Raw genomic sequence first — 51,325 nt, 5'->3', positions numbered from 1 at the left:
ACGGCATGGGTGTTCGCAAGCTAGTGGTTGCCGGCGGCGAAACTTCGGGTGCGGTCGTCAAGGCACTGCAAGTCAAGGCTCTGCGAATTGGTGCGACCATCGATCCTGGTGTGCCTTGGACACTCGGCTTGCGCGACGACCCGGTTGCCTTGGCGCTGAAATCCGGCAATTTCGGCACGGTAGACTTCTTCGAGAAGGCATTGGCCAATGCGCCATGATCTGCTCAGCCTGGAAATCTTCATGGCTGTGGCGGAGCAGCGAAACCTGACCAAGGCATCGCAGCTCTGCCACCTGGCGACCTCCGCAGTCAGTAAGCGGATCAGCGAGCTTGAAGAGAAGGTGGGGTCTCCCTTGTTCATTCGCTATCCGCGCGGAATGGAGCTGACCCCTGCGGGGCAGTCGCTGCGCCATTACGCGTTGCAGGTGAACGAAACTCTTCAGAAGATGGACCAGGAGTTGAGTGAGTATGGTGCTGGAATCAAGGGCCATGTTCGATTGCACGCCATCACATCGGCGTTGGCCCAACAGCTGAGTCTGGATATCGGCACGTTTATGGAAACCTACCCCGATATCAAGTTCGATATCGAGGAGCGCGTCGGTGCGGCAATCGTACGAGCGGTGTCGGACGGTCGTGCGGATGTCGGCATCATTGCCGAACAGACGCCTTCACAAGGGTTGGAATCCGTTCCCTATCGCGTGGATGAGTTGGTGATTGCGGTTCCAGAACGGCATCCATTGGCGGCGCAGACGCAAGCCAGTTTCGAGCAGGCGCTGATCTTCGAGTTCATTGGTCCTCATGTGGAAAGCTCGGTGCATTTGCTGCTGACTGAACAAGCCGAATTGTTAGGTAAGCCAATCAGGCAGCGGGTTCGCGTTTCCAGCTTTGAATGCATGTGCCGGATGGTTTCGACCAATCTGGGCATCTGCATTTTGCCTCGCGATGTTCTGCGTCCCTATCTGCGTTCCTTCCATTTGCAGGCTGTCACGTTGGCCGAGCCATGGGCCAAGCGTCAGTTGAATATTGTTGCTCGACGATTCGAAGCGCTCCCTCCTACCGCTCGCGCGTTCGTCGCACACTTGACCGCGTGACAGGTGCCATCCATGCACCTGCTCGCCTTTTGAGATGACTTCATGTTCATTTACGTAGGCTGTCGTACCACTCGTGAAAGGAATGCCCATGGCAACGGGATCAACGTCTACAGCGTCGACTCAAAGACTGGGCGCCTGTCTCATGTGCAGTTGGTTGATGGATTGGTAAACCCTTCATTTCTTGCGATCAGTAAACAGGAGGATTTCCTGTACTGCGTCCATGGTGATACGGATCAGGCCAGTGCATTTAGCATCGGCGCCAATGGCACGCTACGCTACCTCAATAGCCAAAGCACCCATGGCCACAATCCCGCACATTTGGCGATTTCACCGGACGGCGACTTCCTGGTGGTGAGCAACCATTACAGTGGTTCTGTTGTTGTTTTACCGATTCTCGATTCGGGGGAACTCGGCGAACTCTGCGATCAAGTGATGACGCAAGGGCCGATCGGACCCCATCGAATTGAACAAAAAGGCCCGAAACCGCATTTCAATCCATTCGACCCCAGTGGAAAGCTAGTCGTCGTACCGGATAAAGGTCTCGACCGGATCTTCACTTATCGATTCGACTCACTGTCGGGCAAGCTGCTCCCGACAGCCTGTCCATCTGTTGCCACCCGCAAAGGAGCCGGGCCGCGGCATGTGGCTTTTCATCCGGGACTACCCGTTGTCTACTCGGTCAATGAGCTCGACTCGACCGTCGCAACCTATCGCTTCAACAGCGAAAGTGGTGAGCTGCAGCCGCAGCAGGTGGTCTCTACGCTGCCGGATTCTTTCACCGGCGACAGCACGGCCGCAGAGATCGAAGTCGATAAGGCCGGGCGCTTCCTCTACGCCTCCAACCGGGGAAGCGACAGCATTGCGCGCTTCAGCATTGATCCTCAATCGGGCTGGCTGACATTCGAATCAGCGACGCCAACGCAAGGCCTCACTCCTCGATTTTTCGCTCTGTCGCCCGACGGCAGATGCATGTATGTGGCCAACGAGGACAGCGACACGATCGTGGTTTTCAGTATTGACCCAACGACTGGCAGCTTGACCCCAACGGGTGAGGTGATTGAGACAGGAAGTCCAGTGTGTATGGTCTTTGGTGGCACCAACCTATGAGAGCGTTTTTCACCTCAATGGGATTGTGGTGGGCGACACCGCTGGTTGGAGTGGCCGGCGCATTGATTGCCAGTTACCTGAACTGGCCTTTGCCCTGGATCATTGGATCGATGTTGGCGGTTATTCTGGTGCGTTGCCTGGGCTGGCGGGTGGGGGAGATCCCCAATGGTCGATTGACCGGGCAATGGATGATTGCGACATCCATAGGCCTGCATTTCACACCCGCGGTGCTGGAGCAGATCCTGGGGCATTTCGCGATGATGCTGTTTGCGGCATTTCTGACCTTGTTGCTTGCCTTGCTCGGCATCGAGTTCATGCGGCGTCGAGGCATGGATCTGACGACTGCCTTTTTCGCCTTCATGCCTGCGAACTTTGCAGAGATGATTCAATCGGGGATCAGGCATAAGGCCAACGTCAGTCAGATCGCTGCAGCTCACAGTGTTCGGCTTGTGCTGATTGTTCTTTGTGTTCCGCCCGCGATGTTTTTCAGCTCGAAAATCTCTCCATCGGTGGTTCATGCCCGATTGCCCAGTGATTGGTATTGGCTGCTGCCATTGTTGCTCGGCGGAGCGCTGACGGCGATTATCTGGAAACGGTACAAGTTGCCGAACCCTTGGATGTTCGGCCCGATGGCGCTGTGCGCGCTATTCACTGCCAGCTTCAATCTGCAGACGGCATTACCCGTTGAGCTGAGCCATTACGGTCAGCTCATGATCGGTTGCGCGCTCGGAGGCTACTTTGATCGGCAGTTCTTCAAGGCCTCACCGACATTCCTGATCAAGGTTTCGGTGTTCACCTTGAGCATGATTGTTTGCACCTTGTTGCTGGCACTTGGAATCGGTTATCTGCTGGGCTTTCCTTTGATGACGCTGGCACTGGGCATGATGCCGGGCAGCAGTACGGAAATGTACCTGACGGCCGAAGCCTTGAACCTGGGAGTTGGCATCGTTACGGCAATGCAGATCATGCGCTTGATAGTGGTGATGCTCTGCGCTGAGCCGGTGCATAAAATCTGGTTGAAACGCCTTCGCCGCTGAGCAGGCAAGTGCGTTTCACCCCTTCATCGCAGCGGCCTCAATTGACTTGAAGCGGGGCAACCGTGACGTCACTTTGGCCGCTTACGGCAAGTGCCTTGGTAACGAAACCGTTGGCTTTCTGTTCTTCCAGGAATGCTCTGACATACGCCGCACCCGCGGCGCATCGCACGGGAACGCCCATTGCCTGGCGAATTGACGTGAAGTAACCGTCCAATACGCGCAATTCCTTGTTGGCCTCGGCGACCTTGACCAACGGTTGACGCACGCCCGCCGCCGCATCCAGGTTCTCATCGAGAAACAGGTCCACCGCTCCGGCAGAGGTTGGTGCGCGAACCAGGGTTGCGTGCTGCTGAGTCCGGCTCAGGTACAGGTCATAGGCTGCACCCTTACCCACTGCGATTCGCACGTTGGGCTGATCCAGATCTTCCATCTTGCGGAATGGGGAACTGTCCTTGACCAGATAGGTACCTTCGATAATCACGTAAGGTTCACTGAAAGCGACTTGAGCTTCACGCACAGGTTCGATGGCCAGGAATGCAATGTTCCATTGATTTTGTGCCAACGCCTCGAACACTTTTCCCGCAGCATCGTAGGTGATGAACTCGACAGGAACGCCCAGGTGCTTGCCCAATTCCACCGCCAGGCTGACAGATACACCTTGAGGCTGGCCCGTTTCGGCATTGCGCTGTGCAAGCACCGGGTTGCCGAAGTTGATGGCAGCTTTGAGCACACCAGTCGGGGCAAGCTCTGCAAGGACTTTTGCGGTAGGGGCGAGCATAAATGGTCTCCATGGAAATTGTCGTCACCCCTGAGAGTAGGGAAGTGAGCAAGACCTGACAATTTCAGACTCATCAAGGCTGCGTTCTCCGTTGGCGAACGATGACTTGCTCATTGTTCAATTTTCCCCGGCTCGGCCTTTGGTTACGCTGGGTTCAACTGAACGACCGAATAGACTCGTTTGCGTACGCACTCAGCCGGTGAACGGTAAGCCCATGATTTCCACCATCGACGCACGTCATCAAAGTCATCTTCAAGTGGGCGACACCCGTTACGCCTACGTGGATCTGCACAAGATACTCACCCCGGACGAGCTCATTGGCTTGCCCTATTCAATCCGTATTCTGCTGGAGAATGTGGCGCGGTGCTCACCGGCGTCGCTGGACAACTTCATCGCATGCATACGCCAAGGGGCGCCGGCCTGCGAAGTGCCTTTTTACCCCAACCGGCTGATGTTCCACGACACGACCTGCCTGCCGGCGCTTGCTGACTTTGCCGGTATGCGCGACATGGTGGCGGAAATGGGTGGCGCACCGGAAACCATGAACCCGATGATTCCTGCGGTGCTGGTCATTGACCATTCGGTGATTGTCGAGCGCTACGCCGAAGCGGACGCCGTGGAGAAGAACCTGGACATCGACTACCGCCGCAACTCCGAACGCTACGAATTCATCAAGTGGGCGCAGAAGAGTCTGACCAATTTCAAGGTGGTTCCGCCCGGTACCGGGATCATTCACCAGGTCAACATGGAGTCGCTGGCGACCGTGGTTTGGGAAAGCCAGACCGCCGATGGCCAGCCACTGCTGCATCCTGACGATATCGTAGCAACCGACAGCCACACGCCGATGATCAACGCCATCGGCGTTCTGGGCTGGGGTGTGGGTGGGCTGGAGGGACAGGCTTCCATGCTCGGCGAGCCGGTGCCGATTAGCTTTCCTGAAGTCGTCGGCATTCGTTTGAGCAATGAACTGCGGCCCGGTGTGACGGCCACCGATCTGGCATTGCGCATCACGCAAATATTGCGTGCGAAGGGCGTGGTGGGCAAGTTCGTTGAGTTCTGCGGCCCTGGCCTGTCGAAGCTCAGTTGGGCGGCGCGAGGCACGCTGTCGAACATGGCCCCTGAGTATGGCGCCACCGTAGTCTTCTTCCCGTTCGACGACAGCACGATGGAGTACATGCACCTGACCGGTCGCAGCGAAGACACCATTGCGCGTATTGAAACTTACCTCGAAGCGCAAGGCCTGTGGCGCCACGACTCACTGCCCGAACCGCATTTCGATGACCTGATCGAGCTGGATCTCGCGGCCATCGAGCCAAGTGTTGCCGGACCTCATCAACCGCATCAGTGGCGCAAGCTGGCTGATGCAGCGCCATCCTTTCGCCAGGAAATTCTGGGTGAGCGGGAGGGCGTGATAGCGCGTTCCTCGGACGCTGAAGCCGAATACTTCGAGCCTTCGTTTGGCCAGGCCCTGACCCATGGCGCCATCTCTCTGGCGGCAATCACCAGTTGCACCAACACTGCAAACCCGAGCCAGATGATCCAGGCGGGATTGCTGGCCCGCAACGCTCAGCGTCGCGGTTTGCGCAGTAAACCCTGGGTCAAGACATCTCTGTCGCCCGGCTCACGCGTAGTCGCGGACTACCTGGAAAAGGCCGATCTGCTGAGCGACTTCTCGGCCTTGGGGTTCGATCTCGCCGGGTTTGGCTGCATGACCTGCATCGGTAACTCCGGCAGTCTCGAAGAACACATGGAGCGCTTCTCGGACCAGGGCCTCAAAACCGTGGTGGTGCTGTCGGGCAATCGCAACTTCGAGGGGCGGGTCAATCCTCGCGTACAGGTCGGCTACCTGGCTTCGCCGGCGCTGGTCGTGGCTTATGCGTTGGCGGGCACCATCAATAAGGATATCCAGACTGAGCCGTTAGGACAGGATGCGGCAGGCAACGATGTGTACCTGCATGAACTGATGCCCAGTGAAGAGCAGATTCAGGCACTGGTCAGCCAGACTGTTCGCCCGGATTTGTTCCGCCAGCGTAACGCGATGCTGTGGGATGGCACTCATCACTGGCAGGCACTGTCAGCGAGTGGCAGCGTGCAGTTTCCTTGGGCGCCGAATTCGACTTACCTGCGCCGCCCCATTTACCTGCAAAACGTCAAAGCCGAAGCTTCACCCGAGTTGTCGATTCATAGTGCAAGAACTTTGATGGTACTGGGCGACAACGTCACCACTGACCATATTTCACCGGCCAGTGCGATTCCACTCGAAAGCCAGGCTGGACAGTGGTTGATCGAGCGCGGCGAAAACCCGAACGATCTCAATCAATACTCGACCCGCCGCAGCAACCACGAAGTGATGATGCGCGGTGCATTCGTGAATCGAGCAGTGAAGAATCGGCTATTGGAGCAACAGCCGGGAGAGGGTGGTTTTGCAACGGCTTTTGACGGTTCGATCCAGCGCGTTTACGACGCAGCTCTGAGCTACGTTGCCAAGGACGTGCCGCTGGTGATCTTCGCCGGGTTCAATTATGGAGCGGGCTCCAGTCGTGACTGGGCAGCCAAGGCGCAAGCCACCTTGGGCGTCAAGGCTGTCGTCGCGCAGAGTTTTGAGCGTATCCATCGTAGCAATCTGATCGGCATGGGCATCTTGCCCATTACGTTCGCGGCAGGCGTCGACGCGACGAACTTGCAGTTAAAAGGGGATGAGACACTGGACTTCAAAGGTCTGGAGACAATGCAGGTGGGGGCAAACCCGCTTTGCCTGGTGATCAATCGCGCGGACGGAAGTCAGACCTCGCTGCCGTTGATTCTGCAGTTGGATTCGCAACAGGAAATTCTCTACTTGAAGGAGGGCGGTATCCTGCCGTATGTCGTGCGCAAGGTCGTTTCGCAGGTGAGCAACTGATAGGGAGGCGGGAAGTGCATCGCGGGATGCCGCCTTCGAAGCGGCTAAAAAACCAAGCGCACAGACTGTGAGAGGGCCATGAGGACTGTAAAACCACGGCAGATATTTTCTTGCCGCCGTACATAGCCATCGGAACAAATTTCCAGGTCGAAACAGCGAAATCTTGAGCTGCCTTCGACCTGAAGCTTTCATCGGCTCATCATCGGTTAACTCTGCATCTGGGCTAGGTGCGTTCCGCTCGTCGAGACCCATGACGGGAGATTGATAAGATGGCTATATGCCGCTAAAACAAAAGAATTAGGAATAGAACACTATAGGTGAGGAGATGGTATTGAGATTTGTTGTCGTACCAGCAACACCTAAAGAGACAGAATCTGCAAGGTGTGGTGTGCGCTTTTATTCGCGCACGGAGTCGTCTGGATTCGACATTTATGACAACAAGGAAAAGTCCCGTTTACCCCTTCATTTTCCAACGCGAGCGGGGGCAGAAGCGGCGTGTGAATTGAAGAACTCTGAGCAGCTGTTTAGCTCTATGTATTGAACGCGATCAATCGTAGCGGCGGCGGATCGTTCTGCCTTTTCTACTGGTAGCAAGGGGTCAGTTTCAGCTAGTTGTGATTGGCAGCAAACGGCCGATTCTGTTGAAAAAGTCTGATTTGCAGATCGGCTGAACTCACGCACGATCTCCACTGGAGAACCTACTCACCACATTGAGTGGTTTTTCGGCCCTTCGTTGAGCTTTGCAGCTCGGCTATTGGGTTGATTTGAGGTTTTTTGCTTTGTGCAGACGCACCTATCCCGTAACCGGTGGCCCTTGAGAAGAAAATTTGGCCAGCCGTCGCAGGTTCTGCACCGCAGCAGCCAGCGTGAATTCATCAGTCGCGCCACTCATGCCACGTAGTCGCAAGCGATCCAGTTTCAGGATGCGCTTGAGGTGGGCGAACAACATTTCGACCTTCTTACGTTCGTGGCGAGAGCGCTGATACGCCGGCGTTACTGCAATGCGCCGAGCCACATCACGAGCAGCTTCATGGACGCTGCGGACGATCTTGCGAGCCGAAGTGTTGGGGCAGCACTTGGCTTTCATCGGACAGGCAACGCAGTCGGTCTGCCGGGATCGGAAGATGATGGTGTTGGCTTTGGTGACGTGTGAACGCTCATTTTTGAAGGCTCGCCATTCGCTGCGCAATGGGTTTCCGGCCGGGCAGCGGTATTCCTCAGCCTCTTCATTCCAGTGGAAATCGTTACTCGAAAAACTGTCGTTCTTTCGCTCGGTTTTGTCCCACACCGGCACATGCGGCTCGATGTCTTTTTCCTCCACCATCCAGGCCAGCATCGGCGCGGTTCCGTAAGCGGTATCGCCAATGAGGCGTTCCGGCTTGATGTCGAACTGCACTTCGACCCGTTCGATCATCGTCTTGGTGCTCTCGACTTCTGCGGTTCGATGAGCCGGTGTGGGCTCGACATCCATGATCACGCCGTGCTCGGTATCGATCAGATAATTCGTGGAATAAGCGTAGAAAGCTGGGCCGCCTGGAGCTGCGGTCCAGCGGGCCTGAGGATCCGTCAGCGGTAGGCGCTTCGGTAGCGTTTCGGCCAGAGCCTCTTCATCGAGTGCCTCAAGATACTCACGCACGGCGCGGGTGCTCAGGGCCGGATCGCTCCAGTTGACCTGTTCATCTCCCGGTACCCCGCGCTGCCGACTCGCATCCGCTTTGATGATGCTGGCGTCCACGGCAAAGCCTTCGCCCTTGACCAGACCGGCGTCCATGCAGCGACGCAGCACTTCATTGAACAACCAGCGAAACAGATCACTGTCCCGAAAACGGCCGTGTCGATTCTTGGAAAAGGTCGAGTGATTGGGGACTTCATCTTCAAGACTTAACCGGCAGAACCAGCGATACGCCAGGTTCAAATGGGCCTCTTCGCACAGCCGCCGCTCGGAGCGAATACCGTAGCAATAGCCCACGATCAGCATGCGGATCATTAACTCTGGGTCAATCGAAGGACGCCCAATTGGGCTGTAAAAATCGGCGAGGTAATGGCGCAAATCGCTCAGATCGAGACACCGATCAACGCTACGCAGAAGGTGATTGGCGGGGATGTGGTCTTCAAGGTTGAACGAGTAAAACAGTCGCTCCTGCCCACTCGATAACTGTCCCATCATACTGCGTGCTTCCCTGCTGGCCGATGCGCGAATTTTGCCGCAGGTCAGACGGGGGAGCTACTTTTTCAACAGAATCGGCCAGCAGCAGTCATTCGGAAAGGGCTTGAAACGATGACGCCTATACAGCGACCGTTAGGTAGATGGGATCTGCATCAGTTCATAGGATGGAACCTTGTCAGCGATCTCAATCCACCAGTCGCTATCGCACTGCTTCAATTCTCCGCCCACGAATACTGAGTCCTTGTTAAACGACTTAATATCTCGGGGACTGGCTACTGGGTCTTTCGCTAGGCACATTACCAAGTAGCACTTAGCTCCTTCCCGAATTTTTTGAACGTGGCTCTGCCGTTCTTTGTATCCAAAATTTTTGCTGTCACCACCGTACTTTTCCAGATGGGTCAACTGAACGTACCGTTTCCCCTCATGCGTATGGCATCTGTCTTGCCACACGCGAAGGAACACAGTGCCATCGGCTCGCTCTGCTCCCCAAGACTGCCGCAGCATACGCAACGGAGCCCCTAGGGCGGAAAAGAACTGCGTTATCGACCGCTCACTCATTGTCTTTTCTCCATTCGTGGGAAATGCGCACCCGTGAGCGTCAACACCCAATCTTGCCACGTAAGAGCTAGAAGGCTTTTCACGAATCAACCCTAGACGAGGATTTGAAGAGCCGGTGCAACTTGTTAGATGAGTGCTGCTTTGTGTCTGATCGCGGGTAGACAGAGGTTAGATTTGGAGATTTTCAGAATGGCCTGCAAACCGTGAACGGCGGGACCTCCAAGGCAGTTCCGCAGTTTTTTTTAAAGCCAAGGATTTAAAGCGCCCCATCGTTGCCATCCCCTCATTGCGGGTATGCCGGTAATTCATAATTGATAAGCCAATTCATGCGCAGTTGCCTGCTTTTTCTCGACAGGAAGCACCTTGAGCATGATGGCGGTGTGATGGCTGTGTGGCTATGATCTTGTCTTTCATGATTGGTATCAGGGAAAGAAGGATCAACCATGCAATGGATCGACGAAAAGGCTCTTGAAACGTGGGCCGACCGGATGAATGCCCGTGACATGTTGATGGCCATGTTGGCGGATCTGATACGCAAGACAATTGATGACGCGACCCGATTCCGGTTCCCTAGCGGCGAGGCCAGCCAATTGCGAGGCTGGGACGGCGACCTAGAAACTACTGAGGCCAAGAGCTTCGTCCCAGGCGGGAAATCTAAGTGGGAGTTCGGCACCGGTCCTGGTGCGGCAAAAGCTACGGCCGACTACGAGAAGCGGACTGGTCAAACGCCCGTCGACGAGATGCGCGAAAATACACTGGTTCTCGTCAACCTCGGATCTTGGGACACGCCGAAGAAGAAGATACCGGAGTGGGAAGACGACCGCCGCCGAGAGGGTAAATGGAAAGACGTTAAATATCTCGATGGCGTCCAGCTTGTCCAATGGCTGAAAGATCATCCTGCGATTGCTGCTCGATACGCTCGCAATGTCCTCGAGACGGCTCCCCAAGAAGGGGCTTTGAGTACCGACGAGTACTGGGAAGAGTTCAGCACGCAGTTCAAGCCTGCGCTCACAGAAAAGCTTGTCATTGCCAATCGGCAGCGCGAGGCGGACGACCTGATCGCGAAGCTTTGCGGACCAGCCGACTCCTTTATGCTGGGTGCAGAGACGTCTGAGGAAGTCATCGCATTCGCGGTGGCGGCGATTCGATCTGCAGCGCCGGCCATTCGCGAGTCACTTGAGTCCAGAACGCTAATCATTCGAACTCAATCAGCTGCAAGGTTCTTTGGAATGCATGCGGGCCTGGTCTTTATCGCGACGGGAGAGGCCGATTTACTGGCTGGCGCTCTTGGTAAAAAATGCCCCACGCTATCTGCTGCTACCGGAGCATTGGCCAAACGCGGAGCCGTGCTCAAGCGCCCGACAGCCTCAGGCATGGTGGATGGGTTCATTGAGATGGGGCTTGATCACAGCCAAGGTTACGAGCTTGCCCATCGATGTGGACGCAGCTTGACCATCCTGAAACGGTTGATAAACAACAAGCCCGCGGCTGATCCGGTTTGGTTACAGCAGACAGCTGTGCTGAAGCCTGCTTTTCTGGCCGGCGGATGGTCGAGTGATCTTGAATCTGACTGCGCCATTTTGAAGGAATTGGGAGACTATCCTTCCTACTCGACGCTGGAAAACGCCCTTATGCCTTCACTTAGTTTTCCCGATCGTCCGGTGGACAGGGAGGCTGACGTTTGGAAGGTGCGGGCACCGGTTGACGCTTTTTACTTCTACGGCAGTCAACTGACCGAGGATGATCTCACGCGGTTGCACGCAGCAATCGTCAAGGTGTTTGGCAAACAGCCGGAACAGCCTTCACGAGATCAAAAGTTCAACCAGGCTAAAGCCGCACCAGCCGATTACAGCAGTTGGTTGCGCGATGGGCTTGCATTGACGCTTCTCATCATTGCTTCTATGCATGACGTCGCCGGCTTGCACGTCAAAGGAAGAACTCCTCAACAATTTGTCGATGACGTAATTAACGCGCTGCCGGATTGGAGCAAATCGCATCATTCGATACTTCGTCTCGGCGATCAGACTTCGCTATTTGCGGAGGCCGCGCCCAACCCTTTTTTGAAGGCCCTCGAGTCTATGCTGGAGGGCGCCCCTGAGCAGGTTGCGCAGATCTTCAAATCGGAGCGGGACCGTCTCTTTGGCCCAGCCAGTCCGCACGTGCGTTTACTCTGGGCGCTGGAGACGATCGCTTGGGAACCTCGATACCTAAACCGCGCCGCGTTGGTACTCGCGAAGCTCGGCCAGCTGGATCCGGAACCGGAATCGAACTACGTAAACAGGCCAATTAACAGTTTGCGCGACATCCTATTGGGCTGGTCACCCAATACGTACGCATTGCAACCACAGCGGATCGCATGCCTCGATGCCATCCTGTTGGCGTGTCCTGTCGTAGGCTGGCAGCTACTCGAGAAGCTCCTTCCGCGTCATCACGACACCAGCTCACCCACCCAGCACCCGAAATTGCATGATTCCGCGCCTGAAAACACCGAAGAAATCACATTTGGATTGGTGTGGGATTTTGAAACCGCCGTTGTTGATCGAGCACTGATAACGGCCGGAAATGATGAGACACGCCTTGGAATCTTGATTAAGGCGTTGGGAGAACTTCAACCAACGAGTCGGGTGAAGGTGCTCACCAGCGTCGACAACTATCTCACTGCTCACCAAATAGCCGAGGGTTGCACGATCTGGCATTTACTTAAGGATGAGTCCGCCCGCAATGAGTATTTTGGCGACTCAGACTGGGCATTAACAAACGAAGAGTTGATCGCAGTGCAAGATGTGGTCGAACGCCACCGCCCTGTCGACCCTCTAGTATCTGACCGGCTTGTGTTTGATGACTGGATGCCGCATATCGGCAAGTACACTGCAGGCTCTATAGAGGACTCTACTAATTTACGTAAAGAAGTGCTACAACGCGTACTCGACCGTGACGGGGTGCCTGGCATCCTGAAACTTGCGAAGATGGTCAAGCTTCCCGACCTGCTCGGTCAGGTGTTAGTCCACCTATCGATCACCCTCAATCAAATGCTTGAGCTGATACAAGGCTCACTCGAGCCCACCGCACCACCGAGCCTTTCGTACTACGTATCTGCCGCTGGATCAGCCCTGTTCTGCGAAGAATGGAAGGATGCATTCAAAGGCCGCGTATTAGCGCAAATCGCGGACGACGCCACTAAAGGCAAACTCTTACTTGGGTGGCCAGCTAACCCTTCGACCTGGGCGTATGTCGAAAGCCTTGGTGCCGAGACACGTGACCAGTACTGGCGGCACATGGGCTTGTTGCCAGTCCAAGCTCCGCTCGACGATTTGCTGTTTGCGATTGACCAGTTTCGTAGCGTGGAACGGGATATTGATGTCTTGGGATTGGTGCACAACCGTGGCAAAGACCTACCGACGAGTTTGCTAGTGAACCTACTTGCCAAAGGGGCTCGTCAGCTAGAAAACGGCATCAAGCGTTCGGGCACCATGCTTTCGTATTACGTTACGCAGGCGCTTAAGGACTTACGTCACCGCAGCGATATCGACAAGTTGGAAGTCGCGAAGTTGGAGTATGCCTATCTGCCTCTGCTGCGGGATGAAAATGAGCCGCTGACGATCTTCAGTCTTCTGGCTTCTGACCCTGAGATGTTCGCCGACGTGCTTTCGCATGTGTTCAGAGGTAAGAACTCGCCATCCGATCAGGTCATTACAGCCGAGATGAAATCGCGGGCAACAATCTCATACAACCTGCTAACGGATTTCAAAACAGTACCTGGTCTGTGCGACGAGAAAATCGATGCTCAGGCTCTCTACGAATGGGCTACAAAGGTTCGAACTTTGGCAGCATCAAAAGACATCAGTGACTCTGGTGACCAGCGCATTGGCTACATTCTCGCTCACGCACCGCAGGACCCTAGCGAATCGTTCTGGCCACCATCAGCAGTTTGCCAAATGATTGAATCGATCGCCGCCGAGCATATCGAACGCGGGTTCGCCATCGAGTGCTTCAATAAGCGCGGTGTTTTCAGTAAGGGATTCAACGAGGGCGGAGGGCAAGAGCGCGAGTTAGCCGCTCGGTACAAGGATTGGGCGGATGCAACATTCATTTACCCTCGAACGTCGGCGATGTTGATGGCTATTTCCGATGACTGGACCCGCCATGCAGAGCGCGAAGATGTGAGAGCTGAGCAGGGCAAGATGAAGATGTGAACCGTTTATGGTGCGGATTCTAATAACCCGCTTTGCGAAACACACCAAATACTATATTTATATACAGCATTATGAGATTCTGTAGTATCTATTGGCCACCAAGGCAATCAGGGTATATAACATGGCACCGGCATATGGAGGTCGTGGTGATCCCTTGGTTTCTCGACACCATGTCCTATAGCCAAGGGGATCACCGTTGTTCAAACGGGGTGTCCTGTTGAATGACTTGAGGGAAGCAGAACATGAATAACCTTACCGTCTCCGCTGAGGTTGGAGCCATCGAAGGTGCAGTTGACGGTGTAGCAACGCTTCCTGCCGAGTTTGAAGTTGTCGCTGCCATTACGGCATCTATGGAGCGTGACACGAGCTTGGTGGGAAACCCGTTCAAATCTGTGCTAGGCAATCTTTGGAATCTTAATAGCAAAGCCGCGAATGACTTCATTGGGCAAATCGAGAAAAAATTCCGCAGAAAAAATAAATTTCACAGTTATTTTTCTGGATCGCCCTCTAATAGCACACCTGTAAATCTTGAAAAATATATTGCTTGTAATATTGACTTTTCGAAACTCGCCGAAGCGCAGATGTCGGTGATAGTTTATGTCGCTAATAGTAATGAACGCGGCACGCTGCAAGGCGGTAATCTTGTGTTTATACATTATAAAACGCCAGGTGATGAGGATGACTTAGGCCGATTGATGATCGTAATGGTTGATAAGAAAAGTGCCTTTGAATTTGATAACACTCTGCAGCCCAAAGCCTTGCAGCCCATTGATACTGACGCATTACGGCAAGCAGCGATGTTTGATTTGACATTGTTTTCTGTCGTATACCCAAAAAAAGAGGGTTCTACGTATCTACATTTCATTGAAGGACGATCCAAGTCAGACTTCTTTAAAACTGCTTTGGGTTGCGATAGCACAATTCCTAACAAAGAAAGTGTGTCTAACCTATTCGAGGCCATCAAGAGCTTTTCACAGCACAACGGGTTGAAACCCGCTTTGCAGGAGAAGCTAACTCAAGGAGTTTATGACTTCTTGGATAAAAATATCGGCAAGCAGGTTTCTCTAACTGACATCCAACATATTGTTGATAAGCAGTTGCCGGACGGTCACGAGGCTGTTGGGTCCTTTTCGGATTTTGCGAATGATAAAGGGTTTCAGATTAATGATTTTTTCGAAGCGACCAGAGCGAGCCTGAACAACGGCGTATCGATCAAAATCGTTGATTTCGAGAGTAACTATTCAGTTTCGGTTAAGTCAGGTTCATTAGGGTACGAGGGTTCGGATAAGCCCGTGTTTGTGGATGAAAACATAACTTATCTAATGATTCCGCTTTCCGCTGCTGATCGTGAAAGAATTCGCGTGATCGTCGGTGATAAAGACAACGTCGATGAAAATCCTCGCTGAGCTGTTAAAGCAATCCAGTTGCCGGATTGATGATGGCAACCTGGAGGTGACATCTACGCAAATAAAACTCATTGACATCCACCAGCACCTTGCTGGCTTGGGTTATACGGGCGATTATTTTGTATCAAATCAGACTTTAAGTATTAGTTTAGCTACCTCATCTTGGTCGGCGACATTTTTTTTGAGGTCTGAGGCTGAGCTTTGGCAAAAGGTTGTTCAGCGTAAAGCACTACCAGAGCGGTTTTATGTAATTGAAAGAAATATTCACAGCGAGGAACTAAGTGAGCGCACTATCTCGCTCATGCAGTTTTATGTTCAGTGGGTGTCGCTGCTGATTAAGATAAAAGATCACGGAGGAAGCACTTCGGATCCGGTGCTAGCGTTTTATATCAGCTCTGACAAGGGTGCAAAGAAATATGAGATAGATTATAGAAAGGTTGAGTTTGCAGATATAACAAAGCTAGGGATAGAACCTGAAGATACCGCGAATCTAAAATATTTACTTGACATTGTTTCCTTGGGGGACGCTCACGAAAAAGAACGGCGTGAAGTTTTGCGCTCGTCACTGGCAGAGCTGTTAGATGGTACGGATAGCACTTCGCCAATGCTTTGGCTTTTGCAGCAAAGCAAGAGGCTTAAAAAGAACTTTCAAGAAAATCATGATGTATATCTTCATAAGTTTTCTGTAAATAAGCTTTTGTCTGAGATCGAGGAAAAGTCTACGGACTATATTTCTAAAATTAATGAGTCTATTTCCTCAAGCCAGTCTAAAGCGTTTGCAATTCCCGGGGCGCTGATCGCCGTTGCTGCGTTGGTAAAGAATGCTGATTTCGTTTCACTGCTTTTCGTTTGCGCAGGTTTGTTGAGCGTGACCATTTTGACGTTTGTTGCAAATACAATTCATTCCGAGGCGTATGATGCATTAAAAGACCAAATAACTCGTTCCTTGACGCGCTATGAGGTTATGAAAAATGAGGATGCGGTGAGGGTAAGTGCTATTGGAGCTAAGGAAAAGCTTTTGGGCTTGATCGAGAAGGCCAAAAAAAGGTTGGCGCTGATAAATTCCCTGTCAGTCACTATTTTTATAATGGGTGTTTTTTATACGTTACTCAGCCCTTCGGTACTAGGTCATTAATTATGATGACTTTTTACTGAATTCTTAAGTAGGGCTTCCACTGGTGTGACGTCAGGCAGGAGCCATCGCTGGCATTCGTCGGGTAGCCATTTAGTGATCAAAGCGCATTTGCCTAGCGTCAATGCCAGTTACAGCTCAAAGCGGCGGTCAATAGTAGACGGCTAAACCCCCGATGCGACTGACTGCTTCTGGCCGATTCTGTTGAAAAAGTAGCTCCCCTGTCTGGCCTGCGGCAAAATCTCTGCATTGGCCAGCAGGGAAGCACACAGCATGATGGGACAGTTATCGAGTGGGCAGGAGCGGCTGTTTTACTCGTTCAACCTTGAAGATCACATCCCAGCCAATCACCTTCTGCGCAGCATTGATCAGTGCCTCGATCTGAGCGACTTGCGCCATTACCTCGCCGATTTTTACAGCCCGATTGGGCGTCCGTCGATTGATCCCGAACTGATGATTCGCATGCTGATCGTGGGCTATTGCTACGGCATTCGCTCAGAGCGGCGGTTGTGCGAAGAGGCCCATTTGAACCTGGCGTATCGCTGGTTCTGCCGGTTGAGCCTTGAAGATGAAGTCCCCAACCACTCGACCTTTTCCAAAAATCGACACGGCCGTTTTCGGGACAGCGATCTGTTTCGCTGGTTGTTCAACGAGGTGCTGCGTCGTTGCATGGATGCTGGCCTGGTCAAAGGCGAAGGCTTTGCTGTGGACGCCAGCATCATCAAGGCGGATGCCAGTCGGCAGCGCGGCGTACCGGGTGATGAACAGGTTAACTGGAGCGATCCGGCCCTGAGCGCCCGTGCCGTGCGTGAGTATCTTGAGGCACTCGATGAAGAGGCTCTGGCCGAAACGCTACCGAAGCGCCTGTCGCTGACTGATCCTCAAGCCCGCTGGACCGCTGCTCCGGGAGGCCCAGCGTTCTTCGCCTATTCCACGAACTATCTGATCGATACCGAGCACGGCGTGATCGTGGATGTGGAACCTACACCGGCTCATCGAACGGCCGAGGTTGAGAGCACCAAGACCATGATCGAACGGGTCGAAGCGCAGTTCGACATCAAGCCGGAGCGCCTCATTGGCGATACCGCTTACGGTACAGCGCCGATGCTGGCCTGGATGGTGGAGGAAAAAGACATCGAGCCGCATGTGCCGGTGTGGGACAAAACCGAGCGCAAGAATGACAGTTTTTCGAGCAACGATTTCCACTGGAATGAAGAGGCTGAGGAATACCGCTGCCCGGCCGGAAACCCATTGCGCAGCGAATGGCGAGCCTTCAAGAACGAGCGCTCACACGTCACCAAAGCCAACACCATCATCTTCCGATCCCGGCAGACCGACTGCGTTGCCTGTCCGATGAAAGCCAAGTGCTGCCCGAACACTGCGTTCCGCAAGATCGCTCGCAGCGTCCATGAAGCCGCTCGTGATGTGGCGCGGCGCATCGCCGCGACGCCGGCATATCAGCGCTCTCGCCACGAACGTAAAAAGGTCGAAATGTTGTTTGCCCACCTCAAGCGAATCCTGAAACTGGATCGCCTGCGGCTACGTGGCATGAGTGGCGCGACCGATGAGTTCACGCTGGCCGCTGCGGTGCAGAACCTGCGACGGCTGGCCAAATTTACCTCTCAAGGGCCACCGGTCACGGGATAGGTGCGCCCGCACCAAGCAAACCCCCTCAAACCAACCCAATAACCGAGCAGCAAAGGTCAACGAAGGGCCGAGAAACCACTCAATGTGGTGAGTAGGTTCTCCGCTGGTGACCGTGCCTGAGTCCGGGCCAGCTGAAAATCCGACTTTTTCAACAGAATCGGCCGTTTTCTGCCTTTCATGAAGCGCAGAAATCGATTGCTGCCTGGCGCATGGACTGAAAATAACTCGCAGCCGGCCGTCACTCTCCATCGGCGCACCTTACGAATCTGCCCCGAATTCGAAGAACGAGCGTAATAGCGCGGAAATTCAGTTAGATAGTGCCCGGTCAGGCTGCATGACCTAGGTTGAGGGGAAAATAGTGTCAACTATGCAAGGGGACATTCGCCTCGCTAATCACCTCTGTAGCGAGATGAATGGAGATCTTGATTAACAAGGCGAGTATCAACGCATTATTCAATGGAACATCTTGTGTTGCTTCTTGGAGGCATCACCACTTGACTGAGAACACCCGACGCAAGTCTTCGATTGCCTCTTCACCTAGCGGTGCAGGCTTCGGATTGCTCATCATCCAGAGCTTTGCCGTTTCCTCAAGCTCCTCCAACGCAAAGCTGGCTTTTGATACTGAGGTTTCCCAAACCACTGGACCTAGCCGTTCCAGCATGACGCCGCGCACATCGTTGGCCAATTGCGCAACTTGTGCCGCTACGTCAGGAGAACCGGGGCGCTGATAGGCGATCAATGGGATGTGGCCGACTTTCATGATTTGGTAAGGCGTCAGTGGAGGGAGGATGTCGTCGTTTTTCCAGACGCCGGCGAGCGTCAAAGCCACGAGCGACGTCGAATGTGTGTGCACTACACCATTCACTTCCGGGTTGCGGTCGTAGACCTGACGATGCAGCTCCAGGGTTTTCGACGGCTTGTTGCCGGATACCCAGGTGCCGTCCTTGCTGACTTTCGCGATTTCTTCCGGCTTCAATCTTCCCAGGCAGGCGTCGGTGGGGGTGATCAACCAGCCATCTTCCAGGCGTGCACTGATATTGCCTGCGCTACCCACGGTATAACCGCGTTCGTACAGGCTTTTGCCGACGGTGCAGATTTCTTCACGCAATTGTTCTTCGGTGCTCAACTTGTGCTCTCCTCGAGAAGTGATGTGAGGCCAGTGCCGATGCCTGAAACTGAACGGTTGGCTTAGGCGGATTCAGGTCGTAATTTCAGAATCGGCGATTTGTGAGCGAAGGATCCACTCAGGTGCTGTTTCATGAGATGCGCGGCTTCAAGGTTGTTGCCTTGCTCCACCAGTTCGATCATCCGGATGTGTTCGGCGCACTGTTTGAAAAGGCGCTTGCGGTCGATCATCGAGCGATACTCGATCAAGCGCCGCATGTTGTTCATCTGCACCAGGATCATGTGATAAAGCGGGTTGCCGGAGAGCTTGATGAACTCTTCGTGGAAGCGAATGCCATTTTTGAGCAGCACATCAGCCGGTAGGTTATCGATGCCGCCGTTGAGCATGTCCTGCTGCTCTTTTTTCAAGCGCTGGAGCTTGCTCAGGTCGTGATGGTAGGTCGGCTCCAGCAGCGCCGCCGGCTCGATCAATGAGCGCACCTTGTAGATCTGTTCGAGAGTTTCCGGTGTTTTTGCGACGTCCAGAAAGCGCCAGCCATAACCCGGTTTCGGCTCGGCCCAACCGACTTTTGCCGCCCGGTTGAGAATGTCTATGACCTGGGCCTTTGTCAGGTTGTAGCGAGTGCGCAGAAACTGCTCTGTCACTTCGTTGGGGATTGCATTGTTCAGCCAGTCTTCCGAGAGTCGGTAGTATTCGTCCGGCTCTTCAAGCGGAAGCACCTCATCGTGGATTTGTGACGGATCCTGCACGAGTTCCAGCACGAAGAACCCACGATTTGGCAGTTGTTCGAGAATGTTTTGCTCGGAGAGCAGCACCAGCGCTTCGCGTGCAGGGGAGCGGGAGACGTTGAACTCGTCGGCGACTTTTTGTGCGCTCAGATGAGCACCCAGGGCCAGCTTGCCTGTCTGGATTTTCTGCCGGATTTCAGCAGCGATGCGTAGTACGAGGGCGCTTGAGGCCATATTTTGATCACTTACAAATAGGGTGGCGACGATCACTGTCCGCAGTAGTGGCTAGTGAGAGCGAATGAAGCATGGCTTGATTCGAACAGGTTTCGTCGCTGATGACTACTTTTTAACGTGGCATTATGCAAAAAATTGCATTGGCTAAATTTTGAAGTGGCCCACCATGCTGTTGAGCTCGACAGCCAGATGGCCAAGGGATAACGAAGCGTCAGTGGTTTGTTGCGAGCCCGTAGCCGACTGAACGGATAGATCACGGATATTGAGCAAGTTGCGGTCAACGGAACGTGCAACGTGCGCTTGTTCTTCTGTGGCCGTTGTGATCATTAGATTGCGTTGATTGATGTCGTCATTGGCGGCGACAATTTCTGCCAGCGCGCTTTGAGTGGATTGGGCCAAAGACAACGTGAGGCGGGTGTTCTCACTGCTGCTGAGCATGGTTGAAACGGCGGTATCCGTTCCGCTTTGGATGCCACTTATCATCTCTTCGATTTCCCGCGTCGACTGTGCAGTGCGGTGGGCGAGGGCGCGTACCTCATCTGCAACGACGGCAAAACCTCTTCCCGCATCGCCTGCCCGAGCCGCTTCAATAGCGGCGTTGAGTGCCAACAGGTTGGTTTGTTCAGCGATCGTGCGAATGACGTCCAGTACCTTGCCAATGCGTTGCGACTGTTCGGCCAGGCTTTCGATCTGCTCCGAGCTGAGTTGCACATCTCGGGTGAGCGTCTCTATGGCGTCCAACGTTTCGACCATGCGTTGCTGCCCTTTCAGTGCAATGTCCCGTGAAGCCACGGACAGCTCGGACGTGGACAGCGCATTACGGGCGACTTCTTCAATGGCTGCGGTCATTTCGGTCACCGCGGTGGCTGCCTGCTCAATCTCGGCGTGTTGCTGTTGAATATCCTGACTGGAGGCTTCCGTGACCGTGTTTAGTTGGGCAGTGGCGCTGGTCAATTGGCGGGATGAGCCTGAAATCTGTCCCAAGGTCTTTATCAGATTGCTTTGCATGGTCGCCAAGGACTCGAGCAGACGAGTAGCTTCATCGTTGCCCGTTGGTTGAATGGGCTGGCTCAGATCACCTTCGGCAATTGTTTTCGCGGCTTTAACGGCCACATTCAAGGGAGCAGTGATGCTGCGAGTCAGTAGCCATGCCACCAGAACTGTCCCGATACCAACCAGGATGATGACCAATCCCACGCCTTGGACGGCGCGTTGATAGGCATCAATCGACTCGTTACCTGCCATCTCTGCGCCTTGGTTTGAACGGTCGATGAGGTCTTCGAAGTTTTGCGTCATCTGATCGTAGGAATCCCTGATCGTCATCAAAAATTCCCTGGCGCCTGTTTTTTCCCCCTTGCGAGAAAGCTTTAGCAATTCGAGGTGATTTTTTGCATACACGTCAAGGCTGGCATTGAACGCGCTCAACCGTCCCTTATCGTCCTCGTTCGTGAGCAACTGGGCGTAGATCTGCATTTGCTCGCGAACCTGACGCAACCGCCCGGCGGTTTTGTCCTCGTAAGACTGCATATCTTTCTCGCTGACCGAAAGAATGTGCTGCATCGATCCCATCCGATAGCGGTTCAGTGCGGCATTCGCCGCCCCCAGAGCACGTACCCGTTGAAGCCAATTGTCTTTTATCTGGGTCGATTGGACCTGCACTTCATCGATCTGACGTAGCGCGAAGACCCCTAGCGCAATGCTCAGCGCGGCAATGATGACGAACCCGAGAACCATTCGACTGGCGATGGAGAGGTGTCTTGGCAGCATGATCAGTATCCCTTCGGCAGAGTAGTGCGATCCGGGTCGTGGCCGGATGCGTGTATTTGTGCTGACTAAAATAGCATTGCATTTTGGTGTGTCAATGTGCCAAGATTTTTTAAGCGTTTTTTCGATGGCGCTTACCTGGGTACTGGGTGTTAGCACGAAAAGATTGAGGTAAAAAGCTATTTTTCGGTCCCTGGCAGTTTTAGCAGTCAATAGGATTGCTTTGCGCTGATTGATTATTTGCACGCAAATAATCACAAGCGCATCCAGATTTCCTTTGCGTTCAATAATAAAACCCTGTTTGAGGAAGCATCTGTCATGCAGCGCAGAACCAAGATCGTGGCCACGTTGGGGCCAGCAACAGAATCATTCGAAGCCCTCGAGGGATTGGTGAAAGCGGGCGTTGATGTCGTGCGCCTGAACTTTTCCCATGGGAAGGCTGAAGATCACATTGCTCGTGCCCGGCTGGTGCGTGAGCTGGCTGCCAAACATGGTCGTTTCGTGGCAGTACTGGCCGATCTGCAAGGTCCTAAAATTCGCATCGCACGGTTTGCGCAAGGGAAAGTCGTTCTCGAGAAGGGGCAGCAATTCATTCTCGACGCTGCGCTGGACAAAAATGCCGGGGACAATCAGCGGGTCGGAATCGACTACGAGGCCTTGATCACAGACAGCCGCCCAGACGACATTCTGTTACTCGATGACGGACGAATCGAGTTGAAGGTTCTGAAAGTCGAAGCGACGCAATTGATCTGCGAAGTCCTGATAAGCGGACCGCTGTCCAACAACAAGGGGATCAATCGCAAAGGCGGTGGACTGTCGGCATCGGCGCTGACCGAAAAAGATTTCGCCGATATCAAGACGGCTGCACACATGCAGGTGGATTACCTGGCTGTCTCGTTTCCACGCGACGCCTCGGATATGCACCTGGCTCGTCGCCTGATGCAGGAGGCGGGAGGGCAGGCCGGCCTGATTGCCAAGATTGAACGCGCAGAAACCGTCAATGACCTGCGAATTCTCGATGAGATCATCGAAGCATCTGAAGGCGTGATGGTGGCCCGGGGTGACCTGGGGGTGGAAATCGGTGACGCGGAACTGGTCGCCGTTCAAAAGCTGATTATCGAACGTGCCCGCACGCTTAATCGTGTGGTGATCACTGCCACTCAGATGATGGAGTCGATGATCACGCAGTCAATGCCGACTCGTGCAGAAGTGTTCGACGTTGCCAACGCAGTGCTTGATGGCACCGACGCCGTGATGCTCTCCGCCGAAACCGCGGCGGGTGCCTATCCGATCGAAACGATCGAGGCCATGCACCGGATCATCATCGGCGCAGAAAAGCATCCTCAGTCCCATCGTTCCAAACATCGCGTCGACCAGGTGTTCCACAAAATCGACGAGTCCATCGCGATGTCCGCCATGTACGCGGCCAACCATCTGCACGGTGTCAAAGCCATCATCTGCATGACGGAAAGCGGCGATACACCTCGCTTGATGTCGCGCATTCGCTCGCACCTTCCGATCTTTGCCTTTTCTCGCAATCTGGCCACCCAAAATCGGGTCACGTTGTTTCGTGGTGTCACGACCATTCCGTTCGACAGCGATGATTTCGCCCCTGAATTGGTCAACGAGAAAGCTGTGAATGAGTTGACCCGCCGTGGTGTGGTGAAGGCAGGCGATCACGTTCTGATTACCAAAGGCGACTACGCCAACGCCCAAGGCGGGACCAATTCCCTTCGTGTTGTGCGCGTAGGCGAAGCGATCCGCTGATTGAGGATGCTCTGATGAGTGAGACGAATTCTACTGATCACAAAGTCGTTGAAGAACACGACTTTGCATCATGGCCACGGGATTTCGATTTTCGGGCGCAGTATGCCGAGCAGCAGGAATTGCTCGGTACGCAAGGCCAAGAGGCAACGGCAGTGAATCATACGAAGGGGACAAATCATGCTTAACAAGAACAGCCGTATCCAACAAATCACTGCCCGTGAAATTCTGGACTCGCGAGGAAACCCGACTGTCGAAGCGGTTGTGACGCTCAATTGTGGCGTCAGTGCCACCGCCAGTGTTCCGTCGGGTGCGTCTACCGGTTCACGTGAAGCACTCGAACTGCGGGATAACGCTTCGCGTTACATGGGCAAAGGCGTGATGCGTGCGGTCGAAAACGTGAACAATCCGATCCGTGAATGCTTGATCGGACTGGACGCGTTGAATCAGCGCGAAATCGACAATGCGATGATTGCCCTTGATGGTACCGAGAGCAAAAGCATCCTGGGTGCCAACGCGATCCTCGCCGTCTCTCTGGCCACCGCCAAAGCGGCAGCCGAGGTTCAGCGTGTTCCATTGTACGAACACTTGGCGGCGCTATACGGATCGCCAGGGAAGTTCAGCATGCCGGTTCCGATGATGAACATCATCAACGGCGGTGAGCACGCTGATAACAACATCGATATCCAGGAATTCATGATCCAGCCGGTCGGCGCCTCGTCGTTCCGTGAAGGCCTGCGCATGGGCGCCGAGGTGTTTCATTCCTTGAAGAAGGTTTTGTCCGAGCGTGGCCTGAGTACCGCGGTAGGGGATGAAGGCGGGTTTGCTCCCTCACTTGCTTCCAATGAAGAAGCACTGATTGTTATCAAGGAAGCGGTAAGTCGAGCGGGTTACGAGCTGGGCAAGGAAATTACTCTGGCGCTTGATTGCGCAGCCTCCGAGTTTTACGAAGACGGTCAATACGTACTGTCCGGGGAAGACCAGACATTCAGTTCGCAAGGCTTTGCCGATTACCTGGCGATGCTTTGCGACAAGTACCCGATCATCTCCATAGAAGACGGGATGGATGAAAGCGACTGGGATGGCTGGGCGGGTTTGACTCAAAAACTCGGCCACGTGCAACTGGTGGGTGACGACTTGTTTGTGACCAACACCAAAATTCTGCGTGAGGGCATTCAGAAAGGGATTGGTAATTCGATTCTGATCAAGTTCAACCAGATCGGCACTCTCAGTGAAACGCTGGACGCCATTCGTATGGCGCAAGACGCAGGCTACACCGCGGTCATTTCTCACCGTTCGGGAGAAACCGAGGACACCACCATTGCTGACCTTGCCGTCGCAACCTGTGCCGGACAGATCAAGACCGGCTCACTGAGTCGTTCGGATCGGGTGGGCAAATACAACCGTTTGCTGCGTATTGAAGAGGCGTTGCAAGGTCGTGCGCCCTATGACGCTACCGCACTTTTGAACAGGAAAGCCTGAATCATGCAGACCTCTTCTCACAAAAAGAAACTGGTTATCGGCAATTGGAAAATGAACGGCAGCAGCGCGACCAATGCTTCGTTGCTGCGCAGCGTACTTCCGGTGATTTCACGCTTTGAAAGTGTTGAGACGGCAATTTGCCCACCGTTTCCCTACCTGACGACCGTAGCTGATCTGCTGGATGATTCTGATGTTTCGCTGGGAGCCCAGAATCTCAGCACCCATCTGTCAGGCGCACATACCGGAGAAGTCAGTGCTTCGATGCTCGAGGACATCGGCTGCCGCTATGTGCTCGTCGGGCATTCGGAGCGCCGTGCGCTTTATGCAGAAGATGATGAACTTGTGGCAAAGAAATTCGCTACTGCGCTTCGTGCCGGACTCATCCCGGTTTTGTGTGTGGGTGAAACACTTGCTCAACGTCAGGGGGGTGAAACAGAGGCAGTCGTCACCCAACAATTGAGTGCAGTACTGAAGGCAGTGGGCATTCAGGACCTGGTCAAGGGTGTGATTGCCTATGAACCTGTATGGGCCATTGGTACTGGCGAAACCGCGACGCCAGAGCAGGCTCAAGCTGTTCATCGGCACATCCGGGAATGGCTGGCTGAACAGGATCGCCCGGCCGCCACCGATTGCCGGATTCTGTACGGCGGGAGTGTGAAGGCCGAGAACGCCAAGCAATTGTTCGATCAACCGGACATCGATGGTGGCCTGATCGGCGGAGCTTCGCTGGATGCGATGTCCTTTGCTGCCATCTGCTGGGCGGCTCAAACGGCGCCGGCTGCCGAACCCATCGCGATCTGAATTCTATTTGAACGTGCAAAGCACCATGTGCCGGGTTCTTTCTCTCCCGGCACTGCACAGTGTGCATAGAGGTATGAAAAATGACGTTGAACAACCGACTTGAAACTCTCTTCCCGAGCGCGGACGAAATCCCTGCTGCATACCGTCCAGGACCTTCCATTGAACAGCGCGAATATCTGGTCAATGGCGAGTTGCGGTTGTGGGACGGCGCGCTCGCTCCCGTCCGCAGTCCTGTATGCCTGAAAAAAGAATCGGGTCACGAGTCCGTGATTTTGGGAAGTACTCCGCTTCTGGACGCGCCAACGGCCATGACCGCACTGGATGCAGCGGTACAGGCCTATGACCGTGGCCAAGGCGTCTGGCCAACCCTGCGTGTGGTCGAGCGTATTCGGCACGTGGAGTCTTTCCTCAGCCGCATGCGTGAACAACGTGAAGCGGTAGTGAAATTGTTGATGTGGGAGATTGGCAAAAATCTCAAAGACTCGGAGAAAGAGTTCGATCGCACCTGCGACTACATCGTTGACACGATCAATGCCCTCAAGGAACTGGATCGTCGCTCCAGCCGTTTCGAGCTCGAACAAGACACCTTGGGCCAGATCCGCCGCGTTCCGCTGGGCGTAACGCTGTGCATGGGGCCTTATAACTATCCCCTGAACGAGACGTTCACGACCTTGATCCCGGCGTTGATCATGGGCAATACCGTCGTGTTCAAACCGGCCAAATTCGGTGTACTGCTGATTCGACCTTTGCTTGAAGCATTCCGTGACAGCTTCCCGGCCGGGGTTATCAACATCATCTACGGCAGCGGCCGGGAAACCGTCAGCGCTTTAATGGCCAGCGGCAAGATCGATGTTTTTGCGTTCATCGGAACCAACAAGGCTGCCAGCGACCTGAAAAAGCTGCACCCTAAGCCACACCGTCTGCGTGCCGCGCTGGGCCTGGATGCGAAAAATCCGGGCATCATCCTGCCCGATGTCGATCTGGATAACGCCGTTTCCGAGGCTGTTACCGGCTCGCTCTCGTTTAACGGGCAACGCTGCACTGCGCTGAAAATCCTGTTCGTTCATGAAAACGTCGTTGACGCTTTCCTCGACAAATTCCAGGCGAAGCTGGCCCAGCTGAAGCCGGGTATGCCGTGGGAGCAGGGTGTCGCATTAACGCCCCTGCCAGAGCCAGGCAAGACTGATTTTCTGACCGGGCTTGTGGCCGATGCTGTCAGCAAAGGCGCCAAAGTCGTCAACGCCGGCGGGGGAGAAGTCTGTGAGACGTTCTTCTACCCGGCGGTGCTGTACCCGGTGACTTCCGACATGCGTGTGTACCACGAAGAACAGTTCGGGCCGGTCGTGCCTGTAGTGGTTTACCGTGATCTGGAAACAGTCATCGAATACGTCCTCGATTCCGATTTCGGCCAGCAGCTCAGTATCTTCGGCAAGGATTCCGCGCAAGTGGGTCGTTTGGTCGATGCCTTCGCCAATCAGGTGGGGCGTATCAACATCAACGCGCAATGCCAGCGCGGCCCAGACAGCTTTCCATTCAACGGTCGCAAAAACTCTGCCGAAGGGACGTTGTCCGTTCATGACGCCTTGCGCGTGTTCTCCATTCGCACGCTCGTCGCCACCAAGTTCCAGGAAAGTAACAAGGAACTGGTCAGCGACATCATTCGCAATCGCGAGTCGAGCTTCTTGACCACTGACTACATCTTCTAGGGGGCACGATGACTACGCGCTCTTTGATTATTCTTGATGGTGTCGGTATTCGGCAGGCTACTGAATCGAATGCTTTCGCCGCAGCGAGAAAGCCGACGTTTGATGCGCTGCTCAAGCGTTTCTCCCACAGCGAGATCGCGACGTCAGGTCTTGCTGTTGGACTGCCCGAAGGTCAGATGGGGAACTCCGAGGTTGGCCACATGAACCTCGGCGCGGGGCGGGTGGTGTACCAGAGCTTGACCCGAATTGATAAAGCACTCGCGGACGGAGAGTTCTCACACAACCCGGCACTACAGATGTTGCTCCAAGGGGTAAAGAGTCGCGATGGTGCTGTGCACGTGATGGGGCTCCTTTCTCCGGGCGGCGTGCATAGTCATATCGATCAGATTATCGCGGCTTGTGGTTGCCTGGTTGAGCAGGGTGTCGAGAAAGTTTATGTGCATGGTTTTCTCGATGGCCGAGACACGCCGCCCAAGAGCGCTTTAGCCTCGCTTGAGGCTTTGGAAAACGCGTTTGCGAGACTGGGCGCCGGACGCATTGTTTCGCTGGTCGGTCGCTACTATGCAATGGATCGCGACAACCGCTGGGGGCGCGTGGAATCGGCCTACCGCTTGATTGTCGGCGGCGAAGCCGAACATCAGGCTGAAACGGCGTCGGTAGCTTTGTCTGCCGCTTACGAACGTGGGGAGTCGGACGAGTTCGTCAAGCCAACCACGATTGGACAGTCTGTCAGTGTCGGTGCGGATGACGCCATGATCTTCATGAACTTTCGCCCCGATCGGGCGCGGGAGTTGACCCAGGCGTTGATCCAACCGGATTTCACGACCTTCGAGCGGCCGTTTGTGGTGGACAAGGATCGCTTGCTGACATTGACGCAGTATTCCGAAGAGCTGAGTTGCCTGTGTGCATTCCCTCCCGAAGCTATTCACAACAGCTTGGGGGAACACTTGGCCAGACTTGGGAAAACGCAATTGCGCATTGCCGAAACCGAGAAGTACGCCCACGTGACGTTCTTTTTCAACGGCGGTAGAGAGCAGCCTTTTGAGGGTGAGGAGCGAATCCTGATTCCGTCACCTGACGTTGCTTCCTACGATCTGCAGCCTGAGATGAGCGCCCCCCTGTTGACTGACGAACTGGTCAACGCCATCGCTGGCGGCAGATTCGACCTGATCGTTTGCAACTATGCCAACGGCGATATGGTGGGTCATACGGGCTCCTTCGATGCTGCCGTCAAGGCGGTCGAGGTGCTCGATGAATGCCTGCGTCGCGTGGTTGAAGCAACCCTCGCAGTTGGTGGTGAATGTTTGATTACCGCCGACCACGGCAACGTTGAGCAAATGCTCGATGCGATGTCTGGCCAGGCCCACACGGCGCATACCTTGAATCCGGTGCCGCTGATTCTGGTCAGTGAGCAACCAGGGCGACACGGGCTGAAGAATGGCCGGTTGTGCGATATCGCTCCAACCCTGTTGCAGATGCTGAGTTTGCCGATTCCGTCTGAGATGGATGGCAACTCGCTTCTCACCGTCTGATTGGCTGACAGGTGCCATCAGTGCATCGCCGCACCGACGATTGGTTTGGTCGCCCCCGTCGAGGCGATGTGGCTTACCACGACTCGCTCATTTGAGCATGCGGGCATCACCGATTTTGGTGATGCCTTTTTTTCTGGGCAATCGAGAGTTTTGACGTTATGGAATGGTTTCTCAATCCGGAAATCTGGATCGCGTTTTTTACCCTGACAGTGTTGGAAATTGTTTTGGGTATCGACAACATCATCATGATTTCGATTTTGGTCAGCCGCATGCCCAAAGCCATGCAGCCCAAAACCCGCTTCTTCGGTTTGGCACTGGCCATGGTCACGCGCATTCTTCTGCTGCTGTCCATCACTTGGATCATGCAACTGACTACCGATCTGTTTAATGTCTTCGATCAAGGGATTTCGGGTCGTGACCTGATTCTGTTCTTCGGAGGATTGTTCCTGCTGTGGAAAAGTAGCAGCGAAATCTTCCAGGAACTGGAAGGTGGCGAGGAGGGGGAGTCTGAGTTAGGTAAAAAGGGTGCGGGCTTTCTGAGCACCATCATTCAGATTGCGATCATCGATATCGTCTTCTCGCTGGACTCGGTGATCACAGCTGTCGGAATGGTTTCTCATGTACCGGTGATGGTTGCCGCTATCGTCGTCGCCGTGTTGATCATGATGCTCGCGGCCGGGGCGATCAGTGCGTTCATCGACAAGCATCCGAGCCTGAAAATGCTGGCCCTGGCATTCCTGATAGTCGTGGGCGTCGTGCTGATTGCTGATGCAATGGGGATGCACGTACCGAAGGGCTACGTCTATTTTGCAATGGCATTCTCGCTTGCGGTCGAGGCATTGAACATTCGCTTCAGGACGCTGAAGGCTGCGTAAAGCCATGTCAGACGGGCAAGGACGCCTCACCTCGCAATTTCACCCGTACCGCAAAAATCTACCTAGCCCGTCGCCAATGACGTAAACCGACTGCGGTAAGCCGCCGGAGTCGCCCCTACCTGCTTGCGGAAAAGGCGCGTAAATGAGCTGGCGTTCTGGTAGCCGACTTGATTAGCGATTTCCTCAATACTGAGGTCACCGCTTTCGAGCAGAGTCATTGATATTTCTATGCGCAGATTCTGCAGGTAGGTAAGGGGAGTAGTGCCGAGTACGCTATTGAAGTGACGGATCAACGTCCGCACGCTGACTGAAAGCGCCGCGGCCAGCTCTGGCAGGCTCACATCCTCGGCGAAGTGTTTCAAAAGCCAGTGCTGCGCCTTTGCAACCATCGTGTCGCTGTGCACGGTTTCCATCTGGAGCGGCAGGTAGGGCAGTTGAGTCGTCTGGCTAGTATCAATCAGCATGGTCTTGGCCGTCAGTGTGGCCGTATTTGCGCCACAAAAATGTTCGACCATGCGCACTGCCTGCAGCAAGTAAGAAGCAGAGGCACCAGCACACCAGAGGCGATCTTCCTCTGTGACCATCGATCTCAGTTGCAAGTTGACGCCCGGGTAGCGCTCTCGAAATAGCCTTTCCAGCCACCAGGTGGTTGTGGCTTGACGACCGCGCAGCAGGCCGGTTTCTGCCAACAGGAAAGTGCCGGTGCAATTCGCCGCCAGCGCTGCGCCCTCACGCCATTGCGCCTTAAGCCATTCCCGCTGCGGCTCGGCGGCTTCCAGCATACGTTCGAAGCCATCATGCCCCGAGTAATACAGGCCAGGGATGAAGATGATATCGAGTTTCTCTTCAGGGAGCGGCACAGCGGTATTGAGCGCAAGCCCATTACACGCGGTTACGGGCCTGCCTTTGTGCGAAACGAATTGCCACGAAAACGAGCGTGCCATCGCGGTGCCAGTCTTATGTTGATGTCGACTCAAATGGGCATTGGTGACATGCAGCACATCGCCAAAACCAGCGAGACTCGAGGCATAGCAACCATCGAGGGCAAGAATTGCTGCGCGAAGAGGGGCTGGTTTCATTTTGGCAAAATCCGCATGTTATTAGTCAATAATGCCAATTTAGCACTGGCTGCCTGTTCCGTACAGTGACTCCATAGTCACTCACCGGAGCTCCCATGAACGTATTGATCGTCCATGCCCATAACGAACCTCAGTCATTCAATACGTCGATGCTGAACCTTGCCGTTGAAGCATTAAGCGGACTGGGACACGACGTAATCGTGTCTGATTTATATGCAATGAAATTCAATCCCGTGGCCAGCGCTGAAGATTTCCACCAGCGTGCTAATAGCGATCATCTTGTTTATGCGCTGGAGCAACGCAACGGCTACAGCACCGGAACGCTGGCATCCGACATTCTTGAAGAGCTGGACAAGATCAAGTGGGCCGATCTGATCATCTTCAACTTCCCTATTTACTGGTTCAGCATGCCGGCGATCATGAAGGGTTGGTTCGACCGCGTCTTCATCTCGGGCTACTGCTATGGCGGAGCACGGATCTATGACCGTGGTGGCCTTAAGGACAAGAAAGCAATGCTCGCATTCTCTCTTGGTGGGCAAGACCATATGTTCGGTCCAGGCGCAGTGCATGGCGAACTTGAGGCTTTGTTGCAGCCAATTCAGCGTGGCGTGCTCGGTTATGTCGGCTTGACCGTCTTGCCACCCTTTGTGGCCTTCCACGTGCCTTACATCAGCCAAGAGGCGCGGCAGGAATACCTGGAGCAGTACCGCCAGCACCTGCTGACGCTGGATCAACGGCCGTCGCTCACATTTCCCTCGCTGGATGATTACGACGAGATCCTGCGTCCAAAGAACACCTCTGTTTGTAGTTAACCAGCTGCTGCGGCTGTCTTGAACGGTCGCAGCTGTCTTGAGTAAGCATGAGTTGTCAGCGGGAAAAACGCGTATCTGTTGTTGGAGAAACCTCATGATCGAACTGTATAGCTGGCCAGCCCCCAACGGGCACAAATTGCACATCCTGATGGAGGAGTTGGCGATCCACTATGAGGTTGTACCAATCGACATTACTAGCGGTGCTCAACACACGCCGAGCTACAGGGCGATCAACCCGAATGGGAAGATTCCAGCGATCGTTGACCACGCGCCCTCTGATGGCGGCGGACCCGTAACAGTATTTGAGAGCGGAGCCATCATGATGTACCTGGCGGAGAAGGAAGGACGCTTCCTGCCACAGGATGTGCGTCAGCGCAGAGAAGTCCTGCAGTGGTTGTTTTGGCAGGTCGGAGGGCTGGGGCCGATGATGGGCCAGGCTCAACATTTCTTTCGATATGCGTCTGAAAAGGTGCCCTACGCAACTACCCGTTATCAGACCGAGACCAAGCGTCTTCTAAAGATCCTGGACGATCGGCTCGAAACGAGAGAGTACATCTGCAGTGATTACTCCATCGTAGACATGGCGTGCTTCCCTTGGATCCGTGTTCACAAGATGACGGGAATCACGCTCGATGACTTTCCGAACGTAAAAGCCTGGTACGGCAGGGTGCGTAGCCGGCCAGCAGTCGGGCAAGCAATCGAGCTTTTGAAGGATCGTTGGGTCGACGTCACTACTTCGGAGCAAGCCAAGCACAACCTGTTTCGGGCGGGGTAGGAGCGGACCATGAGCCAACCTGATGATCCGGTAGTGGACGTGTTTATCGATTTGCGAAGTCCCTACTCTTACCTTGCGTTACAACCGGTTTTTTCGCTCGCAAAACGCAGTGGAGTGACCTTTGACTGGTGGCCTTACATCACCGACTTTCGCTCTGCGTATGGCGGTGAGGTAGAGCAGCGCTCGAGTCGAGAAGTTTCGAAATTGAAGTATCTGTATATGGATTGCCGTCGGCTCGCTCAGCAGCAGGGGCTCACGATCCATGCAACAACAAAGCTCTGGGATGCGGCGCCTGCCAGCCAGGCAATGTTGTTCGCCAAGTCGATGAATCGGCTTTGGGAGTTCTGTCACCCGTTGTTGGCTGCTTTCTGGCAACGGGAGTTCGATCTGGAGTCCGCAGCACAAATTCAGGCAGCCCTGATCAGCGCGGGGTTGAAGGCCTCGGATTGGCACCATTACCTCGAGCAGAACGCACAGCGAGACTTAACGGCGGCAGCCGAAAGAGCCGAAAGCATGGGCGTTTTCGGAGCCCCCACCTTCGTGTATCGCGGCGAGCTTTTTTGGGGCGGCGACAGGCTTGAGCTGCTCGCCGAGCGCATCAGCAACACAAATCAGTGACGCCAGTGAGGAAGAAAATGAACACTCCCACGCCTGAGCGCCTGCTCGTTCATCTTGAACGTCAAGGGGCACTCGCTTTTATCACCCTCGATCGGCCAGAAACGCGCAATAGCTTCGATCTCTCCATGGGGTTTGCCCTGAGAGACGCTGTACGCACGCTCATCACCGATCCACCTCGGGTTGTTGTGTTGCGCAGTAGCGGGGCACATTTCATGGTGGGAGGGGACGTCCGGCACTTCGATACGTTGCTCAAAGTCTCGAAAGCCGCCTGCGCCGCAGAGTTGGAGCAACTCATCAGCGCTGTAAATGAGGCCGTCATCGGGCTGACGCAACTGCCTTGTCCTGTGCTGGGCTTGATCAGCGGATCGGCAGCCGGTTTTGGCCTTTCGCTTGCCTTGGCTTGCGACCTGATTGTGGCTGCAGAGGATGCAAGCTTTCTCATGGCATACAGCGCCATTGGTGCTACCCCGGATGGCGGTGGGACCTGGCACCTTCCACGGCATGTTGGTTTGCACAGGGCAATGAAGATCGCTCTGCTGAATCCGAAACTGGATGCCCGCCAGGCACAAGATATCGGACTGGTTGCTGAAGTCGTTCCAGCTGATGAGCTACAGATGGCAGGACTTGCCATGGCTCATCGCTTAGCCAATGGACCTGTTGCGGCGCAGGCTGGGATTAAGCGTCTGATGCGCGACGGACTGGATCACGACCTGCAAACCGCACTAGAAGCCGAAAAAGCAATGTTTATTGAAATGTCTGCGACCTCTGACTTTCAAGAAGGCGTTAGCGCCTTTTGCCAGCGGCGTAAAGCTAACTTCGGCGTATCTGTTTAACCCCTCTGGAGAACTCTAATGAATATCGAAGGTTCCGTTTTTTTCATCACCGGTGGTGCTTCGGGTCTTGGCGCGTCGACCGCGCGAAAAATGGTGGAAGGCGGCGGCAAGGTCGTGCTCGCGGACCTCAATGTATCTGCCGGTGAAGCGCTGGCGGATGAGCTGGGACACGCGGCGCTATTTGTCCACACTGATGTTGTCGATGAAGACTCAACACGAGCGGCCATCGATGTTTCCTTGACCCGATTCGGCGCTCTACATGGATTGGTCAGTTGTGCCGGTGTTGCACCAGGGGAGAAGGTTCTGGGTAAGGAAGGCCCTCATGCACTGAGCACTTTCACTCGCGGGATCATGATCAACCTCGTAGGCACCTTCAATGCCATTCGTTTGGTCACCGAGGTGATGAGCAAAAACACTCCGAATGCAGAAGGTGAGCGGGGAGTAATCATCAACACGGCTTCAGTGGCGGCGTTTGATGGGCAGATCGGGCAGGCGGCTTATTCGGCGTCCAAAGCAGGCGTCGTAGGCATGACTCTGCCGATCGCCCGCGAGCTGGCACGTTTCGGTATTCGGGTCATGACCATTGCTCCAGGTATTTTCGAGACTCCGATGTTGCTGGGTTTGCCGCAGGATGTGCAGGACTCCCTCGGTAAGACCGTGCCGTTTCCATCGCGCCTTGGACGTGGCAGTGAGTACGCTCAACTGGTGGAATCAATCATTCTGAATCCGATGCTCAATGGCGAGGTCATTCGCCTGGATGGAGCATTACGGATGACGGCAAAATAAGTATCGCTACATCGTTTCTTTCAACTATTAAGTTATTCGAGTATTTGAGGGCCGGGTTATTCCGTTGAGCTCACGCTCATGTCTTGTATTAGTAAATGGAATTTCGAGTTTTAAGTGAAGTCGAGAAAGTTATCTCGGCAGCGCTCGCACGTGCATATCAGTCGTACAACAACAAAAAAACAGCAATAACAATAACAATAGCGAGAGGAAGACTTTCCATGCAGTACAACTTGAAAACTATCATCCATATGCTTTGCACGGGAACAGTTATGGGCATCGCAGGGTCAGCCAGTGCAGCTTTTCTGGAGGACAGCAAGGGCACTCTCGATTTGCGTAATTTCTATATGAATCGTGATTTTCGCCAGGCTGGTGCCGCGCAGAACAAAGCGGAGGAATGGGCGCAAAGTTTCATGTTGCGCCTGGAGTCCGGTTATACGGAAGGCCCCGTTGGTTTTGGCATTGATGCCATCGGTATGCTCGGTGTGAAGCTTGATTCCAGCCCCGACCGGGTAGGAACAGGTCTGCTCAAAACCAACAGCAGCGCGCCCAAGCGCGCAAAGGACGAATACGGCGAATCCGGTCTGACTGGCAAACTGCGCATGTCAAAAAGCACCCTCAAGCTCGGCACCCTTCAGCCAATTTTACCGCCGTTGATGCGCAACGATTCACGCTTGATGCCACAAACCTTTCGGGGTGCGTGGATCAACAGCAATGAGATTGATGGTTTGAACCTGGATCTTGGTCGTATCGATCGAGTCAATCAGCGGGACTCCTCCAACAATGAGGAGCTCACTGTATTTAACGGTGGTAAGCGAAACATCGTGCTGGGCCAGACCAAGAGCAGCAATGAGTTCCTGTTCGGTGGCGGTCGCTACCAATGGAATCCGTCACTCGCCACCAGTTACTACTACGGGGGCCTCGACGGCATCTACAAACAGCACCTCGTTAATCTGGTGCACCAGCTACCGTTAGGAGATGGGCAGAGCCTCAAGTCTGATATCCGTTTTGCCCATTCCGGCGGTGACGGCGGCAGTAATGTCGATAACGATGCGTTGGGAGCCCTGTTTACCTACAAGCTCGGCGGGCACAGTTTCGGTGCTGGTTACCAGCACCTCAGCGGCGACACCGGCTTTGCCTTTGTAAACGGTGCTGATGATGCGCTGATCAATCAGGTCCAGATCAACGACTTCGGCAACCAGGACGAGCACTCCTGGCAGGTTCGTTACGACTACGACTTTGCAGCCCTCGGCGTGCCTGGGCTGACACTGATGACCCGTTATCTTTCCGGTGACAACGTCGATCGAGGCGCAGGGCTCAGTGAAGGCAAGACTTGGGAACGCAATACTGACATTGGATACGTCATTCAGAGCGGCCCGCTGAAAAACCTCGGACTTAAGCTACGCAACGCCACCACACGCAGCAACTTCCTCAGCGACCTGGATGAAAACCGTTTGATCGTCAGCTACAGCTTGCCACTTTGGTAACCCCTGAGTGCTCGCGGCCAGAGAATGTCTAACCATGCTCTGGTCTCGAGATTCAAGTCGAGTCGCAAGCGGTGCTCTAGCTTGGCGTAACTGGCACAAAAAACGTCAATATCGCCAATGTTATACGACCTTCCACACTCGTACATTGAAGCAAGTGGGGCGCTGCGATTTCTAAGCCGGATGTTCGTTGATACCAATGAGTGGAATGAGCTGTCGCTCTACCTGAATTGGGAAGCACAAGAAATTCAAGTGAATCAAGGTTGAGACAATAAAAATGAGCAAAATAAAAGACAGCTATTCTCGTGGCGCTACCGATATCCCACTGATAGAAAAAACCTTGGGTGTTTTTTTTGACGAAATAGCTGCCAAATTTCCCGAAAATGAGGCGTTGGTCTCATGTCATCAGAATATCCGGTATAGCTATTCCCAGCTGCAATGTGAGACCAATCGGCTGGCGAGCTCGTTTTTGAGCCTTGGGCTAAAGCCTGGTGATCGTGTGGCCATATGGGCCAACAACAGTGCCGAGTGGCTGATTACCCAATTAGCGACGGCCAAGATTGGCCTCGTCCTCGTCAATTTCAACCCTGCTTACCGGGCCTCCGAGCTCGAATACGCTTTGAACAAGGCGGGTTGCAAGGCACTAATAACCCTGTCGACCTTCAAGACCACCAATTACCTCGAGTTGATCAGGAGTCTCGCGCCTGAAATACACAGCGCAACGCCTGGAATGCTGGATGCGGTCAAACTACCGTTCTTGCGAACAGTGATTCAACTGAGTGAAGAGCAGGTTCCCGGTTTCATGCGCTTCAGCGACCTGATTGCTGCGGGCGATCCGGCAGATGAAAGCGTCCGGCATATTGGTGCAACACTTAAGAATACCGATCCGATCAATATTCAGTTCACCAGCGGAACGACCGGCTCGCCGAAAGGCGCAGCCTTGACGCATCGCGGCATACTCAATAACGGATTTTTCCTCGGGGAAGCCATGAAGCTGACCTCGACTGATCGACTTTGCATACCGGTGCCTCTATTTCACTGCTTTGGAATGGTGGTGGGCAACCTAGCTGCTCTGACCCACGGCACAGCCATTGTCTATCCTAACGATTCATTTGATCCGGTGGCGGTCCTTCAGGCAGTCCAAAACGAACGCTGCACGGCACTTCATGGCGTTCCGACGATGTTCATCACAGAACTCGATCATCCACGCTTTCAGGAGTTCGATCTGTCGACATTGCGCACCGGCATCATGGCGGGTACAGCGTGCCCGATCGAGGTCATGAAGCGAGTCGAGCGTGACATGCACATGCGCGAAGTGACCATCGCATATGGAATGACTGAAACAAGCCCCGCCAGCTATCAAAGCACTTGCGAAACACCAATTGAAAAGCGGGTATCGACCATTGGTAGGGTGCACCCGCATCTGGAAGCGAAAATTATCAATCCAGAATCAGGTGCCATTGTCCCGATAGGCACCGTTGGTGAGTTGTGTGTTCGTGGCTACTCGCTTATGCAGGGGTATTGGGATGACCCGGAAAAGACCGCCCAGACAATTGATGCCGACGGCTGGATTCACAGCGGTGACCTTGCCGCCATGGATGAAGAAGGCTATGTCAGCATCACAGGCCGCATCAAGGACATGGTGATTCGTGGTGGCGAAAACATCTCACCACGTGAAATCGAGGAATTTTTGTACCAACATCCGGCCATCCAGGACGCCCAAGTGATTGGTGTGTCGGACCGGAAATACGGCGAGGAACTATGCGTTTGGATTGTTCCGCGCGCCGGCGCGTCGATCAATGAAGACGACATCCGAGCATTCTGCGACGGACAGATCGCACGTTACAAAATCCCTCGCTATATACGATTTGTTGACGGATTCCCAATGACACTTTCTGGAAAGGTACAGAAATTCAAGATGCGCGAAATTATGGAAGAGGAGCTCACGTTGGCGGTGTGTTAACACCGCAGCATGACTTCCAGATGCTCGCACAATCAGTTAGGACTTGAGTGAATTAATGACTGCGCCGCTTGCAGGCGCAGCTGATGAGGAGAATGAACATGGCTTGGCAAATTGAGGTCGTCGATGAGTGCGCGGTTGTGCGCATGAACACCAATAAAGTTAACGTGCAAAATGACGCCTTCTTCAAGGATCTGCATGACGCTTTCGACCGGCTTGAAAAAGAGTTTAGCGAGTTGCCGGTCATCCTGACGGGAGAAGGAAACGTTTTTTCAGCCGGCATTGATTTCAAGTACAGCTTTGACGTGTTCGGCAGCCAAAACAAAGAACGTATTCGCCAGTGGTACGCTGAATACCGTGCGACCAATCTGCGAATCTTCCAATACCCAAGACCAACCGTCGCTGCGATCAACGGGCATGCAATCGCGGGTGGGCTGATCACCGCATTGGATTGCGATTTCCGGATTGCAGCACGGAAAAAAGCCAAATTTGGTTTGAACGAAGTTCCCATCGGCATTCCGATGCCAGCCGCCTATGTTGAAATCATCAAATACGCGCTGGGCAACCAGGTCGGTGCTCTGACCACCCTCAAAGGCGAACTTTACTCTCTGGAACAGGCCGAGAAGCTTGGGTTCTTCCATGAGGTAGTCGAAGAGGAGGATTTGCTTTCCACGGCAATCGCCTATGCCCGCTGCATCACTCCTGACTGCAATGTGGCTTACGCCATGTCCAAAAAAGCTTTGCAAGACTCTGTGATTCAACAAATTGATCTTCGAACAACCCTGCTAGACCAGGAGCTACCAACCGGGATGAGCGAAGAGGGTAACCGTCGAGCCCAAGATAGACGGCGTCGGGAAATCATGGGTATGTGACCGATACATGGCTCGCCTCTTGAATTGAGTAAATTCAACAGTCAGAACACGTCAATATTTGAAGACGAAGCTGGCACAGGAGGCGGGGTTCAAGGCGACCCGACTGGTTTTCTTTGATCGTTGTTGGAACCACCAATCTCAATCTTTAGAGGTGAGACGCTTTGGAAATTATCGACGCCTGGATGCAGTTTCCTAACAAGGCATACCTACAGGACCCTATGTTCGATTCGCTGCGACGATGGCCCACGGCATGGAAAACGCTAGCGCAGGATAATCCGGACATAACCTTCGACGAGGCGCTCGATACCTTTCGTGATCAAGGTGTGGCGAAAGTACTTGCTAGCGCTTGGTGGGGACCATCGGGCCCCATGATCACCAATGATGAAATCGCAGCTTCAGTTTTTGCGCATCCCGATCAAGTCGTTGGAATTGCTTCCGTCGACATCAGCCGACCGATGGACGCAGTGAGAGAATTGCGCCGTTGTGTCAGGGATCTTGGCTTCAAGGGTTTACGTGTCCTCCCTTGGCTTTGGGGATTGCCCCCGGACGATCGCCGATACTATCCGTTGTATGCCGAATGCATCGAGCTAGACATTACGTTTTGCCTGCAAGTCGGGCATGCAGGACCGATGCGACCTTCGGAACCGGGACGGCCCATGCCTTATCTAGACAACGTCGCGCATGAATTCCCAGAGCTGCGGATCGTCGGTGGGCATATTGGGTTTCCTTGGGTATCTGAAATGATTTCTCTGATGATGAAACACCAGAACGTCTATGTGGATACATCGGCCTACAAAGCATCTCGTTTTCCTGCAGAGCTCGTTGCCTATATGCGAGGAGCGGGGAAAAACAAGGTATTGTTTGGGACTAACTATCCTATGCTGACGCCTGCCGACTGCTTGGAAGGGATTAGCGCATTAAATCTAGGAGAGGACGTGCAGCGCTTGTTTTTAGCAGAGAACGCTCGACGTGCCTTTAAGCTGAACGACTGACATTGCAGACATGTGTTGGGCTTATCGTGCAAGTTTTTGAGTCCTCCTTTCAAGTCCGGAGTGGTACACATTGAAAGCCCTCATCGTTTATGCACATCCGGAGCAGGCATCGTTCAACGCAGCGCTAAAAAACACAGCGGTGGAAACATTGACCGGTCTGGGTCACGACGTTGTCGTCAGCGATCTCTACGCTATGGGATGGAGTCCAGTGCTGTCTGCAGCAGATTTTGCTGACCGCGAGAATGCGGAGTTCTTGGATCTCTCTCGTGAGCAAGAGCATGCGTTCGCACAGAATACCCAAAGTGCTGATGTTGTTCGTGAGCAGCAGAAAGTCGCTGAGGCTGACCTGGTGTTGTTCCACTTTCCTGTGTGGTGGTTCTCCATGCCTTCGATCTTGAAGGGCTGGTGCGATCGCGTATTCAGTCGCGGCTTTGCCTATGCAGCCGGTCGTAAATACGACTCGGGGTTGTTCAAGGGCAAGAAGGCGATGCTTTGCCTGACGACTGGGACAGCATCGACGCTCTATGAGCCGAACGGGATCGATGGGGATTTGCTGCATGTCCTTTGGCCAATTCACAACGGTCTCCTGGCTTACACCGGCTTCTCTGTCCTACCGCCATTTGCCGCATGGATGCCAGGCCGTGTGACTGCTGAAGATCGTGTGGCTTACCTCGCTGGCTTTGCGGAGCGCCTAAAGACGTTGGATAGCGCTGAGCCCTTGTTCATGCACCCATGGAGTGACTACGACGAAACTCAGCGCCTAAAGCCAGGTGTAGAAGCTAAATCTGGTGTGCAATGGAATCCGCTGATTGGTCAGAGTTTTGTCCAGTCAGCTAACGCTTTTGCAAAAAAAAGATGACGCGATGAGCGGGAAAATTATGTTCACAACTCTTCGTTATGCCTGCGTAACGGTTCGCGACGTGGATAACCAAGATCTTACCGGAAGCGTAGGCCTTGAACTTCATCAGTAGCGAAACTAAGGGCTGCCTGAGAGCTCAATTCAGCTTTGTACAGATATCAATATCTGGCCATTCCTTAGCAAGGCTTCTCTGTGGCCTAGCTATTACGCCAACTCCGCAAACGTCCATTTTCATAATGCCCCAGGTCCTGAACTGAAAGACGGTGCGCGTTTTTACTTTGAAACCTTCGGATTTCCTGTTGAAGCACAATGCAATGAGTTTTTACTGCCTGTTGATGGTAAGCCGGGACGGATAGCCTGGCACGGCTGGGCGGGCGAGGGCGACACTCGCTTGGATGTGCACCATGCTTGGCTAATCGAAGATTTGTCGGATGGTCGAGTTCGAATCCTCACCCAAGAAACCCAGAAGGGAAAACCCGCCAAAGAACTCGCCATGGCGCGGCCGAACCCAATGATCAATGGGCATCAAGATTGGCTGGAGGGGTTGGTCAGCGCTGCGCGTCTGGTCAAAAAGAGATAAAACGAAACTGAGTCCATTATCGTTGCTGATTTTTTGACCGTTAACATATAGTTACTTTCAACGCTGACTGAACGCGATGCTAGATCACGCTCAAATTAGGGCTTCAATTCTTTGATTCCCTATGGATCCCATCAAAGGCCAACAATGTCGCAGAAATATTTTTACCGTCGTCGGGCGCTGTCTGAGCGGCTCACTAAGCTGATAACGCAAGTGGCGGTAGGCAGTGCCGCTACGTCAGGTGTCTTCATGACAGCGCCACGCCGCACCGGGAAGTCCACTTTCGCCCGCGAAGATTTGTGGCCTGCCTTGGAGGATGCCGGAGCCATTGTGTTATACGCCGATCTTTGGAAGGACCTGACGAAAGATCCAGGAGCTGTCATCGTCGAGACTGTCCGAGAAGCTATTGGACTTAACGAGAAACTCATCAGCCAATTGGCAGTAGCATCCGGGCTGGAAACGGTAGGTGTCGCTCGCGTTAATTTTGACGTGAACAACATTGGGCTCGGGAAAGAAATTGATCTTACCAAGGCGTTTGAAGCACTGTCCGATGAGTCGAAACAACTCATAGTGCTGATAATCGACGAAGCCCAACATGCGATCACGTCAGACGAAGGCGTCGCAGCGCTTTTTGCGCTAAAGGCGGCCAGAGACGAACTTAACAGTTCGCAGCATTATGGTCTCCGTATCGTTTGCATCGGATCGAACCGAAACAAGCTTGCCATGCTTCGAAACAGCAGCGATGAGGCGTTTTTTGGGGCTTCAATGGTGCAGTTCCCAATGCTGGATGAAGGCTTCGTTGACTGGTACTGCAAGGGACTTGACCTTCCACAGGATCTCGACCCTTCAGATGTATTCCAGTTGTTTCAAGAGAGCGGCTATCGGCCTGAGCTTCTCAGCGCAGCCGCAGACGGTATCCGCTTCGATCTCACCGTGGACCCTAAAACCATCTTGGTGCGTTTTGCCGAGCTTGTCCGAGCGCAAGCTGTAGCACTCAATGCGAATCCTAAGACGGTGATTCGTAGCCTCACTCCATTGCAGTCTGCAGTCATTCGTGTGATGGGTGCGAAGGGCGATGGTTTCGCGCCCTTCGAATGCTCGACTATGGAGTTGTATGCCAAAGCGATACAGAAAGCTGGCATAGCCACAAGCGAGTCGAAGGTTGAAGTGCCAGATGTGCAGCTAGCGCTCATGGCACTGCAGGAAAAGAAACTGGTCTGGAAAACGTCTCGTAGTGTCTATACGATCGAAGAACAGGAGATAGTTGACCTTCTACGCGAAGATGGCCTGTTGGATGGCCTGGTGTGAATCTCATCAATAGTGTTACCTGCGTTACACAACGGTAGGTGAGTGCACCCTTGTATGGTCACAACACGGTTGGTTTTCGCAAACTAACCCTTCAATAGTGTTCAGGCGCTGGAATTCAGTCTATTAGTTACCATTTTTCGGCTATTTAGTTTGTAGAGCTAGCGTGGCGTTTTACTTCTCGTTATCGAGACAGCTAAATCGTTGTGGCCGTGGAATTGGTGAGTTGCCACGTAGAACCGCTTTGATATGTTCCGCTGCGAGCTCAAGGCTTTCACGATCTGCTGCGTACACCGCATCAACAAGCCTGTCCCTGGCTCGACGCTTGATCATCAATATCTCGTCAAAGCTAGCTTCTCCTGAATGCTTGTTGCGATTACTCATGCGATTACTCATGTGATGCCTCACTCGCTGATTGACTAAAGCCTAAGCTGATGGAATGCCAGAGGGCTCGAGCTTGAAAGAGAGCGCAGTGCGTTCTCTCCTGGATTTCACTGACCGTACACAAGATTCCGGTGGTTTCATTTGTTTTGGAGTTGACGTACTTTGAAGATAGCGTCGAAATACCGCAAAAGCGATCACTTCAATCGTAATGCGGGAGTTTCGTGTACGGTCATTTGACCTATCAAAGTCAACCCACGCAGGAACCCTGAACGATGACCGATAAGCCCGTTGGATGTCGTCCCTATAGCCGGTTTGAAGATGGGTACGAGGATCTTCCACTCGATTCAAACGAGATCGAGGTGCGCCTGGCTATCGCTGACTATGTGATTCGCCGAGTTGCTGGCACACCCACGGGTGAAAGCATTTTCAAGGGGTTGGTCAGGGATTTTGAGAATCGCTACCCACACCATAAATTACTCGCTCTTTATTTGACTAGCCCTGAGTCTTTGGTGCCTGAGGACGGGGACAGTGAGTCAGAGGCGGAGGTTGATGATGGCGAGGCCCTCCAATCACTCGATAAACTCAATAAACTGGATCACGATTTACGGGAAAGATTGCTCCATTGTCATCCGGATCAAGAACCGTGTGGCCCACTCGCAGGATTGAGTTTTGATTTCACTGTACAAGAATCACGTCGCCGGAAAAAGTGACGTATTTTTGGATGGTAGGAGGTGATGTCATCCAAAATCCTCGAAACGTGTATCGAATGCGCGGACAAGGTGTCCGTCAGATTTTTGACGTATCGGTGCTTTGAAAAGGTGGAAAAGAATGAGAGCTAAAGTCGATAACGATACAGTAGCTACTGCCCGAGCCAAGCTTGAGCGTCTACAAAAATCGTCCAAGTATCGTAGTTTTTTTAACGTCGATGCTGTTGATGCTTTTAGTAAGGTAGAAGGTGCCGCCTTCGCCGGCAATCCCTTGAAGTACACGAAGATTTTGAGCGATCCATCGCCACGTGACTGATAACCGATGATGTGAAACATCGGAACTAGCTTGGTTCGGGTGGCGACTTTTTGTGGCCGCATCACTGCGGAAAGATTACGTTGTATACCGCATCCGAGTAAGTCAGAGCTGAACAAGCAAGGCAGACCTCCCCGACTGAGGCGCAGCCTACCTACAAAAAATCAGTCATGTTTGTCCGTTTTGTGGGTGAACAATACCTTAACGTTCGTGAAGTCTATCTCGGTGCTGATGTCCATTGGCGAATACGTCCGCCCCGCAACTGTCAAAATGGGTATTTTCTCTCCGCTCTGACCGATCGCTTCGCTCGCCTCCAGAAGAGGCTCCATGCACCACTGACCAGTTTTGTTGACAAAACTAGGGGTGACATAGTGGATAGACCGGATTCGAAAGGAGTCATGCTGCTGTTCAAGGATATCTTTCAGTGAGTCAAACGAAGGGACCATGAGCATCTCACCCACGATCTCTTTGCCTTCACGAACCTCCGCTTGCAGATAAAACCATGGACACATTACCGTCTGTCGAACGAAGGGGCGTGCAAGAAAATCGTCGTTGAACAGACTGGAAAAGATCATCGATCGTCCATGCTCCCGATTCATAGCAAACCTCTCCGCATCACAAATGACCAATATATGTTGTAGTCATATATTGTGCAATGAAGCTTTATCGTTCCTTTTGTGAGAGCGCAAAATGGAACTGAGGAAAGCATTTGGGGCGACGCTCAGGCAGGTTCGCCTTCAGAAAAACCTTACGCAGGAGGATTTTGCGCTTGTCAGTAGCCGGACCAATGTCAGCTTGCTCGAGCGAGGTGGCACCAGCCCGACGCTTGATAAGCTCGAAGAGCTTTGCAGCGCTCTTGGCATCCATCCGGTCAGCTTGGTGGCCGCGTGCTATATGCGGAAAGAGGAAACTGACGATATCAGGAGATTTTTATCTCGCGTGCAAGATGAACTTCAACTTATGGACCTGCCACCAACCCTTGAAAAAGGGGTAAGGCGCGACCTTTGATTCTTTCATCGTAGTGCGATGGAGAAGCTCAGCTAGATAGCTGTATTCACATTTTACGTAGCAATGGCTCACGGATTGTCGGAAGTGGGGCCATCAGCCGCTCTCGTGTAAGGCTTGCAATGGTCGCGTTGTAGATGAGCCGATTTGCAATCTCAGCCATTCTGGCAAGCTCTGCTTTCAGTTCGTCGTTCTCTGCCTGAAGCCTGGAGATCTTCTTCTTGGCATCCAGCGTACTCCGTGGCCGTGGCATGTCCGCCAAAAACGGCGGCTGTGGCGCTGCTTCTGTGTACTGGAGCAAGCGATGAAAACTGACCTCTTCAACGCGTCCATCGGCTCGCCACAGAGCGGGCTTTGTGGTCTTGGCAAGTAAGATTACTGCTGTTGACGACCCATGATCAGCCCTCTCAGATGGTCAAGAAGAGCCGTAGGGTATTCTTCTGCACCGAGGTTGCTCCACTTGTAGTGGTCACCTGTGAGGTGCTGAGGAAATTCTGCCCTCACAGCGGATTTTAGGATCTGATACCGACGAGCGTGACGTTTTCAAATGAGAATTGTGAGGGTTATTTGGGGTAGGCTAGAGGCGAATTAATCCTGCAAATTCCTCGAAGCCATATCGACTACCTTACGATCGCTCAACTTAGCCTTGAGCACGCGGTTCTCGTCCAATATCACCTCATTGATGGATGCGAGATGGGCGACTTTCATCCGCAGTTCCTCGATCTCCTCACGGTAGTTTGCGGACTTCTTGCGCTCGGCAACCAACTCCTGCTGCTTTAAATCTCGCACGGTGCGATTGGACCGCCCCTGAGCCTCGCGGATAGCCTCAGCGATGCCTGGATAGTAGTTATGGATCAGTGCCGTCGATACGCCCGCCTCGCGGGCGACTGCGGCGATGGTTACTTTGGTTTCCCCGGTGCGAGAACGGCCTTTCTGAATACGGTAGAGAGCGAGTTTCAGATCCTTCTGGCGATCCTCCGCAGGCTTGTAGTTGGTCGCCTTGTCCTTGGGTTTCATGCAATTAGAGTCTCCGGGCCCATTCCCAACTGTGCCAGTACGTCACGGCAGCGATTCAGGTCGCGCTCAACGCGTTGGCGGCCGCCCTCGCCAATGTCCTGGCAATGCAGCAATCCTTTCAGATCATCGTAGAGTCGCTGGTAGATTGCCGCGTGGCGGCGCCCGATCACGGCATTGTTGCAGTTGCCACAGCGGGTACGCTCAAGGGTATTGCCAACGCAACCGTCGTTATCCGCTGTGCACCAGGCGTGGCCGTTGCTCCGGATCGCAGTGCTGTCAGCAATGGACTTTAGCATTGAAGCGTGATCCTTAAATATCAGCAGATTCTGCGGCTCACGTTTCCAATGCTGCAGCGTGCGACCGTACCCGCCAGCTAAGTGTTCCTCCCCCAGCCAGCTATCAACGACGCCGAGTTTTATATCCTCCAACTCCCCCTGAATATCGTCGTACAGCTCAAGATCCAAATGCTTTCCCCAGCTATCGTCCATGGCGTAGCCTAAGGTCATGTCCAGCGACCAGTGCGCGTAGTGCTCTTTGAGGTAGCGCAGGTCACCGAAGCGGCTGTGCGCGACGTAATTGGCGAACTTACGGCGGAACTGGTGGGTGGCAAGATTACTTTTCAGCCCGCAATCCTTGGCGAAGTCCTTGAGATGTCGGTTACAAGTAGCGATGGAAAGCGTGCGCACCAAGTTGCCCTGGCTACAATCCGCGGCGAGAAAGAGCGAATGTCGATGCTTATGCGCCTCCACGATCTGCGTATCCCGCGGATTGGCGCGGCGCCGGCGCAAAATTTCGGCGGCGATCTGGGCCTGATAGGGTGTGCTCCAACGTTCCATCAGGCGCAGGCTACGCACAGCAATCTCGGGGATCATCCAATCATGGATTCCGGCATCGGTCTTGTCCGAACGTGAGCGCATCCAGTGGTAAACGGTGCCCTCATCGTCCTCGGTGCGGTGGCAGGATCCGGAACACAAGTTGGTCAGCTCGTGGTTGCGACAGCCGGAAGTGCTGGCGAGAATGATATAGCAGGCTGTACGCAGATCGAGAAGCGCCCTATTTAATCTCTTTAGCCCCCCCTCCCAACCGTGGGTGCCCAAGTGGCGATTTTTCCAGTAAACGATGCCATTTTCTGACAGCCCCTTACACTGCGCTGCGACGGCATCGAGCGTATCGCGCAGGTCAAGCAGTTGCTGGCCGTGCTCTATCTTTTGAAAGGCCCGCTCGAACAGGATGCAGAAGTCATCGTCAGGGATCAACCGCGTTTTGCTGCCCTGCTTGTGTCGGGAGTTAGGCCCGGTAAGGCCCGCCATCCCCTTCGCGGAAGTCTCGGGCCAAGGATGTAGGGGCATCGGGTCGTTGGTGTAGTGGCTCAGTTCATGGAGCGCTTCGACGGCAGAGAAACGGTGATGCAGCCCATACTGTGTCAGAGGTTGAGCTTTGGGTCTGATAGTCTTGCGGTGCGCCTTGCAGCTGGCCACATAGGTCGTGCAGATCAGGGGCGTCACCGCGCCTAGATGGTCGAGCCCCAGTGCCTCCAGGTATTGCAGAAATGGCTTCACTTTTGTGAAAAATGTCCGTAAGGTTGAGCCTTTCGGTCGACCCAGCCCGCTACGCCCGCGGCGTAGGTACCGGTAAAAGATTGCTTTCAGCACCGCCCGAAACGCCGTCGGTACAGTGCGAAAGTCCAGCCGTCTACGACCTGCTCCAACGTTGTTGGTGAAGCCGTCGAGTTGCCAGATGTCATCGCAGTACCGGCTCAGGATGATCCACTGCCCATCGAGCTGAGTAGCACTGATGATCAGAGCGTCGCGTTCGTCTTCTGGGAGCCCGCGCACGTCCCCCGGCTGAGCCGCAAGGGGAGCCCAAGGTAGCGCCGCTAGTGTGTTGTTCTTCATGCAAATACCTGCAGGCTGTCGATCAGATCAACCGACCAGAATGGGTGCGGCTCAGTTCGGGCGCGATCACGGGCGGCCTCCACGGCTGTGGCTTTGAAGGTGCCGCGCCGTAGCCCCTCGGCAACGATATAGTGGTCAATCAAGCGGCAGATATGGGCATACTCTCGGGTCCAGCGATGCTTGTCCATTCGCGAGCGTTCGGCCAGCACGCGGAAGTAGAAGCTGAACAGCTTATACAGATCTTCGGCGGTTACCGCGTAGTGCTTGCAGCGCAGGCAGTTCATGAAGTTCATGCAAGTCGCGCCCTCGCGCTTCGGGGCATACTGGCCGTTCACCGGGTCGGAGCAGCGGCCCATCGGGGTGTCCCTGTAAGAAGCACCAATCGTCTGAGTCAATAACTCCTGCACCAGTACCTCGCCCATGAATTGCCAGTTGCGTCGGGCATTTTCGCCGGGCGCCAAATAGTTTTGGTCGGTTACCCGAGGGGTATTGCCAAGAGCTGCGGAGGTGGTCGCGAGATCGCCATCGGTCAGCTCGAAGATGCGATTGGCAAAGGTCTTGCGCAGGCGTGAGACGTTAAGACGCAATGGCTCTCCGTCGCTGTCAGTCAGGCCATACTCAATTACAAGGCGATTTTTCGCCAACTCCAACGTACGTGAGCTTAACGCCGTGATTTGACCGACATTTTGGCCACGATTGCGATATAGCCATACGCGGCCTTTGAGGTCCTCCGGGGCCTCTGCATCTAGAAGCTCCGTTTTGGCTATTACATGGCGGATGAGGCGCTCCACGTTGATTCTAACGGTTGGCGTGGACTCTAGAAGACGCTCGACGTCGGACTCGGTGCGCAACGCCACCTTGCTGAAGTTATAGCCGCGTCGCTTCCACAGCACCAGGAACGCAGTATTGTCCTTAGGATGCGGGCGTAGGCATTCGCGGTCCATTTCCAGCAGTGGCGTTTTATTGCATCCGGTGTGCAGCGCCACGACCAGCAGGGCCAAGCCTAGTAGTTCGCTGGTCAAAGGCGTGTCGTCGTCCCAGATCGGTTTGATTGCCTGCCGCAGAGCCGACGTGAACGCCTGTCGCTCGCGCTTTGACAGTGCCGTCTCGCTTTTAGCCTTACGGTTGCTGTTCGGAAAAGGATTTTGCGGGAAGGTGGCCGCATCACCGGAGTCGACTAGAGGGATAAGCCCACGCCGTCCCAAGGCAAGCAGCACGGCCTTGGTGTGCGCGTAGAGTGTCTTCTGAGAGGTAGTGGCCCCGCCCAGTCCGGCGAGATGCCCGAGATAGCCGTCTATAAGGTCCCGGTTCACGTCTGTTAGTGCCAAGTCATGGTTAAAAGCCATTGCCCGCAGCGCGCAGTATTCGAGGAAATTGCGTAGCCCAATGTAGCAGTAGCAAGCCACGGTGGTGGCCGTCAAGGCGCCCTCCTGGCCGGCGAGAAAGCGCTCGACCTGGCGCTGGCAGGCATAGGTGATGGGGTCGATGCCAGCGTTGTACCAGCGGGCAAAGTCGAAGCTACGCTGACTTGATGTGTTTCGTCCGAACTTGACTATGGTGTTCGTCGGAGGGATGGCCTCGGGCAAAATGATTACATTACCTGCCGCGTCGTGATTGTGCTCGACTTGCGGGATATCGAGGTCGGTTTTGACGAACACTTTGCGCTTGGCCATCAGGCCAACTCCGCCAGAGCGTTCAATTCATCGTCATAGGCCAGCACCGCTTCGTCCGCCTTTTCGTTCACTAGATGGAGGTACACCATAGTTGTCTGAATCGAACTGTGGCCGAGTTGCCGTTGAACGAACACCAATGGATCTAGTCCGCTCGCGGGGTTGCGCTGAAGGCTGACCAAGGTTTGGGTGGCATAGGTATGCCGGAGCATGTGCGTATGAACCTTGACTCCAGCCCGCTTGCCCGTTTCGCTAATGATCCGGTTTAGGCTCTTGCCGTCGTCGCAATAGGGCTCCCCTGACTGGTTGAGGAACAATGTCTTTTTCGAGGTCTTGCTCAGTGAGGCACGTTCGCCGCGCACCTTCGTCACATAGCGATAGAGTTCGGCCATGAACTTGCGGCTGACGTAAATATCTCGCGACTTGCTGCCCTTGGACACCATGCCGCTGCCGTCGAACGGGTCGAGGCGGATGCGGAGGTTGCGTTCGGTTCGTGCCGCCTTGTCCGGGTCGATAACATAGGCCACAGGAAAAGCGGCGATTTCCTCGCGGCGCAACCCAGTATGCAGCGCCAGACGCATCATCATCCGGTGATGGGGGTTCTGCACTGCGGCCAAGAGCAACTTGATCTCGGCCATACTCAGGAACTTGGGTAGGGCCTTTTGGCTACGCGGCATTACATCGTATGCCATAGCCTTACCGCCACTGGCATCGACATGCGCAAGGAAGCCTAACTCACGCCTCACGGTGCGTTCTTCATAGGCGAAGGGCAGGCGTTTCACCCAACCCTCCTTCAGCGCGTATTCGTAGAACTTGCAGATGTAAGTCAGGCGCTGGCGAATAGTGCTCGGTGCCAGTTCGCACGTCTCTTGGCAATAGTCCCGATAGGCCGCCACAAGGCTCTTTGGCTCGCCACGATCAACGTCGCGCCATTCCATTTCATGAGCCTGGAGAAAGCTAAAGAAGTCGTACAGGGCGCGTCCAGTACTGGGCCAGGAACGCTTAGAACCAATGACCCCCCGAAGAAGGTAATGACGCAAGAACTGATTGGCCGGGATGCAGCTCTCCATCGAATCCCAAAGCAGAATGGGAAACCCCGGATAGGGTTGCCCAGCGATCACCAATTCCTCAGTAGCCCACACAAGCTCCATCTGCCTTCCTCTGTATTAATCAGAAATCCAATCCCGTTATCTGCTTTCGACAGAAGTAAAGTCATCAAACGTCTTTTGAACGATGCCTGGCTTCTAAAGTTTTTTTCTAATATGGCAGATTTCTAACCCTTTCCAAGTACCGGATCAGCGGGCCCTGACCACCCCCAACAGCCCCGGGCTGGCCGTGTGGCTGGGGGACACCGCCACTC

The 51,325-nt window shown here is 54.0% G+C and carries 42 protein-coding genes; 30 read left to right on the top strand and 12 right to left on the bottom strand.

What is annotated here, in order from left to right:
* From PMI22_RS12035 to PMI22_RS12050, 4 genes are all read left to right on the top strand, one after another.
* Nucleotides 1-218, top strand: a 218-nt coding sequence (locus PMI22_RS12035) for a nucleotide-binding domain containing protein (RefSeq protein ID WP_007944323.1), incomplete at its 5' end; no start/stop codon positions are given.
* A complete protein-coding gene (locus PMI22_RS12040; protein ID WP_007946580.1) occupies nucleotides 208-1,089 on the top strand; it encodes a LysR family transcriptional regulator in 882 nt (293 codons plus the stop codon). The genes PMI22_RS12035 and PMI22_RS12040, both read left to right, overlap by 11 nt.
* Before the next feature lie 42 nt (nucleotides 1,090-1,131).
* Entirely contained in the window at nucleotides 1,132-2,196 is a 1,065-nt protein-coding gene (locus PMI22_RS12045; RefSeq protein ID WP_007946577.1) for a lactonase family protein, read from the top strand.
* Nucleotides 2,193-3,233 (top strand): AbrB family transcriptional regulator, encoded by a 1,041-nt coding sequence (locus PMI22_RS12050; protein ID WP_007946576.1) that lies wholly within the window; start codon nucleotides 2,193-2,195, stop codon nucleotides 3,231-3,233. The genes PMI22_RS12045 and PMI22_RS12050 overlap by 4 nt, the downstream gene beginning before the upstream one ends.
* A 37-nt stretch (nucleotides 3,234-3,270) precedes the next feature.
* On the opposite strand, the gene PMI22_RS12055 is transcribed toward PMI22_RS12050, so the two are convergent.
* The gene (locus PMI22_RS12055) at nucleotides 3,271-4,011 is read right to left on the bottom strand and encodes an ABC transporter substrate-binding protein (protein ID WP_007946574.1); all 741 of its coding nucleotides are present in this window, start codon (nucleotides 4,009-4,011) and stop codon (nucleotides 3,271-3,273) included.
* A gap of 214 nt (nucleotides 4,012-4,225) precedes the next feature.
* Here PMI22_RS12055 and acnA point away from each other — a divergent pair, with 214 nt between their 5' ends.
* Nucleotides 4,226-6,910 (top strand): aconitate hydratase AcnA, encoded by a 2,685-nt coding sequence (gene acnA, locus PMI22_RS12060; RefSeq protein ID WP_007946573.1) that lies wholly within the window; start codon nucleotides 4,226-4,228, stop codon nucleotides 6,908-6,910.
* 793 nt (nucleotides 6,911-7,703) lie between these two features.
* On the opposite strand, the gene PMI22_RS12065 is transcribed toward acnA, so the two are convergent.
* Nucleotides 7,704-9,077: an IS1182 family transposase gene (locus PMI22_RS12065; protein WP_007946572.1), complete on the bottom strand. Its 1,374-nt coding sequence runs from the start codon at nucleotides 9,075-9,077 to the stop codon at nucleotides 7,704-7,706.
* A gap of 1,001 nt (nucleotides 9,078-10,078) precedes the next feature.
* Here PMI22_RS12065 and PMI22_RS12075 point away from each other — a divergent pair.
* The 4 genes from PMI22_RS12075 (at nucleotide 10,079) to PMI22_RS12090 (ending at nucleotide 18,013) form a co-directional block, all read left to right on the top strand.
* The gene (locus PMI22_RS12075; protein WP_007946570.1) at nucleotides 10,079-13,828 is read left to right on the top strand and encodes a hypothetical protein; all 3,750 of its coding nucleotides are present in this window, start codon (nucleotides 10,079-10,081) and stop codon (nucleotides 13,826-13,828) included.
* 242 nt (nucleotides 13,829-14,070) lie between these two features.
* A complete protein-coding gene (locus PMI22_RS12080) occupies nucleotides 14,071-15,234 on the top strand; it encodes a nucleoid-associated protein (protein WP_007946569.1) in 1,164 nt (387 codons plus the stop codon).
* Nucleotides 15,218-16,369: a hypothetical protein gene (locus PMI22_RS12085; RefSeq protein ID WP_007946568.1), complete on the top strand. Its 1,152-nt coding sequence runs from the start codon at nucleotides 15,218-15,220 to the stop codon at nucleotides 16,367-16,369. The genes PMI22_RS12080 and PMI22_RS12085 overlap by 17 nt, the downstream gene beginning before the upstream one ends.
* Before the next feature lie 270 nt (nucleotides 16,370-16,639).
* Nucleotides 16,640-18,013, top strand: a complete 1,374-nt coding sequence (locus PMI22_RS12090; protein WP_007946567.1) for an IS1182 family transposase — start codon at nucleotides 16,640-16,642, stop codon at nucleotides 18,011-18,013.
* A gap of 487 nt (nucleotides 18,014-18,500) precedes the next feature.
* Here PMI22_RS12090 and otnC read toward each other — a convergent pair whose 3' ends face one another.
* From otnC to PMI22_RS12105, 3 genes are all read right to left on the bottom strand, one after another.
* Nucleotides 18,501-19,139 carry a 3-oxo-tetronate 4-phosphate decarboxylase gene (otnC, locus tag PMI22_RS12095; RefSeq protein WP_007946566.1) on the bottom strand — a complete coding sequence of 213 codons (639 nt, stop codon included), beginning with the start codon at nucleotides 19,137-19,139 and terminating at the stop codon, nucleotides 18,501-18,503.
* Between the two features lie 62 nt (nucleotides 19,140-19,201).
* The gene (locus tag PMI22_RS12100) at nucleotides 19,202-20,101 is read right to left on the bottom strand and encodes a GntR family transcriptional regulator (protein ID WP_007946565.1); all 900 of its coding nucleotides are present in this window, start codon (nucleotides 20,099-20,101) and stop codon (nucleotides 19,202-19,204) included.
* Nucleotides 20,102-20,245: 144 nt separating this feature from the next.
* Complete coding sequence (locus PMI22_RS12105) at nucleotides 20,246-21,868, bottom strand: methyl-accepting chemotaxis protein (RefSeq protein ID WP_007946563.1); 1,623 nt, start codon at nucleotides 21,866-21,868, stop codon at nucleotides 20,246-20,248.
* A gap of 315 nt (nucleotides 21,869-22,183) precedes the next feature.
* On the opposite strand from PMI22_RS12105, the gene pyk reads away from it, so the two are divergent.
* From pyk to PMI22_RS12135, 7 genes are all read left to right on the top strand, one after another.
* Nucleotides 22,184-23,632 carry a pyruvate kinase gene (pyk, locus tag PMI22_RS12110; RefSeq protein ID WP_007946562.1) on the top strand — a complete coding sequence of 483 codons (1,449 nt, stop codon included), beginning with the start codon at nucleotides 22,184-22,186 and terminating at the stop codon, nucleotides 23,630-23,632.
* Between the two features lie 14 nt (nucleotides 23,633-23,646).
* Complete coding sequence (locus PMI22_RS31635) at nucleotides 23,647-23,817, top strand: hypothetical protein (RefSeq protein ID WP_162830878.1); 171 nt, start codon at nucleotides 23,647-23,649, stop codon at nucleotides 23,815-23,817.
* Nucleotides 23,810-25,111, top strand: a complete 1,302-nt coding sequence (gene eno / locus PMI22_RS12115; RefSeq protein ID WP_007946561.1) for a phosphopyruvate hydratase — start codon at nucleotides 23,810-23,812, stop codon at nucleotides 25,109-25,111. Before PMI22_RS31635 ends, eno begins: the two co-directional genes overlap by 8 nt.
* A 3-nt stretch (nucleotides 25,112-25,114) precedes the next feature.
* Nucleotides 25,115-25,912, top strand: coding sequence for a triose-phosphate isomerase (gene tpiA, locus PMI22_RS12120; RefSeq protein WP_007946560.1), 798 nt, complete (start codon nucleotides 25,115-25,117; stop codon nucleotides 25,910-25,912).
* Between the two features lie 80 nt (nucleotides 25,913-25,992).
* Complete coding sequence (locus PMI22_RS12125) at nucleotides 25,993-27,618, top strand: NADP-dependent glyceraldehyde-3-phosphate dehydrogenase (RefSeq protein WP_007946559.1); 1,626 nt, start codon at nucleotides 25,993-25,995, stop codon at nucleotides 27,616-27,618.
* Nucleotides 27,619-27,626: 8 nt separating this feature from the next.
* Complete coding sequence (gpmI, locus tag PMI22_RS12130; protein WP_007946558.1) at nucleotides 27,627-29,150, top strand: 2,3-bisphosphoglycerate-independent phosphoglycerate mutase; 1,524 nt, start codon at nucleotides 27,627-27,629, stop codon at nucleotides 29,148-29,150.
* Between the two features lie 158 nt (nucleotides 29,151-29,308).
* Entirely contained in the window at nucleotides 29,309-30,025 is a 717-nt protein-coding gene (locus PMI22_RS12135) for a TerC family protein (RefSeq protein ID WP_007946556.1), read from the top strand.
* Between the two features lie 62 nt (nucleotides 30,026-30,087).
* Here the strand turns inward: PMI22_RS12135 and PMI22_RS12140 are convergent, their stop codons facing one another.
* Nucleotides 30,088-31,104: a GlxA family transcriptional regulator gene (locus tag PMI22_RS12140; RefSeq protein ID WP_007946555.1), complete on the bottom strand. Its 1,017-nt coding sequence runs from the start codon at nucleotides 31,102-31,104 to the stop codon at nucleotides 30,088-30,090.
* Nucleotides 31,105-31,199: 95 nt separating this feature from the next.
* Here PMI22_RS12140 and PMI22_RS12145 point away from each other — a divergent pair, with 95 nt between their 5' ends.
* From PMI22_RS12145 to PMI22_RS12195, 11 genes are all read left to right on the top strand, one after another.
* On the top strand, nucleotides 31,200-31,916 hold the full coding sequence (locus tag PMI22_RS12145) for an NAD(P)H-dependent oxidoreductase (RefSeq protein ID WP_007946554.1): 717 nt from the start codon (nucleotides 31,200-31,202) through the stop codon (nucleotides 31,914-31,916).
* Nucleotides 31,917-32,010: 94 nt separating this feature from the next.
* Entirely contained in the window at nucleotides 32,011-32,691 is a 681-nt protein-coding gene (locus PMI22_RS12150; RefSeq protein WP_007946553.1) for a glutathione S-transferase N-terminal domain-containing protein, read from the top strand.
* A gap of 9 nt (nucleotides 32,692-32,700) precedes the next feature.
* On the top strand, nucleotides 32,701-33,309 hold the full coding sequence (locus PMI22_RS12155) for a DsbA family protein (RefSeq protein WP_007946552.1): 609 nt from the start codon (nucleotides 32,701-32,703) through the stop codon (nucleotides 33,307-33,309).
* 17 nt (nucleotides 33,310-33,326) lie between these two features.
* Complete coding sequence (locus PMI22_RS12160; protein WP_007946550.1) at nucleotides 33,327-34,142, top strand: enoyl-CoA hydratase/isomerase family protein; 816 nt, start codon at nucleotides 33,327-33,329, stop codon at nucleotides 34,140-34,142.
* A gap of 18 nt (nucleotides 34,143-34,160) precedes the next feature.
* Nucleotides 34,161-34,928 carry a 3-hydroxyacyl-CoA dehydrogenase gene (locus tag PMI22_RS12165; protein ID WP_007946549.1) on the top strand — a complete coding sequence of 256 codons (768 nt, stop codon included), beginning with the start codon at nucleotides 34,161-34,163 and terminating at the stop codon, nucleotides 34,926-34,928.
* 248 nt (nucleotides 34,929-35,176) lie between these two features.
* Entirely contained in the window at nucleotides 35,177-36,412 is a 1,236-nt protein-coding gene (locus tag PMI22_RS12170) for an OprD family porin (RefSeq protein ID WP_238543965.1), read from the top strand.
* Nucleotides 36,413-36,686: 274 nt separating this feature from the next.
* Entirely contained in the window at nucleotides 36,687-38,372 is a 1,686-nt protein-coding gene (locus PMI22_RS12175; protein ID WP_007946547.1) for an AMP-binding protein, read from the top strand.
* Nucleotides 38,373-38,470: 98 nt separating this feature from the next.
* Complete coding sequence (locus PMI22_RS12180) at nucleotides 38,471-39,241, top strand: enoyl-CoA hydratase/isomerase family protein (RefSeq protein WP_007946546.1); 771 nt, start codon at nucleotides 38,471-38,473, stop codon at nucleotides 39,239-39,241.
* Nucleotides 39,242-39,402: 161 nt separating this feature from the next.
* On the top strand, nucleotides 39,403-40,233 hold the full coding sequence (locus tag PMI22_RS12185; RefSeq protein ID WP_007946545.1) for an amidohydrolase family protein: 831 nt from the start codon (nucleotides 39,403-39,405) through the stop codon (nucleotides 40,231-40,233).
* A 70-nt stretch (nucleotides 40,234-40,303) separates the two neighbouring features.
* Nucleotides 40,304-41,092 (top strand): NAD(P)H-dependent oxidoreductase, encoded by a 789-nt coding sequence (locus tag PMI22_RS12190; RefSeq protein ID WP_007946544.1) that lies wholly within the window; start codon nucleotides 40,304-40,306, stop codon nucleotides 41,090-41,092.
* Between the two features lie 826 nt (nucleotides 41,093-41,918).
* Nucleotides 41,919-42,977: an ATP-binding protein gene (locus tag PMI22_RS12195; protein WP_238543963.1), complete on the top strand. Its 1,059-nt coding sequence runs from the start codon at nucleotides 41,919-41,921 to the stop codon at nucleotides 42,975-42,977.
* A gap of 171 nt (nucleotides 42,978-43,148) precedes the next feature.
* On the opposite strand, the gene PMI22_RS12200 is transcribed toward PMI22_RS12195, so the two are convergent.
* Nucleotides 43,149-43,358: a hypothetical protein gene (locus tag PMI22_RS12200; protein ID WP_033049329.1), complete on the bottom strand. Its 210-nt coding sequence runs from the start codon at nucleotides 43,356-43,358 to the stop codon at nucleotides 43,149-43,151.
* A gap of 272 nt (nucleotides 43,359-43,630) precedes the next feature.
* Between PMI22_RS12200 and PMI22_RS12205 the strand changes: the two genes are divergently transcribed.
* Both PMI22_RS12205 and PMI22_RS30610 read left to right on the top strand, forming a co-directional pair.
* Nucleotides 43,631-44,068, top strand: coding sequence for a hypothetical protein (locus PMI22_RS12205; protein WP_007946540.1), 438 nt, complete (start codon nucleotides 43,631-43,633; stop codon nucleotides 44,066-44,068).
* A gap of 118 nt (nucleotides 44,069-44,186) precedes the next feature.
* Nucleotides 44,187-44,381: a hypothetical protein gene (locus tag PMI22_RS30610; RefSeq protein ID WP_007946538.1), complete on the top strand. Its 195-nt coding sequence runs from the start codon at nucleotides 44,187-44,189 to the stop codon at nucleotides 44,379-44,381.
* A gap of 161 nt (nucleotides 44,382-44,542) precedes the next feature.
* Here the strand turns inward: PMI22_RS30610 and PMI22_RS12210 are convergent, their stop codons facing one another.
* Nucleotides 44,543-44,953, bottom strand: a complete 411-nt coding sequence (locus PMI22_RS12210) for a hypothetical protein (RefSeq protein WP_238543962.1) — start codon at nucleotides 44,951-44,953, stop codon at nucleotides 44,543-44,545.
* A 115-nt stretch (nucleotides 44,954-45,068) separates the two neighbouring features.
* Here PMI22_RS12210 and PMI22_RS12215 point away from each other — a divergent pair, with 115 nt between their 5' ends.
* A complete protein-coding gene (locus PMI22_RS12215) occupies nucleotides 45,069-45,386 on the top strand; it encodes a helix-turn-helix domain-containing protein (RefSeq protein WP_007946536.1) in 318 nt (105 codons plus the stop codon).
* Nucleotides 45,387-45,971: 585 nt separating this feature from the next.
* Here PMI22_RS12215 and PMI22_RS12220 read toward each other — a convergent pair.
* Genes PMI22_RS12220 through PMI22_RS12235 form a run of 4 tightly spaced genes read right to left on the bottom strand, consistent with a single transcriptional unit; the run spans nucleotide 45,972 to nucleotide 51,116 of the window.
* Nucleotides 45,972-46,400, bottom strand: coding sequence for a TetR family transcriptional regulator (locus tag PMI22_RS12220; RefSeq protein WP_007946535.1), 429 nt, complete (start codon nucleotides 46,398-46,400; stop codon nucleotides 45,972-45,974).
* Entirely contained in the window at nucleotides 46,397-48,295 is a 1,899-nt protein-coding gene (locus PMI22_RS12225; RefSeq protein ID WP_007946534.1) for a hypothetical protein, read from the bottom strand. Before PMI22_RS12225 ends, PMI22_RS12220 begins: the two co-directional genes overlap by 4 nt.
* Complete coding sequence (locus PMI22_RS12230; protein ID WP_007946532.1) at nucleotides 48,292-49,968, bottom strand: hypothetical protein; 1,677 nt, start codon at nucleotides 49,966-49,968, stop codon at nucleotides 48,292-48,294. The genes PMI22_RS12225 and PMI22_RS12230 overlap by 4 nt, the downstream gene beginning before the upstream one ends.
* Nucleotides 49,968-51,116 carry a tyrosine-type recombinase/integrase gene (locus tag PMI22_RS12235; protein WP_007946531.1) on the bottom strand — a complete coding sequence of 383 codons (1,149 nt, stop codon included), beginning with the start codon at nucleotides 51,114-51,116 and terminating at the stop codon, nucleotides 49,968-49,970. Before PMI22_RS12235 ends, PMI22_RS12230 begins: the two co-directional genes overlap by 1 nt.
* Nucleotides 51,117-51,325: the final 209 nt, after the last annotated feature.

Source organism: Pseudomonas sp. GM21, assembly GCF_000282215.1.
Taxonomy (GTDB): Bacteria; Pseudomonadota; Gammaproteobacteria; order Pseudomonadales; family Pseudomonadaceae; genus Aquipseudomonas.
This window is presented reverse-complemented; position numbering and strand designations above follow the sequence as displayed.

Coding starts and splice junctions, on each gene's coding strand:
- PMI22_RS12220 (WP_007946535.1), bottom strand. CDS start 46,400: ATGAAACCCAAGGACAAGGCGACCAACTACAAGCCTGCGGAGGATCGC.
- pyk (WP_007946562.1), top strand. CDS start 22,184: ATGCAGCGCAGAACCAAGATCGTGGCCACGTTGGGGCCAGCAACAGAA.
- gpmI (WP_007946558.1), top strand. CDS start 27,627: ATGACTACGCGCTCTTTGATTATTCTTGATGGTGTCGGTATTCGGCAG.
- PMI22_RS12075 (WP_007946570.1), top strand. CDS start 10,079: ATGCAATGGATCGACGAAAAGGCTCTTGAAACGTGGGCCGACCGGATG.
- PMI22_RS12100 (WP_007946565.1), bottom strand. CDS start 20,101: ATGGCCTCAAGCGCCCTCGTACTACGCATCGCTGCTGAAATCCGGCAG.
- PMI22_RS12150 (WP_007946553.1), top strand. CDS start 32,011: ATGATCGAACTGTATAGCTGGCCAGCCCCCAACGGGCACAAATTGCAC.
- PMI22_RS12170 (WP_238543965.1), top strand. CDS start 35,177: ATGCTTTGCACGGGAACAGTTATGGGCATCGCAGGGTCAGCCAGTGCA.
- PMI22_RS12125 (WP_007946559.1), top strand. CDS start 25,993: ATGACGTTGAACAACCGACTTGAAACTCTCTTCCCGAGCGCGGACGAA.
- PMI22_RS12105 (WP_007946563.1), bottom strand. CDS start 21,868: ATGCTGCCAAGACACCTCTCCATCGCCAGTCGAATGGTTCTCGGGTTC.
- acnA (WP_007946573.1), top strand. CDS start 4,226: ATGATTTCCACCATCGACGCACGTCATCAAAGTCATCTTCAAGTGGGC.
- PMI22_RS12155 (WP_007946552.1), top strand. CDS start 32,701: ATGAGCCAACCTGATGATCCGGTAGTGGACGTGTTTATCGATTTGCGA.
- PMI22_RS12215 (WP_007946536.1), top strand. CDS start 45,069: ATGGAACTGAGGAAAGCATTTGGGGCGACGCTCAGGCAGGTTCGCCTT.
- PMI22_RS12045 (WP_007946577.1), top strand. CDS start 1,132: ATGTTCATTTACGTAGGCTGTCGTACCACTCGTGAAAGGAATGCCCAT.
- PMI22_RS12090 (WP_007946567.1), top strand. CDS start 16,640: ATGATGGGACAGTTATCGAGTGGGCAGGAGCGGCTGTTTTACTCGTTC.
- PMI22_RS12080 (WP_007946569.1), top strand. CDS start 14,071: ATGAATAACCTTACCGTCTCCGCTGAGGTTGGAGCCATCGAAGGTGCA.
- PMI22_RS12065 (WP_007946572.1), bottom strand. CDS start 9,077: ATGATGGGACAGTTATCGAGTGGGCAGGAGCGACTGTTTTACTCGTTC.
- PMI22_RS12230 (WP_007946532.1), bottom strand. CDS start 49,968: ATGGCCAAGCGCAAAGTGTTCGTCAAAACCGACCTCGATATCCCGCAA.
- PMI22_RS12135 (WP_007946556.1), top strand. CDS start 29,309: ATGGAATGGTTTCTCAATCCGGAAATCTGGATCGCGTTTTTTACCCTG.
- PMI22_RS12225 (WP_007946534.1), bottom strand. CDS start 48,295: ATGAAGAACAACACACTAGCGGCGCTACCTTGGGCTCCCCTTGCGGCT.
- PMI22_RS12040 (WP_007946580.1), top strand. CDS start 208: ATGCGCCATGATCTGCTCAGCCTGGAAATCTTCATGGCTGTGGCGGAG.
- PMI22_RS12140 (WP_007946555.1), bottom strand. CDS start 31,104: ATGAAACCAGCCCCTCTTCGCGCAGCAATTCTTGCCCTCGATGGTTGC.
- PMI22_RS12235 (WP_007946531.1), bottom strand. CDS start 51,116: ATGGAGCTTGTGTGGGCTACTGAGGAATTGGTGATCGCTGGGCAACCC.
- PMI22_RS12145 (WP_007946554.1), top strand. CDS start 31,200: ATGAACGTATTGATCGTCCATGCCCATAACGAACCTCAGTCATTCAAT.
- PMI22_RS12210 (WP_238543962.1), bottom strand. CDS start 44,953: ATGATCTTTTCCAGTCTGTTCAACGACGATTTTCTTGCACGCCCCTTC.
- eno (WP_007946561.1), top strand. CDS start 23,810: ATGCTTAACAAGAACAGCCGTATCCAACAAATCACTGCCCGTGAAATT.
- PMI22_RS12050 (WP_007946576.1), top strand. CDS start 2,193: ATGAGAGCGTTTTTCACCTCAATGGGATTGTGGTGGGCGACACCGCTG.
- PMI22_RS12160 (WP_007946550.1), top strand. CDS start 33,327: ATGAACACTCCCACGCCTGAGCGCCTGCTCGTTCATCTTGAACGTCAA.
- PMI22_RS12205 (WP_007946540.1), top strand. CDS start 43,631: ATGACCGATAAGCCCGTTGGATGTCGTCCCTATAGCCGGTTTGAAGAT.
- PMI22_RS30610 (WP_007946538.1), top strand. CDS start 44,187: ATGAGAGCTAAAGTCGATAACGATACAGTAGCTACTGCCCGAGCCAAG.
- PMI22_RS12175 (WP_007946547.1), top strand. CDS start 36,687: ATGAGCAAAATAAAAGACAGCTATTCTCGTGGCGCTACCGATATCCCA.
- PMI22_RS12180 (WP_007946546.1), top strand. CDS start 38,471: ATGGCTTGGCAAATTGAGGTCGTCGATGAGTGCGCGGTTGTGCGCATG.
- PMI22_RS12195 (WP_238543963.1), top strand. CDS start 41,919: ATGACAGCGCCACGCCGCACCGGGAAGTCCACTTTCGCCCGCGAAGAT.
- PMI22_RS31635 (WP_162830878.1), top strand. CDS start 23,647: ATGAGTGAGACGAATTCTACTGATCACAAAGTCGTTGAAGAACACGAC.
- PMI22_RS12200 (WP_033049329.1), bottom strand. CDS start 43,358: ATGAGTAATCGCAACAAGCATTCAGGAGAAGCTAGCTTTGACGAGATA.
- tpiA (WP_007946560.1), top strand. CDS start 25,115: ATGCAGACCTCTTCTCACAAAAAGAAACTGGTTATCGGCAATTGGAAA.
- PMI22_RS12055 (WP_007946574.1), bottom strand. CDS start 4,011: ATGCTCGCCCCTACCGCAAAAGTCCTTGCAGAGCTTGCCCCGACTGGT.
- PMI22_RS12165 (WP_007946549.1), top strand. CDS start 34,161: ATGAATATCGAAGGTTCCGTTTTTTTCATCACCGGTGGTGCTTCGGGT.
- PMI22_RS12085 (WP_007946568.1), top strand. CDS start 15,218: ATGAAAATCCTCGCTGAGCTGTTAAAGCAATCCAGTTGCCGGATTGAT.